This window comes from Microvirga lupini (assembly GCF_014191055.1).
In the GTDB taxonomy this organism is placed as follows: domain Bacteria; phylum Pseudomonadota; class Alphaproteobacteria; order Rhizobiales; family Beijerinckiaceae; genus Microvirga; species Microvirga lupini_A.
The window spans coordinates 1-55,708 of record NZ_JACHWB010000009.1; the positions used below are offsets into that span (position 1 = coordinate 1).

The 55,708-nt window shown below is 60.4% G+C and carries 57 protein-coding genes and 1 pseudogene (1 of these 58 cut by a window edge); 25 read left to right on the forward strand and 33 right to left on the reverse strand.

Translation table 11 applies throughout. The features are described from left to right. Window positions 1-431: 431 nt before the first annotated feature. Both FHR70_RS21375 and FHR70_RS21380 read right to left on the reverse strand, forming a co-directional pair. Complete coding sequence (locus FHR70_RS21375) at window positions 432-704, reverse strand: SWIB/MDM2 domain-containing protein (RefSeq protein ID WP_183454041.1); 273 nt, start codon at window positions 702-704, stop codon at window positions 432-434. Window positions 705-805: 101 nt separating this feature from the next. Beyond that, entirely contained in the window at window positions 806-1,066 is a 261-nt protein-coding gene (locus FHR70_RS21380; protein ID WP_183454042.1) for a hypothetical protein, read from the reverse strand. 613 nt (window positions 1,067-1,679) lie between these two features. On the opposite strand from FHR70_RS21380, the gene FHR70_RS21385 reads away from it, so the two are divergent. The 4 genes from FHR70_RS21385 (at window position 1,680) to FHR70_RS21400 (ending at window position 4,360) form a co-directional block, all read left to right on the forward strand. Beyond that, on the forward strand, window positions 1,680-1,892 hold the full coding sequence (locus FHR70_RS21385) for a hypothetical protein (protein WP_183454250.1): 213 nt from the start codon (window positions 1,680-1,682) through the stop codon (window positions 1,890-1,892). A gap of 175 nt (window positions 1,893-2,067) precedes the next feature. After that, window positions 2,068-3,222, forward strand: a complete 1,155-nt coding sequence (repC, locus tag FHR70_RS21390) for a plasmid replication protein RepC (protein ID WP_183454044.1) — start codon at window positions 2,068-2,070, stop codon at window positions 3,220-3,222. A 154-nt stretch (window positions 3,223-3,376) separates the two neighbouring features. Beyond that, complete coding sequence (locus tag FHR70_RS21395; protein WP_183454047.1) at window positions 3,377-3,628, forward strand: WGR domain-containing protein; 252 nt, start codon at window positions 3,377-3,379, stop codon at window positions 3,626-3,628. A 426-nt stretch (window positions 3,629-4,054) separates the two neighbouring features. Beyond that, the gene (locus FHR70_RS21400) at window positions 4,055-4,360 is read left to right on the forward strand and encodes a hypothetical protein (RefSeq protein WP_183454049.1); all 306 of its coding nucleotides are present in this window, start codon (window positions 4,055-4,057) and stop codon (window positions 4,358-4,360) included. Here FHR70_RS21400 and FHR70_RS21405 read toward each other — a convergent pair. Beyond that, window positions 4,341-4,616: a hypothetical protein gene (locus FHR70_RS21405; protein WP_183454051.1), complete on the reverse strand. Its 276-nt coding sequence runs from the start codon at window positions 4,614-4,616 to the stop codon at window positions 4,341-4,343. The two genes, FHR70_RS21400 and FHR70_RS21405, sit on opposite strands and share 20 nt — an antisense overlap. Before the next feature lie 186 nt (window positions 4,617-4,802). On the opposite strand from FHR70_RS21405, the gene FHR70_RS21410 reads away from it, so the two are divergent. Continuing rightward, window positions 4,803-5,477: a hypothetical protein gene (locus FHR70_RS21410; RefSeq protein WP_343058862.1), complete on the forward strand. Its 675-nt coding sequence runs from the start codon at window positions 4,803-4,805 to the stop codon at window positions 5,475-5,477. Between the two features lie 98 nt (window positions 5,478-5,575). On the opposite strand, the gene FHR70_RS21415 is transcribed toward FHR70_RS21410, so the two are convergent. The 4 genes from FHR70_RS21415 to FHR70_RS21425 all read right to left on the reverse strand — a co-directional run bounded on the left by FHR70_RS21415 (window position 5,576) and on the right by FHR70_RS21425 (window position 7,100). Further along, window positions 5,576-5,929, reverse strand: coding sequence for a restriction endonuclease (locus FHR70_RS21415; RefSeq protein ID WP_183454053.1), 354 nt, complete (start codon window positions 5,927-5,929; stop codon window positions 5,576-5,578). Window positions 5,930-6,115: 186 nt separating this feature from the next. Continuing rightward, window positions 6,116-6,370, reverse strand: coding sequence for a hypothetical protein (locus FHR70_RS21420; RefSeq protein ID WP_183454055.1), 255 nt, complete (start codon window positions 6,368-6,370; stop codon window positions 6,116-6,118). 110 nt (window positions 6,371-6,480) lie between these two features. Continuing rightward, on the reverse strand, window positions 6,481-6,609 hold the full coding sequence (locus FHR70_RS24430) for a hypothetical protein (RefSeq protein ID WP_281381415.1): 129 nt from the start codon (window positions 6,607-6,609) through the stop codon (window positions 6,481-6,483). A 284-nt stretch (window positions 6,610-6,893) separates the two neighbouring features. Further along, on the reverse strand, window positions 6,894-7,100 hold the full coding sequence (locus FHR70_RS21425; protein WP_134498218.1) for a cold-shock protein: 207 nt from the start codon (window positions 7,098-7,100) through the stop codon (window positions 6,894-6,896). A gap of 433 nt (window positions 7,101-7,533) precedes the next feature. Between FHR70_RS21425 and FHR70_RS21430 the strand changes: the two genes are divergently transcribed. Continuing rightward, on the forward strand, window positions 7,534-7,893 hold the full coding sequence (locus FHR70_RS21430) for a hypothetical protein (RefSeq protein ID WP_183454057.1): 360 nt from the start codon (window positions 7,534-7,536) through the stop codon (window positions 7,891-7,893). 43 nt (window positions 7,894-7,936) lie between these two features. Here FHR70_RS21430 and FHR70_RS21435 read toward each other — a convergent pair whose 3' ends face one another. The 5 genes from FHR70_RS21435 to FHR70_RS21455 form a co-directional block, all read right to left on the reverse strand. Next, a complete protein-coding gene (locus FHR70_RS21435; protein WP_183454059.1) occupies window positions 7,937-8,674 on the reverse strand; it encodes a hypothetical protein in 738 nt (245 codons plus the stop codon). Between the two features lie 56 nt (window positions 8,675-8,730). After that, entirely contained in the window at window positions 8,731-10,788 is a 2,058-nt protein-coding gene (locus FHR70_RS21440; protein WP_183454061.1) for an AAA family ATPase, read from the reverse strand. Window positions 10,789-10,811: 23 nt separating this feature from the next. Continuing rightward, window positions 10,812-11,441, reverse strand: a complete 630-nt coding sequence (locus FHR70_RS21445; RefSeq protein WP_183454063.1) for a hypothetical protein — start codon at window positions 11,439-11,441, stop codon at window positions 10,812-10,814. Between the two features lie 100 nt (window positions 11,442-11,541). Further along, on the reverse strand, window positions 11,542-12,561 hold the full coding sequence (locus FHR70_RS21450) for a GIY-YIG nuclease family protein (protein WP_210277736.1): 1,020 nt from the start codon (window positions 12,559-12,561) through the stop codon (window positions 11,542-11,544). Between the two features lie 822 nt (window positions 12,562-13,383). Beyond that, window positions 13,384-14,520, reverse strand: a complete 1,137-nt coding sequence (locus FHR70_RS21455; RefSeq protein ID WP_183454067.1) for a hypothetical protein — start codon at window positions 14,518-14,520, stop codon at window positions 13,384-13,386. Between the two features lie 266 nt (window positions 14,521-14,786). On the opposite strand from FHR70_RS21455, the gene FHR70_RS21460 reads away from it, so the two are divergent. Then, entirely contained in the window at window positions 14,787-15,152 is a 366-nt protein-coding gene (locus FHR70_RS21460; protein ID WP_183454069.1) for a DUF3572 domain-containing protein, read from the forward strand. 235 nt (window positions 15,153-15,387) lie between these two features. Here FHR70_RS21460 and FHR70_RS21465 read toward each other — a convergent pair whose 3' ends face one another. Continuing rightward, a complete protein-coding gene (locus tag FHR70_RS21465; RefSeq protein WP_183454071.1) occupies window positions 15,388-16,002 on the reverse strand; it encodes a peptidoglycan-binding domain-containing protein in 615 nt (204 codons plus the stop codon). A 43-nt stretch (window positions 16,003-16,045) separates the two neighbouring features. Between FHR70_RS21465 and FHR70_RS21470 the strand changes: the two genes are divergently transcribed. Next, window positions 16,046-16,285, forward strand: a complete 240-nt coding sequence (locus FHR70_RS21470) for a hypothetical protein (protein ID WP_183454073.1) — start codon at window positions 16,046-16,048, stop codon at window positions 16,283-16,285. Here FHR70_RS21470 and FHR70_RS21475 read toward each other — a convergent pair. Then, window positions 16,270-16,983: an RES family NAD+ phosphorylase gene (locus tag FHR70_RS21475; protein ID WP_183454076.1), complete on the reverse strand. Its 714-nt coding sequence runs from the start codon at window positions 16,981-16,983 to the stop codon at window positions 16,270-16,272. The genes FHR70_RS21470 and FHR70_RS21475 overlap by 16 nt on opposite strands. Then, window positions 16,980-17,393 carry an MbcA/ParS/Xre antitoxin family protein gene (locus tag FHR70_RS21480; RefSeq protein WP_183454078.1) on the reverse strand — a complete coding sequence of 138 codons (414 nt, stop codon included), beginning with the start codon at window positions 17,391-17,393 and terminating at the stop codon, window positions 16,980-16,982. Before FHR70_RS21480 ends, FHR70_RS21475 begins: the two co-directional genes overlap by 4 nt. Window positions 17,394-17,966: 573 nt before the next feature. On the opposite strand from FHR70_RS21480, the gene FHR70_RS21485 reads away from it, so the two are divergent. The 10 genes from FHR70_RS21485 to FHR70_RS21530 all read left to right on the forward strand — a co-directional run bounded on the left by FHR70_RS21485 (window position 17,967) and on the right by FHR70_RS21530 (window position 30,878). Next, a complete protein-coding gene (locus tag FHR70_RS21485) occupies window positions 17,967-18,719 on the forward strand; it encodes a glucose 1-dehydrogenase (RefSeq protein WP_183454080.1) in 753 nt (250 codons plus the stop codon). A gap of 260 nt (window positions 18,720-18,979) precedes the next feature. Next, on the forward strand, window positions 18,980-20,644 hold the full coding sequence (locus FHR70_RS21490) for a N,N-dimethylformamidase beta subunit family domain-containing protein (protein WP_183454232.1): 1,665 nt from the start codon (window positions 18,980-18,982) through the stop codon (window positions 20,642-20,644). 586 nt (window positions 20,645-21,230) lie between these two features. Then, window positions 21,231-22,814, forward strand: coding sequence for an ABC transporter substrate-binding protein (locus FHR70_RS21495; protein WP_183454234.1), 1,584 nt, complete (start codon window positions 21,231-21,233; stop codon window positions 22,812-22,814). 84 nt (window positions 22,815-22,898) lie between these two features. Then, window positions 22,899-24,137: an aminotransferase class III-fold pyridoxal phosphate-dependent enzyme gene (locus tag FHR70_RS21500; protein ID WP_183454082.1), complete on the forward strand. Its 1,239-nt coding sequence runs from the start codon at window positions 22,899-22,901 to the stop codon at window positions 24,135-24,137. A 132-nt stretch (window positions 24,138-24,269) separates the two neighbouring features. Continuing rightward, window positions 24,270-25,283 carry an ABC transporter permease subunit gene (locus tag FHR70_RS21505; RefSeq protein ID WP_183454084.1) on the forward strand — a complete coding sequence of 338 codons (1,014 nt, stop codon included), beginning with the start codon at window positions 24,270-24,272 and terminating at the stop codon, window positions 25,281-25,283. An 8-nt stretch (window positions 25,284-25,291) separates the two neighbouring features. After that, on the forward strand, window positions 25,292-26,131 hold the full coding sequence (locus tag FHR70_RS21510) for an ABC transporter permease (RefSeq protein WP_183454086.1): 840 nt from the start codon (window positions 25,292-25,294) through the stop codon (window positions 26,129-26,131). A gap of 45 nt (window positions 26,132-26,176) precedes the next feature. Continuing rightward, the gene (locus FHR70_RS21515; protein ID WP_183454088.1) at window positions 26,177-27,217 is read left to right on the forward strand and encodes an ABC transporter ATP-binding protein; all 1,041 of its coding nucleotides are present in this window, start codon (window positions 26,177-26,179) and stop codon (window positions 27,215-27,217) included. Then, a complete protein-coding gene (locus FHR70_RS21520) occupies window positions 27,214-28,284 on the forward strand; it encodes an ABC transporter ATP-binding protein (protein WP_210277738.1) in 1,071 nt (356 codons plus the stop codon). Before FHR70_RS21515 ends, FHR70_RS21520 begins: the two co-directional genes overlap by 4 nt. Before the next feature lie 35 nt (window positions 28,285-28,319). Then, entirely contained in the window at window positions 28,320-29,747 is a 1,428-nt protein-coding gene (locus FHR70_RS21525; protein ID WP_183454090.1) for an NAD-dependent succinate-semialdehyde dehydrogenase, read from the forward strand. A 408-nt stretch (window positions 29,748-30,155) separates the two neighbouring features. Continuing rightward, window positions 30,156-30,878, forward strand: a complete 723-nt coding sequence (locus FHR70_RS21530; RefSeq protein ID WP_183454092.1) for a GntR family transcriptional regulator — start codon at window positions 30,156-30,158, stop codon at window positions 30,876-30,878. Window positions 30,879-30,896: 18 nt separating this feature from the next. On the opposite strand, the gene FHR70_RS21535 is transcribed toward FHR70_RS21530, so the two are convergent. The 13 genes and pseudogenes from FHR70_RS21535 to FHR70_RS21595 form a co-directional block, all read right to left on the reverse strand. After that, window positions 30,897-31,907, reverse strand: a complete 1,011-nt coding sequence (locus FHR70_RS21535; protein WP_183454094.1) for a transketolase family protein — start codon at window positions 31,905-31,907, stop codon at window positions 30,897-30,899. Beyond that, on the reverse strand, window positions 31,891-32,778 hold the full coding sequence (locus tag FHR70_RS21540; RefSeq protein ID WP_183454096.1) for a transketolase: 888 nt from the start codon (window positions 32,776-32,778) through the stop codon (window positions 31,891-31,893). Before FHR70_RS21540 ends, FHR70_RS21535 begins: the two co-directional genes overlap by 17 nt. Window positions 32,779-32,858: 80 nt before the next feature. Further along, a complete protein-coding gene (locus FHR70_RS21545; protein WP_246408403.1) occupies window positions 32,859-34,526 on the reverse strand; it encodes a N,N-dimethylformamidase beta subunit family domain-containing protein in 1,668 nt (555 codons plus the stop codon). Between the two features lie 107 nt (window positions 34,527-34,633). Beyond that, a complete protein-coding gene (locus tag FHR70_RS21550; protein WP_183454098.1) occupies window positions 34,634-35,701 on the reverse strand; it encodes an ABC transporter substrate-binding protein in 1,068 nt (355 codons plus the stop codon). Between the two features lie 41 nt (window positions 35,702-35,742). Continuing rightward, entirely contained in the window at window positions 35,743-36,522 is a 780-nt protein-coding gene (locus FHR70_RS21555; protein WP_183454240.1) for an ABC transporter permease, read from the reverse strand. A gap of 8 nt (window positions 36,523-36,530) precedes the next feature. Continuing rightward, the gene (locus FHR70_RS21560; RefSeq protein WP_183454100.1) at window positions 36,531-37,409 is read right to left on the reverse strand and encodes an ABC transporter permease; all 879 of its coding nucleotides are present in this window, start codon (window positions 37,407-37,409) and stop codon (window positions 36,531-36,533) included. Continuing rightward, entirely contained in the window at window positions 37,406-38,530 is a 1,125-nt protein-coding gene (locus FHR70_RS21565; protein ID WP_425487892.1) for an ABC transporter ATP-binding protein, read from the reverse strand. The genes FHR70_RS21560 and FHR70_RS21565 overlap by 4 nt, the downstream gene beginning before the upstream one ends. 1,002 nt (window positions 38,531-39,532) lie before the next feature. Beyond that, window positions 39,533-40,354, reverse strand: a complete 822-nt coding sequence (locus FHR70_RS21570) for a shikimate dehydrogenase family protein (RefSeq protein ID WP_183454102.1) — start codon at window positions 40,352-40,354, stop codon at window positions 39,533-39,535. Window positions 40,355-40,481: 127 nt separating this feature from the next. Continuing rightward, a complete protein-coding gene (locus FHR70_RS21575; RefSeq protein WP_183454104.1) occupies window positions 40,482-41,129 on the reverse strand; it encodes a class II aldolase/adducin family protein in 648 nt (215 codons plus the stop codon). Continuing rightward, the gene (gene otnK / locus FHR70_RS21580; RefSeq protein ID WP_210277740.1) at window positions 41,116-42,411 is read right to left on the reverse strand and encodes a 3-oxo-tetronate kinase; all 1,296 of its coding nucleotides are present in this window, start codon (window positions 42,409-42,411) and stop codon (window positions 41,116-41,118) included. Before otnK ends, FHR70_RS21575 begins: the two co-directional genes overlap by 14 nt. 133 nt (window positions 42,412-42,544) lie before the next feature. Continuing rightward, on the reverse strand, window positions 42,545-43,471 hold the full coding sequence (locus FHR70_RS21585; RefSeq protein ID WP_183454106.1) for a DMT family transporter: 927 nt from the start codon (window positions 43,469-43,471) through the stop codon (window positions 42,545-42,547). 59 nt (window positions 43,472-43,530) lie between these two features. Further along, a pseudogene (locus tag FHR70_RS21590) lies at window positions 43,531-43,715 on the reverse strand (3-hydroxyacyl-CoA dehydrogenase family protein); the annotation flags it as partial. 88 nt (window positions 43,716-43,803) lie between these two features. After that, window positions 43,804-45,042 (reverse strand): aspartate aminotransferase family protein, encoded by a 1,239-nt coding sequence (locus tag FHR70_RS21595; RefSeq protein ID WP_183454110.1) that lies wholly within the window; start codon window positions 45,040-45,042, stop codon window positions 43,804-43,806. A gap of 545 nt (window positions 45,043-45,587) precedes the next feature. Here FHR70_RS21595 and FHR70_RS21600 point away from each other — a divergent pair. Together FHR70_RS21600 and FHR70_RS21605 are read left to right on the forward strand one after the other, a co-directional pair. Further along, the gene (locus FHR70_RS21600; protein ID WP_183454113.1) at window positions 45,588-46,841 is read left to right on the forward strand and encodes a four-carbon acid sugar kinase family protein; all 1,254 of its coding nucleotides are present in this window, start codon (window positions 45,588-45,590) and stop codon (window positions 46,839-46,841) included. 211 nt (window positions 46,842-47,052) lie between these two features. Further along, window positions 47,053-48,318, forward strand: coding sequence for a CaiB/BaiF CoA transferase family protein (locus FHR70_RS21605; RefSeq protein ID WP_183454115.1), 1,266 nt, complete (start codon window positions 47,053-47,055; stop codon window positions 48,316-48,318). Between the two features lie 202 nt (window positions 48,319-48,520). On the opposite strand, the gene FHR70_RS21610 is transcribed toward FHR70_RS21605, so the two are convergent. Together FHR70_RS21610 and FHR70_RS21615 are read right to left on the reverse strand one after the other, a co-directional pair. Next, window positions 48,521-48,871, reverse strand: a complete 351-nt coding sequence (locus FHR70_RS21610; RefSeq protein ID WP_183454117.1) for a helix-turn-helix domain-containing protein — start codon at window positions 48,869-48,871, stop codon at window positions 48,521-48,523. 39 nt (window positions 48,872-48,910) lie between these two features. Further along, window positions 48,911-49,015, reverse strand: coding sequence for a helix-turn-helix domain-containing protein (locus FHR70_RS21615; protein ID WP_183454119.1), 105 nt, complete (start codon window positions 49,013-49,015; stop codon window positions 48,911-48,913). A gap of 446 nt (window positions 49,016-49,461) precedes the next feature. On the opposite strand from FHR70_RS21615, the gene FHR70_RS21620 reads away from it, so the two are divergent. Then, complete coding sequence (locus FHR70_RS21620) at window positions 49,462-50,127, forward strand: ParA family protein (protein ID WP_183454121.1); 666 nt, start codon at window positions 49,462-49,464, stop codon at window positions 50,125-50,127. An 18-nt stretch (window positions 50,128-50,145) separates the two neighbouring features. Here FHR70_RS21620 and FHR70_RS21625 read toward each other — a convergent pair whose 3' ends face one another. The 3 genes from FHR70_RS21625 to FHR70_RS21635 all read right to left on the reverse strand — a co-directional run bounded on the left by FHR70_RS21625 (window position 50,146) and on the right by FHR70_RS21635 (window position 52,331). Then, on the reverse strand, window positions 50,146-50,364 hold the full coding sequence (locus FHR70_RS21625; protein WP_343058863.1) for a WGR domain-containing protein: 219 nt from the start codon (window positions 50,362-50,364) through the stop codon (window positions 50,146-50,148). 51 nt (window positions 50,365-50,415) lie between these two features. Beyond that, the gene (locus tag FHR70_RS21630; RefSeq protein WP_183454125.1) at window positions 50,416-51,105 is read right to left on the reverse strand and encodes a CYTH domain-containing protein; all 690 of its coding nucleotides are present in this window, start codon (window positions 51,103-51,105) and stop codon (window positions 50,416-50,418) included. A 794-nt stretch (window positions 51,106-51,899) separates the two neighbouring features. Then, window positions 51,900-52,331, reverse strand: a complete 432-nt coding sequence (locus tag FHR70_RS21635) for a response regulator (RefSeq protein WP_183454126.1) — start codon at window positions 52,329-52,331, stop codon at window positions 51,900-51,902. Between the two features lie 224 nt (window positions 52,332-52,555). Here FHR70_RS21635 and FHR70_RS21640 point away from each other — a divergent pair, with 224 nt between their 5' ends. From FHR70_RS21640 to FHR70_RS24210, 4 genes are all read left to right on the forward strand, one after another. Beyond that, entirely contained in the window at window positions 52,556-53,650 is a 1,095-nt protein-coding gene (locus tag FHR70_RS21640; RefSeq protein ID WP_183454127.1) for an AraC-like ligand-binding domain-containing protein, read from the forward strand. Between the two features lie 124 nt (window positions 53,651-53,774). Further along, complete coding sequence (locus FHR70_RS24620) at window positions 53,775-54,065, forward strand: LuxR C-terminal-related transcriptional regulator (RefSeq protein ID WP_183454128.1); 291 nt, start codon at window positions 53,775-53,777, stop codon at window positions 54,063-54,065. Between the two features lie 194 nt (window positions 54,066-54,259). Beyond that, on the forward strand, window positions 54,260-55,225 hold the full coding sequence (locus tag FHR70_RS21650; RefSeq protein ID WP_183454129.1) for a tyrosine recombinase: 966 nt from the start codon (window positions 54,260-54,262) through the stop codon (window positions 55,223-55,225). A 221-nt stretch (window positions 55,226-55,446) separates the two neighbouring features. Then, window positions 55,447-55,708: the 5' portion of a DUF7986 domain-containing protein gene (locus FHR70_RS24210; protein WP_246408407.1), read on the forward strand. 374 nt of this gene lie beyond the right edge of the window; 262 of the gene's 636 nt are visible here — the first part of the coding sequence; it begins with the start codon at window positions 55,447-55,449; its stop codon lies off the right edge, out of view.

A 55,708-nucleotide genomic window follows, 5' to 3' on the forward strand; every position in this document is an offset into this window, starting at 1 on the left:
AAATCCGTCTGATCAATCAGCTCTTCGGTCTTGCTGCCTGAGCGGCCCGTTAAATTGGGTCCGTTATGCCGTTTTCAAGTTACTGCAACGGTGCCCGCCTCAGGGCCTGAGTGGCTCTTGGGTCAGACCCTTGAGGACACGGCATCCTGGAAGCAGGAGGTGTTCGCGCTGAGCAACCAGATGGCCACAGCCGATAAGCCGCTGATCGCTGATCTCACAGCCTCTTCAACCATTCCTGTTCGGCGGGCATCCGTGAACGAAAAAGCCCCAGCCGAGAGGTAAGGGCTCTCCGCTAGGGCCGGGCTCCATGCGTTGGGGGTGATGGAGAGTGTACGGGCTGATACGCAACGCGCCCGTTGCCCGCAGCATGAAGCAGCTAAGCTTAACAATTCGTGCAGGCTCAATCAGCCTGCTTGTTCCGACAACAAGTCTCAGGAGAGATGGTGAGCGAAGTGCTTGTTCATCTCGAACATGCTGACCTTGTCCTTACCGGCAAACACAGCCTGAAGCTTCGCGTCAGCCGGGATCTCTCGCTTGTTCTCAGGGTTCTGCAGGTTGTTGGCCTTGATGTATTCCCACACCTTGCTCACCACTTCCGTGCGAGGCAGCGGGGATGAGCCGACAACGGCAGCGAGCTCAGGGGAGGGCTGCAGCGGCTTCGCCAGAGCTGGGTTCAGTTTCTTGGTTTTGCTGGCTTCTGCCATTGTGAAACTCCGTTGTTAGGCTCCATAACCCGTTTACAGGGGCAAGGGGGCGCGACCATGACGAGCAAAAACCTAACGCTCCTTAACTGCAGGTTCGCCACTCAGAACCGCCGTTTGCCTTGCGGCTTTGCCATCATCTGGCGCATGGCCTCTTCAGCCCGCGCTCTCGCTTCGGCGTCATGGCTCAGATCCCGCACCTCTGCAGGCTCGTCCTGCTGTTGCAAGCCATTCTTGCGGGCCCGCCACTGCTTGGCCTGCGCCGCTGTTGCGGCCGCACTGGCAAGCCTCTCGAGCCGATCGAGTTGGGGCGTGCTGGCCGGTGACCCGCTCTCCGATTGATCTTCCTCGTCCTTCTGACCCATCGTTATAAATCCTCTGCTCTTTGGGTTCGCGCACTACCATGCTGTTTGTGTTGAGGCCACGCGAAGGTTACATCGTACTCGTTGCCTCCGCCCCAGGTAACGTGGGCTTCAACCTTCAAGTCCAGACTCGGCACCATCAACATGAAGTCGGAGGGAGGCACGACCGGAGTGTTGAAAGTCGATTAGGGGTCGTCGGCCGATACGTTGCCTATCGTATCGCTCAGAGCCGGAAATCGGCGTTCAGCCCAAACCCGAGCCCTGATAGCCGTGCACGCCAGTAATAGAATCTAATTCAAGTATCCGGGTCTGGCGGAGGTTCCGTTAGCAGTCATCCACCTTTCCATCCGGCACATCCCTGAATCGTGACGCTGGATTGCCGGTCGAAGCTCGGCACGATTACTACGCAGCATCGAATCAAGTGCGTAACTCAGAATCACTCGGAACCTAGCTTTTACATGCGAATTGACTCGGCCATTTCAGCTAAATGATTCTGGCTAAAGAAGTTTCCCACCGCTGAATCGATCTATTGTGAATGGATTCTTGACGCGCGACTCCACAGCCAACTCAGAATCGGGCATCTCTCGGAACGGTACGAGTGTAACGGGTGAATGCCATGCCTGACGCTAAACGGACCGAGCGCGTTCAACGCTTCCGCAAGTCTCGCCGGGAACGGGGAGATCGGGAGATGAACGTCTGGGTTCCTGGGCTTCTTGGAGCTGCGATCGATGAAGCGGTCGCGAGTGGTCGCTTCAAGTCCCGTGAGGCAGTCATCACCCATGCCCTCGAGGCCATGTTTGCCCAAAAGGATCGAAATGTCGTGACGTAAACTAGGCAAAGCAAAAGGCCCACGAAGCTGGAAACTTCGAGGGCCTTTGGAGACCCACCGAGGGGTGGGCATAGAGAATTGATTGGCGTCATTCTTATGCCATCCCGACAAACTGGCTGTCAAGAGCATCGGTTTCGGTGAGCGTTCCCGCTTTGCCCTCACATAGGAGGGTACGATGCAACTCGCATCGTCAGGAGGCCGACGGCTGAGACATGCCGCTCTGGTCGCGAGAGAACTTGCGCTCGAAACGGGGCGCACGGTGACACGAAAAGAACTATCTGCCGCGGCCCGAGACGCCGGGAAAGCCTTGGATCTTCCAACCACTCCCCGGGTGGTCCTGTCGGAGCTTGTCGCCTGCTGGGGCGAGCAGGACTGGGAGCGCCTCCTGGTCTGGCCATCCAACGACTATCTCGTCGGCCGGACAGGGCTGACGGATCGCGCCATCAGGAAGTCCATCCGCAGGCTGATTGATCTGGGGCTCATCATCCCCAAGGACTCCCCAAACGGGAAGCGCTATGCCGTCAAGGATCTAGCAGGTGAGATCATCGATGCCTTCGGCTTTGATCTGACGCCGGTCTATGCCCGCCGGGGTGAATGGACGAAGCTGTTGATCGAGCAGAAGCAGTTGTGGCAGATCCAGAAACAAGCCTTCGATGAGGTCACCATCTGCCGCCGGGCCACTGAAGAAGCAATCAGTGCCCTTGCCGAGCATTATCCGGAGATCGATCGGGCCGCGCTGGAAGAGGATCTGAAAGCCCTCAAAGCCAGGACCCCAGCTCGGTCGAAAGCATCTGTTCCCGCAGGCCTTATCGACGATTGGTCTCTGTTGAGAAGCCGTGCCGAACAAGCCTTTTTAGATGCGGGCAATGGAGGAACTAGATTCCGGCACACTAATAACAACAACGAATCTCCTAGTGAGCCTTGTAACAAGGGCTTTCCGAAGAAAGCTGAGGCGGTTCGTTCAACCGAACAAACCTCGGAGCAGCTATCACCGGAATTGATCCTTGAGGCTTGCCCCACCCTCAGCGATTACGGCCAGCCCGTGCGGGACCTGGCGGACGTCGTTGCAGCCGGCCGCTACCTGCGCGCATCCCTCGGGGCCCATGAAAGCGCCTGGGCCGAGGCAGTGGAGGAGATCGGCACTGTCAGGGCGGCTATCGCGGTGATCTATGTCCTGCAGCTCTACGAGGACGACGCCGCCAAGAACGGCGGGGAGAGCCGGATCAAGAACCCGGGCGGCTACTTCCGCGCGCTCACCCGCATGGTCAAAGCCGGCAAGATCGACCTCGCCGTCGAGCTCCTCGCCATGAGGAGGCGACGAATGTCATAGGGAGACGAACCGTGCGCGACGAGATAGCGACTGGCCAGCGAACCTGGGCTCGGGAGCGGCAGTAGCAGGGTACATCACTGCTGTGAATCGTTCATGCTCAATGGATTCAGGACTTTGATTGGACCTCGCCCTTGGGCCTGCGCAACACTGGCGCATGGCTCAAGACACGATCCAATATCTGGTCCTGCACAGGTGCGATCCAAGCTGCAACATGGCTCGCTACTATGTCCTGTCGATCGAGCCGAGCTTGTTTGGGGATGCGACCCTGATCCGCGAGTGGGGCCGCATTGGTCGACCTGGGCAGCGCAGGGTCGAGCTCTACGAAAACCAGTCCTGCGCCGTGGAAGCGCTCGAGACATGGCTTCAGCGAAAGCGGCGACGCGGCTATATGCTGCGAAGCAGGTAGGGAGGAGCATAGAGAAGTCTGGATTGCTCTCAGCGCAGGATCTTGAGCAACTCTTCGACGGCTTCAGCCTCCATGAGACTGCCTCTCTCGTACTGGCGCAGCACATCCCTGATCTGGGCGCGCTTTGAGCGTGAGCTGCCGACGCACTCATCGGGGGCAGTTCAGGCTTGCGGAAGTAGGTTTGAGCTTTTTTGCAGCAGTCTCATGGTCAGCATTCGTGGTAGAGGACTCTGATGATCGATAGGAGCTCTTGAGGCCGGTTCGTCGCCTCCTATCCTTAGCAACCGGGTAGATTGAGGAAGACAGACTTTGGTCGAAAGCTTCGGAGCGGGAAAGCCGCACTTTGATCTTTGTTACGGTATGATCAGAGCTTCGACAGTGCTCGTGGCTGACAGGATCGGACGGGCGCTGAGAGGATGACACCAAATGGACGAGAGCTTCTCGCCGACCATCTTCCTTTATGGCATGGCCCTCATACTCGCCGTGGGAAAGGCCTTCACGCTGACGATCTGGCGGAACCTTCCGAAGCCCAGACCAGGGCTGAGGCAAGAGATGTTGCAGGCCTGGAAGAACCGTAGGCTTCAGAAGCAGGCCGCGACAAACGCAGGTCAGCCTCTTCGACGCGAGCCGGCGGCGGACGATCCATCGAGGACCGCTGAGGGGTCTAACAGGGAGCCACACGCCACAATGCCCGCTCCCATAGACCGGCGGCTTACTTCCGAGCCGCCATGAGGTCATGGGTAAGGACAGTGAGCTTGCCGATCAGCGATGCCATATCGCTTGGATCACATGACCACTGGGTGCCGATCGCCGCCCCATCGGAGGATACGGACACGACGGCAAGCGAGCGCAGCTTGCCCTCGCGGGCGAGCCGCAGATGCTCCTGCAGGAGGTCGATCATCGAAGCTGTGTTCTCGTCGACGGGCGGTGTGTTGACGGGACGGAGCTTGGCCACCGATCTACGTTCGCTCGCTTGCTTTTCGCTCATGGTGCACCCCTCAATCATTCCCAGGCTCTTGCAGACCTCTCATCGAGAATGCGCACTAGACATAAACCAAGTGTCAACACTAGGTCGACATAGTAGAAACATTGATCCTGTCGTATTTCGACAACAGTGCTAAGTAAGCTTAGCCAATACGATAGGAAACTCCGCTCATGAGGAGCCTCTACAGTCGTGGGTAAGCAGTCAGCAACTGCGCGGATGAAGACACAGGTGGGTGACGGCTTACGTGAGGAATGCGCAAACAACACTTGGCTCAACATTGTGAGGGATAAGGATTCGCGTGAACCCGGCCTCCAGGTCGACCGTATGTCAGAGGCTGAAGTGGCCCTGCACCTGGCCGACTTCATCCTGTCGCTTCCTCATTCGGGAGCGATGGCAAGTGTCGCGATCGATGGAGCCAGCATCAAGGTCGGCGACGCGATCGTCTTCGACGTCGGCCGCTTCATGGCTGGGATGGGATGGGAGCAGATCAAGGAACCGCAATTCGGCCGGAACGCGCGGGCTGGCGCCTACCGGCGCAACGGCAAGATCGTGCGGGTGCATTCGCGGCCAGGTGAGGGCGACGTAGTCACCACAATCGATGGCCGCCGCATCGTCGCTCGATGCAAGAGAGGTACGCTGGTCCGAAAGCCGGGAAGTCCGGAGTACGCATTGCTCACCGACGCTCTCGGAGAGGCGCTGTTGTTCGACGTCTCTGCCGATGACATCGTGGTCGCAGCGGTTCCGGACACGCCTGTCTTCCGCAAGCTCGCGGAAAGCTGGCAAAGCCGTCCGCTCGTCAGGCGGGCCGGCATCCGGATCGCCCTCGTGGCCCGCGACGGCGCAGTCTCTGGGCTGGACTTATGACAGTGGCGCTAACCTGTTGATCTCGCAGCTGGTGATTGCAGCCCTGTCAATATGGGCAAGCAGCATCGAGCCCGCGATTGGACCAGCGGAATCGTGTATCAGCGGGAGCCTGCCCCGCTGGTTACAATCAACTCAAGCTTGGGCAAATCTGCATGGTGCATCAGCAGTACGCTGTTCTTGTGTGCGAGCTGATGGGCTGACTTGGTGAAGACCGAGTTTGTGACCACCACGGCATGATGAGCGTCCTGGAAGGCGGCGGCAGCGTAAGCTTCTTGGACCGCCTTGTTGCCGACGGTGCCATTGTAGAACTTGCACTGGATGACAACCCGGCTGCCGTCCTTCTCGGCAATGATGTCGGCGCCCTGATCACCTGATCCAGGAGTGAGCGCTGCATGCCATCCGGCTTCCTGCAGGATCTCCCGGCAGTAGACTTCGAACTCCCTGCCGGTCATGAGATCCTCGACCTCGGTGTCTGACGGTGCGGTCGGCTGGTGCCGGTCAACGATGCGGTCGATCCGGCTCCTGAGGCGACCGAGGTGCCGCTTGGGGTCATTGGCTAGAAGGTGATCGATCTTCCTGCGCTGAAATTCCGGCAGCAGCGTCTTCCTGATGAAGGTGTTCAGGTGCTTGTCCCAGGCCTACTCGGACACGTTCCCATACTCATCCGGTGAGAGCATATGGGCCCGCCTGGTCGCCAACGTTCTTACATGCTTCAGGGCAGCGCGGTCCGTCAGGTCCAGAATGACAAGATGGGAATGGATCTTCGTCAGCCGCAAGAAGAGCAGAAGTCCCAATGCTGACCAAGCCGCCACCGGCTGGAGATACAGTCCTATGACGAAGGCCGCGACCAACGCGAGGCTGAATAGCTTGTGTCTCCAGAGGTAGCGAAACATTCCCTTTTCCGCGCCTGTGGCGGTTGTCGACGTGACTGTCCGTCCTTTTGGTAGCCGAGCGGGGTTACCAGCGGCTTCCCAGAGAACTGGGATACTGAGAACCCACAGGATTATTTCCGCTGCTTCTGCTGGGTGATCCGGACTCGGTCGAGGAGGTGACGGGCGAACTCCCGCAACTCATCGGCAGTGCTGATCTCGCCTCGCTTGATCAGGAACGGCCCCATGTGGAGCAAGATCATCGAATCCTCAGCTGGCTGCTTCTCGCCGGCGGCTGGCACAACCTTTGCCGACTTGCCTCCTATGAGGGCAGCGCGGTCCAGGATCTCTGTGAGACGGGGGCGCCGCTTCTCCTTCCAGTGAAAGCCACGAGGGTGCTCTTTGATACGCTGCTCTCACCAAAGAAATCAGATGGTGCGGCCCCCATGGTGGGAATGCTCCATTACGTCAGGCACAACGAAAAGGTCGCCCCACAATTGGCGCGGCTCGTGATAAACGCGGAGCAATCCGCGATATGGGCAGGGTCTTAGACCTGCAGATTGGTCGCAGATTCCTTGCCGGTGCGCCGATCTGATTCAACCTCGTACGAGATTTTCTGCCCGTCTTTCAGGCTGCGCAGGCCTGCCCGCTCAACCGCGCTGATGTGCACGAAAACATCCTTGCCGCCATTGTCAGGCTGAATGAAGCCATAACCCTTGGTCTCGTTAAACCATTTAACAGTGCCAGTCGCCATCTCGTCTCAAGTCCCTCGTTGTTTTCTCTGGCGGAGCATTATGTTCCACCGCTGGCTGACGTTGCCGTCAGAAGGAACCTAGTTGGGCAAGACAACCGTGGCAATAAAGAGGCGAGTAACTAACGTTAGGCTCCGCATGCAACGGAGGGAACGGCTGATCCATTACAGGCGCCTGAGCTGATCGTAGCTGCGGTTGCCTTGATCGGCCGGATTGTGGCTGCACCCATTCTCCAGAGGATGTAGTCTCCTGTCGCGATTTTGGCGCAGCAGTAGAATGCCTCAAGGAACCGCCTCCACTGCGCGATAGCTCACATCGACTGGCGGGAGCGGATACACATGTGAACATGGTTCCGCCGCTTAACCATTCCGCAATCCGTGCGAGCCAGCCTGCAGACCGATGAGTTTGCCGATTCGAATTCTGGACGGGACAGCCATGACGGAAACCACATTCGAGAATGCAGTCGACGAGATGGTCGGCCGGCTTCACTCCATCCTGCTGACAATCCAGCAGGGAGGCGGGGAGGAGACTTTGTGCAGCCTGCAGCAACAACTGATCGACCTGATGGGACTCGTTGAGCGCAATCCAGGCATTGAGGCCGCGACCGGGGATCTCTATGCCGCCGCGGAGGCTCTGGTGGCGGACCGAGCCACGCGTTCACAGCCGATCGCACGAAAGCTGCGTTTGCTGGCTCATGCGCATCAGCGCTTCCGTGAGCACCTGTCCGCCGCCCAGCCGCTCAAACCAGGTCGGCGAAGCATCTGGCTGCACGGGAATCTCCGGTTCGCCGCCTGATGGAGCGAGAAGCGGGATCTCGCGCCAGTTCCTCCCGCCTTGATCACCGCATCTCGTGGTTTCGGGGAGCTTCCTGCCCACGATACGGAACCAGGTTCTGGATCGATCCGGAGCAGCCTTGCAGGCAAACCGGCAATGCCTCGGTGATCTCCAGAGCCATGGGGTCACAGCCCATCGCAACAGCAATCCGGCGCCAGAGCGAATAGCCGCTCCTGACCAGAGCCAGGATCTCGGCGGCCTGATAGGCGTCCCACGCCGCAACAACCGCGCGGGCTCGGGCCAGTGCAGCGGGAACAAGGAGTTGGCCGAGTGCTGCCGTCCCCGGCAGAGGCGGCTCGCTGGAACGGCACAGGGCCATGCGCAGCTGATCGATGTCGGCGGCACTGTAACGGCGACTGCGCCTCGGCTCATCTTCCTTCCCCAGCGACAGGCCAAGAGCCGCATCCTGCGGCTGTACCGCAAGAGCTCGGGGTTTGATCGGGCGGAGCGCTTCGTACTCGAACTCTGCTTCCTTCAGAATGGTGGTGATCGCGCGCTGCGGGTCGCGCAGAGGCTGCCAGTGGCCGGAGAGCGTCACAAGGATCCGGTCGCCCTCTTCTGAGACGCTCGGCCAGACGAGTTCCATTCCTGCCGGCGAGCGGCGCCAGCCGATCTCCGGTGCACCGAACGGCGAAAGCTCGGCCAGCGCGTCACACCAGATCGCCGAGGTGGTGCGCAGATGCAGGCCGAGGTTGGACCAGAGGTGTTCGCGGCGGGCAGGGAAGGGCAGGAGAGTTGTCATCGGGAGTTCCTTGACAGGGTTGAAATTGGAAGGAGATGCGGCAGCGAGAGTGGGCCTCAGCCGGGCAGGGTGATCTCCCCGAGGCTGCCATCGAGCGGATCAGCGCAGCCCGTCTCCGCCGCGCTGGCGGAAATGCCATCGATCCCGGTTGCGGAGGGCGTGTGGGTCTCCATCAGAGCTTGCACCTTCGCTCCCGATAGCACCCGGTGAGCGATGAGTGCCTCGGCCACGGCCAGCACTGCAGGCTGATGCTGAGTTACGAGCATGATCGCACGGTGCATCAGCCGCTGCAGATCGGTTTCGATGTTGTAGGCAAGGCGACCATCGACACGCACCAGTGCGCTGGCATCATCGACGCTGCCCCGATGCAGCAGCCTGTCACCCAGACCATAGCTCGCATGGAGGGCGGAGAGCTCGCGTGTGGCGACCGCGAGATCGCTCATCGCTCCGGCGCTCGCCCCGGCACCCAGCACAACATCGGCCGCCCGACCGGCGAGACCGATCACCACGGTGTCCTCGATCACGGCGCGGGTCGGGATGAAACCGGGATGCACCATGCGGGTCATCCCACCGCTGGCGCCGGCCACCTGCAGCGAGACGCCCTGAAGGGTACGGCCGAGGGCTACTGCCGCAACGGCATGGCCGGCTTCGTGGATGGCGCAGGCCCTCATCTCAGTGGGGCTGCGTGGATCCGGCGGGCTGGCCTCGGCGAGGAGGTCATCGAGCGTGAGGGCGCGGCCCGCAAGCCGAGCGCGCCGGCGGGCGCTGTTCACCACCTGTACAACATCGGCGCCGACGCGCCCCAGCAACAGCTGCGCCACATGAGCAAGATCAGCATCAGCGAGGTCGCCCTTGAGGTGTGCCCGCAGAATACCGGTCAACCCTTCAACACCCGGCGGAGCGATCTCGATTAGCCGGTCGAACCGGCCCGGGCGACGCAGTGCGGGATCGATCCTGTCGACATGGTTGGTCGCGGCAATCAGCACCACATCGGGGCAGGTCTGGCGCAGAGTATCGATGCCGAGCAGCATGCCGGTGATGACCGGACCCCAGAAGTCACCGTGTTGCGATCCGCTTAACGACTGTCGGCTCGGTAGCGCGTCGAGCTCGTCGATAAAAGCCACACAAGGCCGGGTCGCGCGCAGAGTGGCAAAGAACTTTTTCTGCTCCTTGACCACTGCTCCGAGATGCCCGTCTGAGGCGCCAAACCAGTCGGTGACGCTCGTCATCACGAACTGCAATTGTAGCTTGCCGCTCAGAGCTTTGGCGATAGAAGTTTTACCGGTCCCCGGTGGTCCGTATAGCAAACAACTTTCCAGCGCTGCCGTCGAAGCGTGGCCAGCACGCCTGTGCTCGACCTCGCGGACGATCTCCTCGGCCCAGGTGCGTGCCTCACCGTAGCCGGTGAGCGTCTCCAGGGGCGGAGCATCCTCGGCGAATGTCACGCCGATGCGCGCTCCGGCAGCGCGAACCAGGCGAGCCGCAATGGCTTGGCGGGTCGAGCCCGGCCGGAAGGCGGCGCAGTAGTCAGGCCAATCGAGGCCGGCGAGATCGCGCGCCGACAGCGTTACAGGCCGGCCTCTGCGGCTGAAGGCGCGGATGGCCTGCTCGACCAGAGCAGCACCGGGCACAGGCACGATGACGGTGGCGTCTGCCGCGGCCAGCAACACCTGCGACAGCTCGCGGCCAGGATCGGCGGCGACCCCGGCGATCGTCACGCCTCTGGCCAGTGCTTTGCCAGCCTCTTCGGCGCGGTAGAGCTGCTCCTGAGGACGGTTGAGCCGCTCCGACGGGCTGATGATCTGAAGCCCCTGAAAGGCCACGTCCCTGAGCACCTCGGACAGCGGGGAAACCCAAGCAGGCGAGGGCGCCGCCACGACGAGCGCAAGGGTGCTGTCACCACGCTTGAGCCGGCGCAGGAGATCGGGTCCAAGCGCCTGCTTCAGCAGCGGCTTGGCGAGCAGCTCCCGCAGGGAAAGCCGCTGCCGGGACCTTGCCTGAGCCAGGAGGCTCTCATAGCCCGAGGGCGCCGGCAGATCAGGGCTGCTGTCCTGATCGCCTTCCACATCGAAGTCATCGACGGTGCTGGTGCTGGAGAGAGTGCGAATGCTCATGATGATAATCTCCGACCAGAGGGTCAGCGCCAGGCAGCGAGGCTGACCTCGCTCTGCAGTTCGATTGGCCGATCGAGGGCAATCGTCAGCACGCGCTCGGCGACCAGCCGCAGCACGGCTCCGGCCGGATCGGGGCTACCCGTCAGCCACTCGGCGCAGACCTCGAGCGAGGCGCTGCCGCCGACCTCAGCGAGGTGGGAGAGCAGCATGAGGCGCTCGCGCGGAGTGACGTGCACGCCGTCACAGGCCGACACGAGCAAGGCATTGGTCAGCCGCGGCTCGGCCCGGATGACGCTCTCGGGCGCCAGCACAAGACGGCGTCCGCTGAATTCGACCGCCCACTTCAAGTCGAGCACGCGGGCATGCAGGTCCGGGTCACGCCAGCAGGCGCTCGGCACGGCAACGAGGCTGACGGTGCGACCACCCGAGAGCCGGACCGAGCGCAGGACAAGCCCAATCTGCGCCAGACCGAGGGTGCGCGCGAAGGTCTCACATTGCGGGTTGTCCGAGACGGAACGGACGCCGGACTTGACATTCAGCAGCGCATCGACGGCATAGGGCAGGGGAGCTTCGCGCCCGAGGCTGGCGACCACGGCGGCACACGAGGAAGTGTCAAGTGCACCGGAGGCAGTGACGGCAGAAACGTAATTCATAGGCATAGCTTTCCTGTTCGCCAGCGCGACGGCGTGGCGGTGATGATGAGTAAGGGACGGGAGAAAGGCGCGCAGGCTCCTGAGCCTGCGCCGACCTGGATCAGATCCGACGAGAGGGATCGATGGTGCAGGTTCGCAGGACTGCGCCGGCACCCTGGGTCGAGCCCGTGAGGCATTTGGCCAGCCTGCTTGGGTTCTCGAACGACTCGTCACGGGTGAAGACGAGTTTCGTCTCATCCGTCGGATGAGGCTTGAGGACGCCTGTCTTCAGCAACGTCGCCCGGTGCTGGCGAATGTAGCGCTGCAGCGTCGTGGCCCCGATCGCGCTCACCTCGCTGCCCTTGTGCACGAGCAACGTGCCGTCAGGCAGCTTTTCCGCCGTGGCCTGAAGGTCGCCGTAGTGCAGCCGGTAGTGCGTCCCGATCGGATCCTCAGCTTTGAGGCTCGGGCCACGTCCGCCCTCCACTCCGGTCGAATGAGTGAACGGCTCCTGAGGCATCATCGGATCAGGGGCTAAACTGAGCCGGGATGGCTTCAGGAACTCACTGAAGTCAAAACGCGATGCCGCCGGAGCAACCATGTGCGGGACAGCGTCACGCTCGAGGACGGGTGGCTCAAGGAAGCGATGCCCCATCGACACCAGCTGACGGCGAGCCTCGACAAGATAGGCGTCGAGCGCGCGGCGCTCCTCCTCGGACACATAATTGCGCCAGGGAGACACGCCGATCACCAGATCGAGGTGCGGGGCATGATCGAGAAGGCCATTGACGCGCCACTCCAGATGCTTGCCTGCTGCTTCGAACCAGCCCGGCTGCTCGCAGCCGAAGATGACGACCCAGTGCCACGCCCGGTCGGAGTCGCGGAGCTTGCGCATCAAGCGTTGGCCCACGTTCCTCCCCTCACCGCACATGACGTAAGGGCGTTGATCGCTTGCCTCGGGCAAGCCGATCGCAACGTAGCAGCCCGTCGAATTGAGGACGGGCAGGGAGAGCTCCTGAGGGAGATCTTCGACGCGCATGACCATGACGGTCGGAACCCAGATGGACGCGCGCTGTTTGACCGGGCCACTCAGATTGATGAAGGACATGATGGGCGCTAAAGGCGAAAAGTTGTTTGACATGAATGCAAACCTTTGACGATGGCCCACGCCGCTCCGTCTGCAGGACAGTGCCGTGACTGAACCCGCCAGTTAGCCAGCAGAGGAGGGGCGTTAAGGCCGGAGAGATGAGGGGTGAAACGGCTCAGGCGCGGCAGCCGGACGGCTGCGGGCGCAAGACCTCACCGCACGGGATCGCCAAGATCGCGCACGGACGGTTCATCTCAGTTCGACAAGGGGCTTTCAATGCGCGCACAGGCGCGCTACTGCATACAGCAGCCATAGTCGGGTCTCCTCAGGACACGTACTGTGGTCAGGCCCTTTGACGGTGTTACCAGCACCGGCTTGGGGCCGCCCCGAATGGGCGGGCCGTCACCACATCGGCTTGGCTGTAAGATAGCGGAATATTGGATTATTGCAAGTATAAATTCCAATAAACAGAAACGTTAAAAATCTATTAACGGATGCGGATAAGTTAATCCCCTCCGACACACGCCGAAAGTGGAGCTGTTTTGAAGGGCTGAAGGAATTCAGCCCCGCGGATTGTCCTGCTGGAGCGTAAAACCAGTGCGTCCACCGCTCTGGCCACACTGACATCATCTTTACTGGTGGGTTGCTCTTTCTGGAACCGCCACACTCCGCAAGATCCATCAAGAAGGCAGTGATCACTCAAGACCAACTGGTTGCCGCTCTGTGCGCGGGCCGATGGCAAGCCGTGATGGATCCGCAAAGGCAGTTCAGGTCCTGCGGCTTCCCTCAACAGGTCGCGGTCGCCGAAGGCTTCTGCTCGAAAGCACAGGATTGCTGGCTTGGATCCTTCAGCACTCTGCACGTATCGCGTAACGATCATGTCTCCGAGCGTTTGCGCCCGGCGGTCAGGCGCAAAGAGCCGTTGGCGCCTCTGACCTTCAGCTGATCGAAGTTGAGGTTGCCGAGCTTCCAGGATTGCAGAACGACGGAGGTGTCACCGATCGACTTCGGCTTCACGCCGCCCTCTGTGGCGCGCTCGATGGTCAGGGCCTTGCCGCTCCAGTCGAGCAGCAGGCGGTCGTCCGGCCCGAAGCCCGCACTGTCCCACAACGCCCGCGGCAGGCGGATGGAGGTGTAGAACCGATCCGGGCGCTTGGCGTCCGCAATGGATTTCACCACAACCACGGCAGCCGCGATCTGTCCCTCTTTGGGCTCGGCCTTCCGCTTACGCCCAGCCCGCCATGGCGCCTCCTGCACCTCCAGTTCTGGCACAGGCGCCGGTTCGGCATCGACGCTTGGCGTCAACTCAGGGCTGGCCTCAGCCTTCATCACAGACGGCTGATCAGCGACAGGATTCGCAACGTGCGGCATCGCCTGGATGGCGCCGATAATCTGCCGAAGGCCGCCTGAGAGACCCTCCGTCGACCGGGTGAAGGCAGGAGCCAAGCGTGCGAGGGCTTCGATCTGCTGACCACTAAGTGTTACGAGTTGGCTCACCTGATCCGCCATGAGCTCCACGGCTGATCGCAAGCCCTTCAGGTCCGCTGCCATTCCGGCCAGAGCCTGCTCAACCTCTGGCGAAAGAGCTAGCGTGGAATGGGTTGGCTGCAGTGCCTTCGGTGCGGAGGATTGGGGCGGTTTGGCTTCCTTCGGGCGGAAGACCTCGGCGGCCAGAGCGTCCGGCTTGCCCAAGTGCCGGGCTAGAATGTCGGCGGTGTCCTGGTGCCGCTTGTCCGCAGCTCTGGTCTCGGGACGCGGGACTGCCGATTTCATCTCTTGAGCGTGCCGTGGTCGGGCCAAGCAGGCCGAGCAGAGGTCAAAGGAAGGAGCACGACCGAGCAGCCAGCCGCGCTCGTTGAAGTAGCCTTTGACGGCATCATTGCTGGTGGGCTTGGAGGCCTCGTAAGTGTCTGCACTGGCACAATCCGAGCACCGGATCGTGAAGCGGAACTTGGAGGGAGCACCACCGCTACGGGTAATTTGCGGCTCGAACTGACGTGCGATGCCGGGCATCTGGCAATCCTGATCGTTGAAAAATGTTGTTAGGCCGAGGACGATGCTGCGTCCTGATCTCTCGGCTCGGAAAAGAGGTGTAGGGAACGGGTAGGGGATTAACACCGGTCTCGCCAAATTCCAACCCGTCGGTGCGGGTCTGCTCCATCCGTCAGGCGGGAAAGCAGAACAGGCCCGCTTTCAAGCGTACCTGAAGCCGCTATCATCACGGGATGGACTCTCCTATATCCAGGTGTCAGCAGATACGGGAAGCGGTGGAGGCTGAGATGACCGAGACATTCCAGGGAAGGGCCATCGCCGGCCGGGGTGATGCCGAGAGTGTCGCCATCCAGGTCCTGAACTTCATTGTTTCAGATGTTGATCGGATCATCCAGTTTCTGAACGTCACCGGCCTTCAGCCGGAGACGATCCGCGCGTCAGCCACTTCATCGCATTTCCTGTTGGGTGTGCTCGAGTATGTCGCGAAAGACGACGAACTCCTGAAGGCAATCGATGAGGAGCTGAAAATCCGGCCAGCCGCCATCCTGGCGGCCATCGTGCATCTGTCGCCAGAGTCCGATATGAGGCCACTCAATGGGGATAAGAAAATCGAGGCGGCCCCTCAACTGCCGAGGCGCAACCTGTTCCACTAAAGAGACAGGCCTCCTCACCCGCCGTTGCCAGGCCGATGAGAAGGCCTCCTGTTTCGGAAAGCCAGGATTGGAGTACCAGCTTCCACTCGGAGTAATGCTCGAATCCGATGACAGTTTCGGTGTAACGCGAGAAAAAGCCGTGGCCCACGGCCGAGGCTCCCCGTCACAGCGGCCAGGCTTGAAGGTCAGGATACCGACAGATAGGCTTCCTTGAGCGGCCCGCGTGGCGTGAAAGCTATTGTGTCACCGAGGCCGTGTGAGTTCTCAAAGCCTGAAGGGTCGCAGTTCCAAGCTTGCCAGTGACAGGAAGACCTTTGGATCGTTCAAAGGCTTCAACGGCTTTGCGGGTAGAGGGTCCTAACGACCCATCGGCTTTTAGTTTTCCATACCCGAAGTCGACAAGCGCTTCTTGCGCTGTGCGGATCTCCTGCTTGGAAAGGCGAACCGCTGACGTCGTGCTGACTGTGGGACTTTCCGTCATGGCTGCAGGCTGATCTGACGGTCCGGTGAACTGAAGGCGGGTTTGCTCAATCGCCTGACTAACGCTCGCCCGCAGAGAGTCCAGCTGCTGGAGTTCTTCGGTTGCTGCTTCGATCCGCGCCAGCATCGTGTTCAGATCTTGGCCCGCCAGAACCTTTTGATCATTGGCTTTCGCCAGCTGATCGCGCTCTGCGGTGATAGTCTCAATCTGCTGCCGAAACTGCCGATTCTCACTCTGGAGCGTGTGCTCCTCAAATCCTGTAGACAGGACGGAGTACACGAACAGGCCCCAGCCGATCGCCGTCGCTGCCAGGAGACCTGTGCCTGTTGCACCGAGCTGCAGCCTAACTTGGGTTTTCACATAGCTCATGAGCTTACTCGCGGATCGTTAGCTGAATGTCTGAGAGCGTTGTGTGCTCACATCAGCTCCGCATTGGGTCGAGCTTGTGACGCAAATAGGACGCTGCGAGGCGTTTGGCGACGCATGGTTAACCAAACGTGTTCGTCTGCAGCTGGAAATCAACACCAAACTGCTGGCTTCAGCACAGGCCCAATTTGGTAAAGATCTCGTTTTCAGTTGCGGCGCCGGAAGTCAGGTGCGAGTAACGATGGTGACCGGCGAAACTTGTTGTGACGGCTACACGATCCGGTAGACTTGGCCGGTGTTCGCATTGCGGTAGAGATCAACCGTCGTGCCGTTCCAGTGATAGTCGAGATGACGACCCTGAATGGGATTTGCGGCGCAGTCTGGATAAAACACACCCACGCACTCGCCACCTGGATAGCGAACGCTCGGGTAAACGACACCGTTGGAGCCTGTAGCACGAAGCTTATACCCTAATGCTTGACTCGCTTCGTAGTTGTCGGGCCGGAGCAGCCCCGACTGATCAGCTGTACTGCTCCTGAGCTCATGCAGTTGTGCATTGATGTCGAGCAAGATCTCGCGGAATTGAGAGGTCCAACCAGCCGGTTCATCCGTGCGGGCCATAAACTTGCCATGGTGGTGGATCGTCTCGAACAGGGCGACTTCAAAGGTGTTCCCCGCGTAGAGGACGCCAAACGTACCATCGCTGAAGCGACTGGGCCGATCAGTGCTCACATGTGTAAAAGGAGCCATGAGGTAACTCGCCCCCGGGCCGGCGACGCGACGCTGTTCCGGGACGAGGTCGAGATTGCCGATGGTCTCCATCAAGCGGGGATTGGTCTTCTGTTCCGCCGAGATAATCAGGGGCCAATCGGCTGGGTCAGCAATGTCCTCGAAGAGGTCGATCGGTGGAAAGATGCTTCGGATGATACGAATGGACCTGGGCCACCTGATCTCTGAGATGGAAACCAAGTCTATATCAATCACCAAGTGCCCCGCTCGGCGTCGAGATAGCGGCGGACGCGCATCAAGTCCGTGAGTTCGCCGCCGAGCATCACCTCAAGGGCCGACCTGTTCGCAAATGCGGAGTTTGGCTTCTTGATCCAAGCATAACCGCGCTGCGGTTCGCGGAAGATAATTCGCAAGGCTTTATGAATGCCCATAAGGTTGGACAGCCGGGCCTTGCTGTCGCGGTCGATGCGGCCGATATCACCCGCTTTCCAGCGCCGGTACGTTCGCACTGGCAGATCGAGCAGGGTGGCCGCCTCCTCATCATTAATGTCCCACAAGCGGAACAAGTTGAGCGCTGCGCGAAACATCGCGGCGGCCTCGTCATCGGTGATCGGTGAGGGCCGGAAGTCTTTGGGTGCGGTGTCGACGGGCAGTAAAACAGCCATAGCAGCATCTCCATTATGGCATTATATACTAATTTTAATGCCAAATGGCAAGATGCTGTTCCTTACATCCGCATAGATGAAACGGAGTTTTATCATTGCAGTTCAGCTTAACGACGAGATTATGTTGGACCCCGCTGCTATAGCGAGAACCTTAGATCGAAGCAAGAAGAAAGCTTTCAATATAACATTTTGCTTAATAAGCGTTTTGACAAGAAGTCTGTAGCCAGTGCTCCAAGCTCAACGCCAGATCTTTGCAAGGAACGGGTTTGACCACCTGAGCCGCATCACATGGTAAAATAATGTAATATTGATTCTTCTGCTGTAGGTAGCAGGAACTTCAACATCGATTGTGGCCTCGCTTAATAGATCTGCCTCGGATTAAGGCATGGGCTCCTAACCAGTTACACATGGAGCTACGCTGACCATTCAGACCAACAGAAAGAGCATGGCACTTGTCGACTTCTGATATATCAAATATCGTGACTGTAGCTGGAGCATCATTGCCTGCTGAATATCATAGCCGGATCCGCTTCAGGGTGTCAGCGTGTCCTGCGGGCGTCGAGGAATGTCAGCGTGCAGAAATTGAAGGGCAAAACAGCCGTCGTTACCGGCTCCTCCAAAGGAATCGGCGCTGAGATCGCGTTGCAATTCGCCGCCGCTGGGGCAGCTGTCATTGTTAACTACTCATCAAGCGCTGAGGGAGCTGATCGCGTTGTTCAGACGATCGTCGAGCAGGGCGGCCGCGCCGTAGCGGTTGGAGCCGACGTCAGCGATGCAGAACAACGGCGGAACTTGTTCCTTCAAGCCGAGGCGATTCTCGGCCACGTCGACATCCTCGTGAACAATGCTGGCGTGTTTCGATATTTCCCATTGGAGGAGATTACTGAGACAAGCCTACAATGGATGTTTGGCCTCAATGTATTCGGACTTTTGCTGACCACGAGGGATGCGATCGCGCTGATGCCTCCAAGCGGTGGCTCTGTCATCAACATCAGCTCCCTTGCGAGCACATCTTCGCCCATGCACGGAACGGTCTATAGCGCGACCAAGGCAGCAGTCGATTCGATTACGCGCTCTCTGGCAAAGGAGCTCGGCCCTCGGAAAATTCGCGTCAATGCAATACGGCCCGGCGCTATCGAGACGGAAGGTACCGTGTCGGGAGGGCTGATTTCAGGAGAGCGGCTTCGCACGTTCCTTGAAACGACACCGCTGGGTCGGATAGGGTGGCCTACGGATATAGCGCCCGCCGCGACGTTTCTCGCTTCCGACGAGGCTTCCTGGATCTCTGGCGAAACTCTGCTCATCGCAGGCGGCCGAGGGATCTGAGTGATTGCTGGTGTCTCCTGAGCTGTTCCTCATCCTCAAAACAGGTCTGTTCAATTCTCCGATGGAGCATACGCCATGCAGCCGTGCTGGGTTGGCTCTGAACGCCGCCATCAACTTAACCCAAGAGTGACGGAATGCGCGTCCGTGCGGGAACAAACCGGCACATCGTCCCTGCTGCTCCCGCCCGTAGAGGGTGCTTCCTCGCCACCGCCCGCGCCGGCAGCGCTTAATCCGTGTCCCAACCATCGCAAGGATTGCCGATGACCTCCAAGCTGTTTGAATTTCCCGAATTGGGAACGCACGCGATCAAACCCCGGACCGTGCGCAAGGCGCATCCCGACGACCACTTCTCCTCGGACTTCCGCTACCAGTTCCCGCGGGAGGACCGGGACCTGCCTGAAGTCTACGTCTACACCGACCAGATGTCGTACGACCCCGGCGAGACGGTCGAGTTCCGCGTCTCGACTACGGCGGACAGCTGGAACATCCAGATCTACCGCGACGGCTATCGCCCCGAGATGGCGCATGAGGCGTTCGACCTGAAGGGCGAATTCACCAAGACCTCGGAAACGGCCTATATGGACGGCTGCGACTGGCCGGTCTTGCATAGCTGGAGGATCCCGACGGATCAGCGCTCGGGATTCTATCGGATCGTCTCGACTTGCTTGCGCAGGGACGGGCAGCGCTTCGTGCAGCACCATTTCGTCGTCGTGCGCCCGACGGAGGCCACGCGGCGCGGCAAGATCGTCTTCATGCCCTGCACCGGAACCTGGACCGCCTACAACGACTGGGGCGGCGGCAACCATTACTTCGGCACCTGGGGGCCCGACAAGAACCATGCCTCGCCGATCCTCAGTCTGAAGCGGCCTTGGTCGCGCCCGATGCTCTGGCTGCCCAAGGGCGGCGCGCGCACCACGGTGGACCGTCTGCCCGCCATGGGTGACGGGCCGCGCTATCCGGCGCGCGAATGGGGTTATCAGCAGGGCTTCGCGCAATTCTGGGTCTCGGCGGGATGGGCGCAGTACGACCGGCATTTCCTCGTCTGGGCCGAGAAGGAGGGCTATGAGATCGATGTCATCACCCAGACTGACCTGCATTACCGCCCGGAGTTGCTGGAGGGTTACTCCTGTCTGGCGGTTGCCGGTCACGACGAATATTGGTCGTGGGAGATGCGCAAGCACGTCGAGGGCTGGGTCGAAAAGGGCGGCCATTTCGCTCGTTTCGGGGGCAACTTCCTGTGGCAGATCCGGCTGGAGGAAGAGGGCGCGCGCCAGATCTGCTACAAGACGCTTGCTCCCACCCACGACCCGGTCCGCGACGATCCCGAGCGCAAGCACCTGCTGACCTCTATCTGGGACGGCGAGGCGGTGAACTGGCACGGCTCCTCGACGGTCGGGGTCAGCGGGTGCCACGGGATGTATTCCGGTTTCGGCGGGCATGCGCCGCGCGGATCGCGCGGCTTCACCGTGTACCGCTCGGACCACTGGGTCTTTGAAGGCACGCAATTGCGCTATGCCGATGTCTTCGGAGCCGAGGCCGGGATCTTCGGCTACGAAGTGGATGGCCTCGAGTACACGTTCCGCGACGGGCTGCCCTATCCAGTCGACGGATCGGGCGCGGCGCCGGAAATCGATATCCTGGCCATGACCCCGGCCACCATGTTTGAAGAGGAACATCCGGGCGAGGGGCGGCGCTTCTCGCTGCGCGACGGCGACCTTCATGACATCGCCACTCTAGCGGGCGGCGATTACGCGACCAAGCGACGGAAGATGCAGTATGGCTCGGGAATGCTGGTCGCCATGGCACGCGGCGCAGGCGAGGTCGTCACGGCCGGCAGCTGCGAGTGGGTCATGGGCCTAACCCGGCGCGACGAGTTCACCGAACAGATCACCCGCAATGTGCTGAGCCGCTTTACCGCGGATTGATCGAAAAGCCGCCGATGGGGACGACGGCTCACCATCGGCGGACAGACGGCGCGTTCTTCAACAAGGGAAGAACGCGCCGTCCCGGCACTCCGGTCCGCCCTCGCAGGAATTCATCTGATCGTTCTCGAGGGAAGCTGCGTTGACTGTCGGCGTCGGTATTGCGCTTGGAACAGCACGGCTCCTGTCCTGATGCCTGGTGCAAGACTCTTCGGCAGCAGGTCTCCTTCTGACGACATGCCCATCCCGCAGCCGCACTCGGAACACGCCTATCCTGAACTGGTCCGAAACCTCTTGGAAAGCAGAAAATAGTATATATCATGTATGGAGTGGTGGGTTGTGGCGGCTTGTCGACTGCTCAAGCACCCATACGCGTGAGGAAGGCTTACGACTGCGGATGCCGACTGGGTGTTCGGGAGTCCCTAGGAGCCCGTCCGCCAGCTGGAGCAAACGCTTTGCAACTCGGCAAGCCCAGGCCCCGTCTACGGACCCGCCTGATCAGTCAACCGGCCGAACACCGGCCCATTCAGAGGGGAAGAAATTGATGAAGCGTCTCAACTTCCACGAATTGCCCTATCGCCTATGGGTCATGCATTCCAGCCGTACGACAGCCATGCTCGCACTCGCTGCAGGCATCGCATGTGCTTCTCCATCTTCTGGCTACGCCCAGGGAGCGAGCAGACCGCTCGTAATCGCGCGTAACATGGACCTCAACTCACTCGACCCGCACCGCTCATTCTGTGACACCTGCCAGATCTACAATTCCACCGTTTATGAAACGCTCCTCACGCTAGACACCAACAACAAGCTCGTTCCGCTGCTGGCCGCCAGCTGGGAGGCGAGCGCGGATCAGACCAAGTTCACGTTCAAGCTCGACCCGAAGGCCAAGTTCAGCGATGGATCTCCGGTTGAGGCCAAGGACGTGAAATGGTCGTGGGAGCGGCTGAAGAACCTGAAGGGCAGCGCAGCCTTCCTGGCGGAGAACATCACTCAGATCGACACGCCGGATCCGCAAACCGTCGTCGTAACCGTGGCCGCGCCCAACTCCGAGTTCCTGAACATCGTTTCGGCCCCTTATATGGCCGTCGTAAACAGCAAGGTTGCCTCAGCCAATGGCGCAATGGCAGCCGCCGATGCCGCCACCAAGGACAATGCCGAGGGCTGGTTTCTCCAGAACTCCCCTGGCAGCGGTCCTTATGTCCTCACATCCTACAGCCCCAACAACGAGCTGCGTTTGAAGCGCAATGCGCAATACTGGCGCAGTGCACCGGCGATCGAGGATGTTGTCTTCCGCCAGGTCAAGGATGCTGTCGCCCAAGCACAGATGCTCGAGAGCGGGACGGCGGACATCGCCATGCAGATCGACCCGGACACAGCCAAAACAATCCGGAGCAAGGACGTGACCGTTCAGACGGTGCCGTCCTACAACTTCATCTATCTCGCCCTCTCTCCCGGAGCGAAGGGCAACAAGGTGAAGATGACGAAGGAGGTCCGAGAGGCGATCAGCCTCGGCCTCAATCGCAAGGAAATCCTCGAGTTCACGCTCGGCAAGGAGGGACAGCTCATCTCCGCTCCGATCCCGCTCGGCTTTCCCGGAGGCAGCGGCTTTCCGGAAGAGCCCTACGATCCGGCCAAGGCCAAGGATCAGCTCGCCAAGGCCAATGCCGGCAACCTCGAGCTGGATGCCGCATTCCCGAACCTCAATGCTTACGGCGTCGATCTCTCGCTCCTGATGCAGAAGGTTCAGCAGGAGCTGAGCAAAATCAACGTGAAGGTCAATCTTCAGCCCATGACCTTCTCCAACTGGCGCGAGCAGGTGAGCGGCAACGGCATTCCGCTGACGGCCGTGTTCTACGCGCCCGACTATTTTGGCTCGGCCCAGTACGTGGAGTACTTCGGGATGATGCCGGGATCTCCCTGGGCCAAGCGGGCCGGTGCGGCGAACGACCCGTCGGTGATCAACCCGCGGGAGTCGGAGCTGTTGAAGAAGGCGCTTGCATCCGGAGGCGAGGAGGCCGCGACGATCTATCACGAGATCGGACTTGAGATGATCAAGGACAAGGTCATTCTGCCGCTGGTGAGCCCCAACCTGATCCTTGCCTACAACAAGGGCGTCAAGGGCGTGCGCTATAGCGCCTGCTGCAACCTGCCCATTGCAGAGATCAGCCGCTGACGTTTCACCGGGAGACGCTATAGGCGTCTCCCGTCCTTCTCCCATCATTGATTTTTTGGTTTGAGGCTGGGATCTGGTACTTGCATGACGAAGCTAATCAACTCCATCGACCGGTCACTGCGGAGCCGGGCCGAACAGGTGATCCCAGGTGGCATGTGGGGTCACATGAGCACCCGCTATCTGGGTGACGCCTACCCGCAGTTCTTCGCACGGTCGGAGGGGTGCCGCCTCTGGGACGTGGACGGCAACGAGTATGTCGACCTCATGTGCAGCTGGGGCCCTATCGTTCTCGGCCACCATCACCCTGCCGTCGAGGACGCGGCGCGCCGGCAGCGGGAGCGTGGCGACAGCATGAACGGACCTGGTGATGTTCTCGTCGAGCTGGCCGAGCTGATGGTCGACACCGTCCCGCATGCAGACTGGGTCATGTTTCAGAAGAACGGGACAGACGCCACGACTGCCTGCGTTACCCTTGCCCGTGCGGGAACCGGGAGGCGCAAGGTCTTGGTGGCGCGGGGATCCTATCATGGAGCCGTGCCGTGGTGCACCCCGTCTCTCGCGGGAGTGACGACCGAGGACCGGGCGCACCTCATCCATTTCGACTACAACGACGTTCAGAGCCTAGAAGAGGCTGTCGACCAAGCCGGCTCTGATCTCGCCGCGATCATTGTCACCGCTTTCCGGCACGATATCGGCCGGGATCAGGAGATGCCGACGGCCGGTTTTGCCCAGCGGGCTCGCCAGCTGTGCGACCTTCAAGGCGCTGCGCTCATCGTCGACGACGTACGCGCGGGCTTTCGCATCGATCTTGGAGGAAGCTGGGAGCCGCTCGGGGTTCGTCCCGACCTCAGCGCCTGGAGCAAGGCCATCGCCAACGGCCACCCTCTGGCCGCCGTCACAGGGAGCGACCGGTTCCGTGAGGCTGCGACGAAGGTCTACGTCACGGGATCGTTCTGGTGTGGCGCGGTCGCCATGGCGGCTGCGGTGGCGACTATCAAGACTCTGCGTGACACGCAGGCGATTGCACATATGAGGGACATGGGGCAGCGCTTGCGGACGGGAATGGAAGCCCTCGCTTCGCGGCACGACCTCAAACTGCGTCAGACCGGTCCAGCACAGATGCCTATGGTTCTGTTTGAGGGCGACCCGAGTTTCGAGAAGGCGGCATTGTTCTGCGCATCGGCACTGCGAAACGGCGCCTACTTCCATCCCAAGCACAACATGTTCCTGTCGGCAGCGCACGCCCCGGCCGATGTCGATCGCATCCTGGCGGCGGCCGAGGCTGGCTTTGCCGCCGTGGCCCGCGAGGCGGCGGCAGGCTGAGGATACGTTGGGCGGCGGACGAGCCCTGCCCGTATGCGCCATGCCGTCCCATGCGAGCCTGGTTCGGCGCCAGGCCCCGCGTTACGCTGCAGGGTACCCGGGCCGGCCTAACCATGCTGGAGGATTTCGCTCGTGTCAGGCTATTTGATCCGACGCCTCGTGACGATGCCATTTCTCATTCTCGGCATCATCACCATCACATTCTTCCTGTCGCGGGTGACGAAAGGCGACCCACTGACAGCCATCATCTCCGAGCAGCAGATGAGCAATCCGGAGGTGGTCGCAGCAGCCAAGCAGCGGTGGGGGCTGGACCTCAGCCTGCCCGAGCAGTATCTCGTCTATACGGGCAAGCTCCTCACAGGCGACCTTGGAACGTCGTTTACGACCAAGAGGCCTGTCCTGCAGGACCTGCTCGAACGCCTGCCAGCCACGCTGGAACTGGTGATTGCGGCAATGATCATCGGCACGGTGCTCGGGATCGCTCTCGGGGTTCTGGCCGCCTATTACAGGAACGGCTGGCTCGACCACGGTTCACGTCTGTTCGCCCTTGTCGGATCATCGCTCCCCGTCTTCTGGTCAGGGCTCGGCCTGCTCTTCATCTTCTCGGTCCAACTGGGCTGGCTGCCGGGTCCGGGGCGCCTGGATGCTCGTCTGCAGCCGCCACCCATGATCACGGGGATGATTACCCTCGATACCCTGCTCGCCGGCGATCTCGCTGCATTCGTCGATGCGCTCCATCACCTCATTCTGCCGGCCTTTGTGCTTGGCTGGACGGTGACGGGAACGATCTCCAGGCTTGTGCGGGCCAACATGCTCGAGGTGCTCAATCAAGAGTATGTGCTGACGGCCCGAGCGAAAGGTGCAGGAGAACTGAGGGTTCTGCTTCATCATGCGCTGCGCAACACGCTCGTCCCGACACTGACCGTCATCGGCCACTCGTTCGCCTACCTGATTACCGGAGCGGTGCTGACGGAGACCATCTTCGCGTGGCCGGGCATGGGATCCTATGCGGTCGAAGCGGCGCGCGCGCTCGATTATCCGGCCATCATCGGCGTGACCGTCGTCGGCGGCGTGACCTTCCTGGTCACAAACCTTCTGACAGACATCGCCTATATGCTCGCCAACCCCCGAATCCGCCTCAGTTAGGACGAAGCATGGCCTCATCGGCAAGTGTCCCCCGTCGCAAGGCTCCGGAATGGCTGACGATCCCATTGCTGGTCGGCGCGCTCGTCATTCTGTTTTGGATCGTCGTGGCAGCCACAATCGACTTCTGGGCGCCTTATGATCCCTTGGCTCTAGTGGGCCGGCGACTTCAGCCGCCCAGCATGGCCCATCTGCTCGGGACAGATGCTCTGGGCCGGGATGTGCTCACACGAACGCTCTATGGGGTTCAGTACTCGCTGCCTGTCGCCTTGGGCGTTGTCGTGGCGGCTGTGGCGATTGGGTCCCTGCTCGGCGGAATCGCCGGGTTCTTCGGAGGTCTCATTGGCGCCGCCATCATGCGGCTCGTCGACATTACCCTTTCGTTTCCTCCGGTGCTTCTCGCTATGGCAGTCGCTGCCTCGCTTGGGCCGGGTCTGACCAATGCCGCCATCGCAATGGTTCTGGTCTGGTGGCCGGTTTATGCACGGCTCATGCGAGGCCAGGTGCTCGAGATACGAGAGCGCGAGCACGTGGAGGCGGCTGTTGCCGGCGGCGCAGGCCGCACCCGACTGTTGTTCACCCACATCCTCTCACTGTGCTGGACGCCTGTTCTGATCAACGCCACGATGGATTTCGGACAGGTGGTCCTCCTTGCTGCATCGTTGAGCTTCATCGGTCTCGGAGCAACCCCGCCAACGCCGGAATGGGGCTCCATGGTATCGGATGGCGCCATTCATTTCTATCAATGGTGGATCGCCTTCGGGCCGGGCTTCGCGATCCTGACGGTCGTGCTCGGATTCAACTTTCTCGGGGACGGACTGCGCGACATGCTCGATCCGAGAACCCATTAACAAGGCGATGTTGGCCCTGAGGTAGTCAGTTCCAAGTCGAGACCCATGATGCTCAAGCACCAAGACAAGTCTCTCCTGTCGGTCCGCAATCTCACCGTGGGCTTTCAAGTCGGCGGCGTCACGCTCGACGCCGTGCGCGGCATTGATCTCGATGTCGCCCGCGGCGAGGTCGTTGGCGTCGTCGGTGAATCCGGATCGGGCAAATCGGTTGCGATGCTGGCTTGCCTTGGTCTTGTCCCGCGAACGGCACGCGTCGCAGGCTCGGTGCGGTTCCAGGACAAGGAACTCGTCGGAATGCCACAGTCCGAGATGCGTAAGCTTCGCGGATCGCGGATCGGCATGATCTTTCAGGACCCGCTGTCCTCGCTCAATCCGGTCTTGACCATCGGCTCGCAGATCGTCGAGGCCATCCGCTTGCATCAGCCGGGAATTTCCCGCAAACAGGCGTATGACCGCGCCGTCGAACTGCTCGACCTCGTCTCAATCCCCCAGCCCGATAGACGAGTCTCTCAGTATCCGCATGAATTTTCAGGGGGCATGCGCCAGCGTGCAATGATCGCCATGGCCGTCGCGAACGGTCCTGATCTGCTGATCGCCGACGAGCCGACGACAGCCCTCGATGTGACCGTGCAAGCTCAGGTCCTCGAGGTGCTGAAGAGCCTGCGCGATCGCCTCGGCCTCGGCATCGTGCTCATCACTCACGATCTTGGAGTGGTTGCCGGGAACGTGGACCGTGTCGCCGTCATCTACTCGGGACGGGTGGTCGAAGCGGCGGAGGTCGGCGCCCTCTTCCGCGATCCGCGGCATCCCTATACGCGCGGGCTCCTCTCCTCGATCCCAAAGCTCGACGAGAAGCGAGAGCGGCTTTTCTCCATTGAGGGGACGCCGCCACCCCTCGGACGCCGGCCGACCGGTTGCGCCTTCCATCCCCGCTGCATCTATGCGAGGGAGGTGTGCTTGAAGGAGGAGCCGGCCCTCCGGCTTGCTGGCGCAAGCCTTTCAGCCTGCCACTTCGCCGATAGTCTCGAGCAGATGCCCGTTCATCAGGCAGCAGCCGGACCTGAGACTACGGAGGTGCACCAATGAGCGGAAACGGCATGGAACCGAGCGAGGCGGTCGCGGGCGCACCAGTGCTGTCGGTGCGCCACTTGGTGAAGGAATTCCCGGTTCGAGGCGGGCTGCTTTTCAACAGGGTCGTGGCACATGTGCGCGCCGTCGCTGACGTTTCCTTCGATCTTGCTTCAGGCGAGACGCTGGGCCTCGTTGGAGAGTCGGGCTGCGGCAAGTCCACCCTAGGCCGCTGTCTTCTCAAGCTCATCGAGCCCTCTAGCGGGCAGGTTATATTCCGTGGCGAGGATCTCGTTTCACTGAGCGGCGAGAGGCTGCGCCACAAGCGGCGGCATATCCAGCTCGTGTTCCAGGATCCCTATTCGTCGCTGCATCCGCGCATGCGGATCGGTGACAACATTGCCGAGCCTCTGAGAAATGCAGGGTTTTCGAAACTGGATCGTGAGCGGCGCGTCGACGAGCTGATCCAGCTTGTCCGCCTCGGTCCGGAACACAAGCTCCGCTATCCGCACGAGCTCTCCGGCGGCCAGCGGCAGCGGGTGGGCATCGCGCGCGCGCTGGCACTGCAACCGGACGTCATCGTGCTGGATGAGCCCGTCTCCGCGCTCGACGTGTCGGTCCAAGCCGGCGTGCTGAACCTTCTGAAGGACATTCAGCAGGAGCTTGGGACAGCCTACGTCTTCATTGCACACGATCTGTCTGTCGTTCGTCATATCTCACATCGCGTCGCGGTGATGTATCTCGGGAAGATCGTTGAAATCGCCGAGGCGGAGCAGCTCTATCGCGGCGCCCGTCACCCCTACACGCAGGCGCTGTTGTCTGCGGTTCCCATCGCCGATCCGGAGAAGGAGAGGGGGCGCACGCGGATCGTGTTGAAGGGTGATGTTCCAAGCCCGCTCAATCCTCCTTCGGGTTGCCGTTTCCGCACCCGGTGCTGGAAGGCGCAGGGAATCTGCGCTGAACAGGAGCCGCCCCTGGTCGAGTACACACTAGGTCACCGTGCGGCCTGCCATTTCGCCGAGCCTGCACTCGATCCGTCACTTTCCGGGTCATTGACGGGTTCGACACCAGTCCCTATCGCCTGACGGCTGCAGCCGAGACGCTATCCGGAGATCCCATCATGTATCCTGACGTTCAACTCTACATCGACAACGTTTGGGGCCCCGGCAGTGGCAAGCCCATCCCAGTCCTCAACCCTGCGACTGAAGAAGTGATTGGCACGGTCGCTTGCGCGGGTCCGGACGACCTCGACCGCGCTCTCGACGCCGCTTCTCGCGGCTTCGCCGCCTGGAGTAGGGTCCCGGCCTTCGACCGATCAAAGCTGATGCGCCGGGCCGCCGACCTGCTGCGGAGCCGGACCGAGGATATTGCCCGGCTCTTGACTCTCGAGCAGGGAAAGCCGCTCGTCGAATCGCGGGCCGAAATTGCTGCCGCTGCGGATATCATCGACTGGTTTGCCGAGGAGGCGCGGCGCACTTACGGCCGTGTCATTCCCGCGCGCGCCGCCAATGTGCAGCAGCTTGTGATCAAGGAGCCTGTCGGCCCCGTCGCGGCATTCACGCCATGGAACTTCCCAATCAACCAGGCCGTTCGCAAGATCTCCGCCGCGCTTGCCACCGGTTGCTCGGTCATTCTCAAGGCACCGGAGGAGACGCCTGCCGCCCCAGCCGAGCTGGTGCGCGCTTATGCGGATGCAGGACTGCCAGCTGGGGCTCTGAACCTCGTCTATGGGAGCCCGGCCGAGATTTCCGGGCATCTCATCCCCCATCCGACAATCCGGAAGATCTCCTTCACCGGCTCGACCGCGGTCGGAAAGCAGCTTGCCTCCCTCGCAGGGCTTCATATGAAGCGTGCCACCATGGAACTGGGAGGCCATGCTCCAGCAGTCGTCCTCCCGGACGCCGATGTGGACCGAGCCGCAAAGACTCTCGCGGCTAGCAAGTTCCGCAACGCCGGCCAAGTTTGTGTGGCGCCAACTCGGTTCATCGTCCATGCCGACGTGCATGATGAGTTCATCAGCCGCTTCACTGCGGCTGCCCAGGCGCTCAAAGTCGGCGATGGGCTTGCGGAGGGAACCGTTGTGGGGCCGCTCGCCAACGCTCGCCGAGTCCACGCCATGGAGGACTTGATTCAGGATGCCGTATCGAAGGGCGCGCACATTGCGACGGGCGGCCGCCGGTTGGGCAACAAGGGATATTTCTTCGAGCCGACCGTCCTCACGGGCGTTCCGCGCGAAGCACGAGCAATGAACGAAGAGCCCTTCGGGCCTCTTGCACTCGTGCTACGATACGAGTTCCTTGACGAGGCGATCATCGAGGCGAACCGCCTCGACTACGGCCTCGCCGCCTACGGATTCACGCGCTCGGCCGAGCACGCAAGCACCCTCGCGTCCTCTATAGAAAGCGGAATGGTTTCGATCAACCATTACGGTTTGGCACTGCCCGAAGTGCCATTCGGCGGCATCAAGGATTCTGGCTACGGCTCTGAAGGCGGCACAGAGGCAATGGAAGCTTACCTCAACACGAGGTTCGTTTCCCACGCGAACTAATCGGGCTGCCGTGGGAATGGGTTCGATTTGCCATCCGAGTCGTCTTGGAACGGAAGAGGCGCCTCTCGCGGCATCGCGCGAGGAGGCACCGACTGATGGTCCTGCCTCACGCTTCTCGGCCTAGGGGGGCCTTTCTTATCGCTCGAACTGCAGGCAAGCTACCAACGATTTCTGTGTCACCGTCTCGCTTCTTGGGCGGGTGCTATGGATCCCCAGATATAGCTTGGAAACTCAGCACCTCGTGCTGCAAAGGACAACGAGAGGTGCCCAGTGCAATGTGAATTCGGTTGCTCCCAATCACCTGAAGGTTTAGACGTCCTTTGCAAACAAAGTCCGTTCGCTATATTATATATTAAAGGGGCTGTGGCACGCTGAGTTCTTAGCGGGAAGGCCCATCTAGGATACAGCATGGCCGATTTTGACCAGATGCCTGGCGACACCGGTGTAGGTCCGGTCACCCGCGACAGCCTGACCGGCCTTGTCTACAACAACCTGCGCCAAGCGCTCATGGAAGGCAGGTTCTGGCCCGGTCATAGATTCAAAATCCGTGATCTTGCGGCGACGATGAATGTCTCCGAAACACCTATCCGCGAGGCGTTGATGCAGCTCGTGCGCGGACGAGCCCTGGAAATGCAGGCAGGCCGTTCGATCATCGTTTCTCACATGACCGCGAAGCAGTACATCGAACTGAGAACCGTAAGACTTTTCCTTGAAGGCTTGGCGGCAGAGCATGCGACCACGCGCATTTCGGAAGCTGACATCGACAAGATGGCCGCATACCATGAGGAGCTGATTGGCGCGGAGAAGGAGCAACGGTGGTCGGATGCGGTACGCGCCAACTGGCAGTTTCACCACTGCCTCTATGATGGATCAGACCTCCCAGAGGTTCTCGCCATTCTCGACGATATCTGGATGCGCAACGGACCACTGCTGAACTTCCACTATCCATATGCTCCGCCGACCTATCCGAACGAGCACCAGCACCTTTCCGTTCTCAAGTTTCTGCGGCAGCGGCGGCCAGACCAGGTTCGCGAAGCGATTCAAGCGGATATGATGGAGGGGGGGCAGAAGCTGGTTCGTCTGCTCGAGAGGTATGGCAGCACTCGGACCATACCTCTGCCGGGTCTTTGAAGACTCGGCCGGCTGGCATCATTTCCTTCCTTCGACGGTGTGGCGGGCATGGGCATCCTTCACCGCATCGATGAGCGACTGCTCCGACAAGCCGTATTTCTGAAACAGGTAGGGAGTCGAGCCGCCCTCGGCGAAGGTATCTCGAACCCCGACGCGCCGGAATTCAGCACGCACGCCTCGTTCCATTAGAAGTTCGGCTACGGCGCTGCCAAGCCCGCCGATGATCGAGTGATTTTCGGCAGTGACGATCACAGGCAGGCCTCGCGCTAACTCGGCCAAATCCGGATCGAGCGGCTTGATTGTCGGCATGTCGACGATTGTGAGAGATAGGCCTTCCCGACCGAGCGCCGACGCAGCGCGCAGGGCAATGTCGACCATCATCCCGCAGGCAACGATCAGCCCATCCCGCCCCTGCTGTAGGACGCGCATCCGACCGATCTGGAACGCAGATGCCGGCTCCGCCGGTGCCTCGGCGCCGTCGGCGCGCTTGAGCCGCAGATAAACTGGCCCTTCGTGGGCGGCGATCGCCACGACAGCAGCGCGCACCTGCTCCGGTGTGCTAGGCTCGATCACCGTCATGTTCGGCAAGGCCCGCATCAGGGCAATGTCATCAATCGCCTGATGCGACACACCGAGCATCGTCGTGAGTCCGGGAATGACGCCGACAATTTTCACATTCGCCCGCGGATAAGCGACCTGCATGGCGATCTGATCATAGCAGCGCCGCGTCGCGAAGACGCAGAAAGAGTGAACGAACGGGATCTCTCCGGATCTCGCCAACCCGCCCGCGATGCCAATCATATTGGCCTCGGCAATACCGACCTGATGAAAGCGATCCGGCAGTGCGTCGCGGAACAGGTCCGTTTCGGTGGGAAGGGTGAGATCCGCAGTCAGGCAGACGATCCTCGGATCGCGTCGCGCAGCCTCGAGCAGAGCCTCGCCGTAATGTTTAACAGCACCTGCCGCGGTTTTGCTCCGCGCATTGAAATCATGAACCTCGAGCGAGCTTCGATCAGGCTTCGGCTGCATTTGCTCCCTCCATCCTTTCCGAGGCGGCCAGCGCCTGCAGTGCCTCTTGTGCAATGTCCGGTGGCAGCTTCAGATTGTGCGCGAGCAAGCCTTCAAGGGAAGGCACGCCCTTGCCTGCAAGGGTCTGGGCTACGATGCAGGTTGGCCGGTCCCGCCCGCGCGCGCGCTCGAGGCAGGCAAGGAGTGCAGGGACATCGTGACCATCCACTCTCTCGGCGACCCAGCCGAATGCGGTGAATTTCTCGTCGATCGGCGCGACCTTCACGACCTTATCGATATGCCCCTCCACCTGCATTTCGTTGTCGTCGACGATCAGGCAGAGGTTGGAGAGGTGCGAACTGCCAGCAAAAAGTGCGGCCTCCCACAGCTGCCCTTCCTGCAGTTCGCCGTCGCCAAGCAGGACATAGACACGTGACGGCGAATGGCGCCGCCGGGCTGCGAGTGCCATGCCGATGCCGACCGACAGTCCTTGGCCGAGGGAGCCGAGGGTTGCCTCGATCATCCGGCCAGCGCGCTCGGAGGCGTTGACTTCAAACGGCGATCCATCCTTGCAGTAGTCCTCGACGGCAGCCGGATCCGCGATTCCCCGCGCAGCCAGTGTGGCGTAGAAGATTGCCGTGTTATGGGCCGTTGAAAGCAGGAAGCGGTCGCGGTCCATCCACTCGGGATCAGCCGGGTCGAGCCGCAGCTCGGCAAAGTAGAGGACTGCGAACAGATCCGCCGCCCCAAGCCCTTGCTGCACATAACCCTGCCCCGTCGGCGCCACAAGTCTGATGACGTCCTGCCTGAGACGCCGCGCGATACGTGCGAGTTCAACGGCATCGGTCGTTCGGGGCGCCGGCTGGCGCTCGGCTACTTCCTTCTCGCTCATTCCTCGCATCCTGTCCTGACGTACATCGAACTCTCCCTTTCAACCTGACCTTGCGAAACGCCACCTATATGGAACGCATCTCAAGCGGCGGTGAATCGGTCGAGAACGTTGCGGGTAATCCGTTGGGTGAACGGATCGCCGCGTTTGAGGCCCATCACCCATTCGCAGGTCGCCGCTGTCAGCACTTCGCCCTTCCCGCGGGTCATGTGCACCATCATGCCGGATCCATACTTGTATCGAGCGAGCCCTTCAGGCGTGATCTCGCCGGTGACGCATTCTACCAAGCCCTCATGGTCGCTGCCGCGCACATAATAGCGGAACCCATCACCCTGTGGCTCGTCCTCAGCCAGAACGGCCGGAGCCATGGCAAGAATCTGTATTGTCTCCGGCTGGCCCTCTACGGTGACCGGATAGGGGAGGCCGTGGCGAAAGGTATAGTCCAGCCCGTCCACCTCGTATGCAAATATGCGCTGCTTGTCGCCGAAGATGTCGGCGTAGTGCAACCCCGTGCCAGCGAAGGCCCAGTGCTCCGGCCGATAGACCGTAAATCCCTTCTGGCCATTAGGAGCAAACCCTCCCCAGGAGGCATAGAGGCCATGGACGCCGTTGACGCCGACGGTCGATGCGCCCGGCCGGCGCACATGGCGATCTTCCCATGCAGTCGTCAGCAGGTGAGCCTTGTCCGTTCCCGCGACAGGATCGTTGTGAGCTGCCTTGAATTTGTAGCAGACCTGCCGCTTTCCTTCATCCTCCAGCCGGATCTGCCACAGGAAGTTGGCGCCGAAGCGGGCAAGCCGGCCGCCGCGCTCGACATAACGCTCAACGGCGTCGCGCATTTCCCAAGTCCAGTATTCATCATGACCGACGATGGTCACGCATGGGTACGCATCGAGGAGCTCCGGCCTATAGTGAAGGTCGGTCTGAGTGATCATATCGAGCTCATAGCCCTCCTTCTCAGCCCAAAGCACGAAGTGGCGATCGAATTGAGCCCATCCGGCCGCTGCGTAGTACTGGCCAAAGCCGTTGGCAAAAGCCCATTCCTTCATCGGATAGCGCGGTGCATCGCCCATTTCCGGCTCGGGATCGGCACAAATGCGTGGCGCGCCGGCAGGAAGCCAAACTACGCCGCGCGTCCAAGGCCGCTCCAGGGACAGGACCGGCGAGGCCTGGTCCTGGTTCTCGCCCTCAACACCGAAGTAGTGATTGGCGCCACCGAAATCGTTGTAGGCAGTCCAAGTGGCGGTCGGCAGGACCACGAGGATCCTGCCTCGCCGCGTAGCCCCGGTCGGGCGCACGACGAAGAAGTGGTGCTGGACGAATCGGGTGCCGTTCGCGCGCTCGCAGGAGGAAACCACACGGTAGAAGCCTGAGCGAAGGTTGGAGGGCAGCTTCAAGCGGTAGCTGACCGGCCATTTGCACCCATTGCGATATGCGTCGGCCGGGGTCGGGGCGAACACGCCTTCCAGGGCGTCCGCCTCGTGCAGCATTTCCGGCTCCAATCCATCAAGATAGATCTGCAGCCGCCAGGTCTTCGCTGTTGCGCTGGAATGGAAGGTTACCTCGTCGCCCGGGTCATAGGATATCGCATCGGTGTAAGTGTAGACCTCGGGAACACGAGGGTCCTCGCGAGGCGCCTCGTACCATGGTTGGCTGTTCCAGTGCTCATCCGCATGCATCGGCCTTGTCTTGCGGGCGGCGACATTGATGGAACCCAGTTCAGGAGACAGGAATGAGTGCTTTTCTGACATGACTAGGCGTGATCCATTGGCTGATCCTGTCATAGGAACCCTCAACACAGGCGGCCGCGATCACGGCCGCCTGTATCGGATAACTGCACGACGAGGCGACTGCCGGGTCAGCGAGTGAGCCAGGCAGTCCAGCGCTGGCGAAGCTCATCGCGGTGAGCGCCGATCCACTCGAAATCGGGTTTTACCAGCTTCTCATAGTTCGCAGGTGACGTAGCATAGAGATCCCGCTCCTCCGGCTTCATGAGCTCGATCGCCGACTTGCTGGCTGTTGCATACTGGACGTCGCGCATGAAGGGCACATGGGTGTCCGTGCTCGCATAGAAGTAGTCGAGATAGGCCATAGCCGCCTTTTTGTCAGGCGCGCCCTTGAGGATCGACATGTAGCCTGTGTCACGGATAGCACCCTCCCATGACATAGCCGCTGGGACGCCCTCTTTGATGATGGCCAGAGAGCGTCCCGAATAGCTCATGGTCATGACGACATCGCGCGACCGCATGATCTGCTGCACTTGATCGCCGGTCTTCCACCAGACGGCGACATGCGGGCGGATTTCGTCCAGCTTTTTATAAGCGCGGTCGAGATCGAGCGGGAAGAGCTGCTCGGGCTTGACGCCATCGGCCAGCAGAGCCGCGACCGGCACCCACCAGTCACGATCCCCGGTGTCAGGCAGGCCGCGAGGCCCCGGAAACTGCTTCACATCCCAGAAATCTGACCAAGTCTTGGGAGCCTTCCCCTTGAAGGCCTCGGTATTGTACGTAAGCAGCATGCCTCCTGTCGTTCTGGCAACGCCGTAGGGCGTGCACGCATCGGGCACAGCGTACTTCTGTACATTCGGGAGCTGCGAACAGTCGATTTTCTCCAGCATGTTCGTGCGGGCCACTAGGTCAGGACCCGTTGCTGTAACAATGTCGAACTCTACGTTCCCAGTCCGCATCATGGCCTCGGCACGAGCCCACTGATCGGGAACTTCGATCGCTACGGGAACAACCTCGACATCCTTGGCCTTGCCGAAAGGCTCGTAAAAGTACTTGTTGAGGGCATTGCCCATGAGGCCGCCGGTTGTGGCGATGACCAGTTGATCCTCAAGATCCTGCGCCGCACTCGGCAGCGAACCGGCAACCACCGCGGCAAGCGCGATGGTTGCGGCGGTGCAGTTCAACACGATTTTCGGCATCAATATTCTCCTCTGGCTTTGCTGTTCTGTGTAGGACTCAACTAGCTCCTCGCGCGCGAACGCATGGCATAGGCGCCGAGTAGGATTGCAACGGACAGGACGATGAGCAGTGTTGCAATGGCCGGAATGACAGGGGTGAGGTTCTGCTCGATATCCTCAAACATCCGGCGGGGCAGGGTCTTCTGACGGACCCCTGACAGAAAGAAGGAGACCACCGGTTCGTCGAACGAGATGATGAAAGCGAAGAATGCGCTGCTCACGACACTCGGCAGGATCAGGGGCAGGGTGATCAAGCGAAACGCCGTCCACCGCGTCGCGCCACAACTCATGGCAGCGGCTTCGAAATTGGCGTCGACCTTGCCGAGAGCCGCTGCAGTGGTGAATACCACGAAGGGCAGGGCGAGAACGGTGTGAGCCAGAACAAATCCCGGAACCGTGCCTGAGAGTCCAATGGTTTGGAAGAAGAGATAGAGTCCGACCGCCAACGCAATGTGCGGCACGATAATCGGCCCGATCAGCAGGATTTGGAAAAGACTGGCGAGCTGTCCACGACCCCGCACCATGGCGTACGTCGCTGCTGTTCCAATCAAAGTGGCGCATATTGCAGTGAGGAACGCTACCTGGATGCTCAGCCAGGTCGCGTTGCGCCATCCACGACTCGTGAAATATTCCGCATACCACTTCAGCGTGAAGCCGCTCGGTGGGAACTCGAGATGATCATTCTGGCCGAACGACATCGGAATGATGATCACCAGCGGAATGATGACGAAGGCTAGCACCGTATAGACGTAGGCGCCCAGCGCGAGTGATCCCCTGTCCAACGCCGGCTTCATGTTTGGGCCCCCATCAGGCGGTCGAAGCGCAAAGTCTTACTGAAGATCAGTGCGAGCAAGGTGACGAAGAGCGTCAGCACGCCGACCAGCGCAGAGGCAAACGGCCAGTCGAGCACCTCGCGGATCTGCTGGGAGACAAGTGTCGCAACCATCAGTTCCTGCGGGGACCCGAGCAGCGCTGGAGTGATGAAGAAGCCCAGCGCCGTCAGGAACACCAGCAGGGAGCCGCTTGCGACACCTGACATGCTGAGCGGAAGGATGACCTCAGTAAAGGTGCGCAGCCGAGTGGCGCCCAGAACGGCCGCCGCTCGCATATAGTCGTTGGGGATGCTGCGCAGGGTGCCATAAATCGGCAGGATCATGAACGGCAGAAGGACGTGGGTCATTGCGATGACCACCGCACCCTGAGTGTAGAGCAGCTTGATCGGCTCGGAGGTGACTCCCACTGCCATCAGGGCAGAGTTGATCAAGCCTTCGCGTTGGAACAGGAAGGACCAAGCTGCAGTTCGAACCAGCACGCTCGACCAAAGAGGCAGTATCACGCAAACACCGACGAGCGCGGCAAGCGCACCCCGCACGCGGCTCATGTAATAGGCTACTGGAAAGCCCAGGATGACAGACAGCCCGGTAACGAGCATCGCCGTCCAAAGCGTCCGTAGGAGCACGCGCGTGTAAACCGGATTCGCGACGACGCGTGCGTAGTTGTCGAGGGTCGGCTTCGGCTCGAAGAAGCTGATGAAGAGCAGCTGGGCTAACGGATAGATGAATACGAAGGCAATGATGGCGAAGAAGGGCAGAAGCAGGAGCAGCGTCGCGAGTCCGCTCAGCCGCCGCCCGTCGGAGTGCCAGAACCGGGAGCGTGTGGCAGTCGTCATTGAGCCGCTCCTGGGTAGAGAAGAATTGCCTCCTTCGGGATGGTGAAGACGGCAGTTGATCCGAGAGCAAGGGCACTGAGGTCGGATGCCCCAGGCAGCCGAGCGCGAATCTCCGTGCTGTCGGGGAGGGTTCCAATCAGAAGGGACGCGGATCCGGCGTAAACGACGTCGTCGACCTTGACACGAAACGTGAACCCATTGTGTGCATCGCCGAGCTGAAGGCGCTCCGGACGAACTGCAAGCACAGCCTTTTGGCACCCTGTCAATGGTTCGACAGCGGCGCTGGCGGGCAGTTGCCAGCGCTCGCCAGAGGGGAGTAGTACGGAGATGTTCCCGCCGCTTCCTTCAGCCGTGACATTGATGAAATTCATTTCCCCGATGAACCCCGCCGTGAAGAGGTTGGCTGGGCGCTCGTAGAGTTCACGTGAGGGGCCGATCTGCTGAATTCTACCGTCCTTCAGCACCGCCACGCGATCCGCCATAGTGAGCGCTTCGCTCTGGTCATGGGTGACAAAGATGACCGTAATGCCAAGCTCTGCATGAAGCCGCTTGATTTCCAGCTGCATTTCTTCGCGTAGATTCTTGTCGAGTGCGCTGAGTGGCTCGTCCATCAGCAGCACACGGGGGCGGTACACGATCGCGCGGGCAAGCGCCACGCGCTGCTGTTGTCCTCCCGAGAGCTGATTAGGATGGCGGCTTCCATAGCCTGCCAGGCGCACCGTTGCGAGCGCCTCTTCCGCACGGGCATATCGCTCAGCCTTGGGAACGCCGCGCATCTTTAGAGGGAAGGCAACATTGTCGAGGACCGACATGTGGGGAAACAGCGTATAGTTCTGGAACACCATCCCAAGATTGCGCTTGTTGGCTGGGACGTAGGTCAGATCTTCGGTGCCCACACTGATGCTTCCACTTGTGGGAAACTCGAATCCAGCCACACTCATGAGGATCGTGGTTTTGCCAGAACCGCTCGGGCCCAGCAGAGCAAGGAATTCACCCGCAGATACATCGATATCTACGCCATCAACGGCGATTACGCTTTGAAAGCGCTTTTCGAGGCGCCGGATGCGAACTGCGGCACCGGCCGCCTGTACCTTGTCGCTTGGATAATTCACGTTCAAGATGTTCCCACCGTTCGTATGGGCCCCGCTGACAACCCGCGCAACTCACCGAGCGAGGCCTGCTCTTCGCTATATCACATTTGATATATCATCGAGCTTACGGTGGTTCCATCATCAGCGCAAGGGGGATCTCCTTACCCCATATAGCTCTGCGCCGGCGGTCCAACCGCCTTCATTTCGGCTCACGCCGCTCAATGGTATTCTGTCTCTCCCTCGTATGTCGTGACCGGATCACCGTACCATGTGGTTTCTATACGCAGTGAGCCATGTGTTCCAATCCACACGCACCTGAGATCGCACGTCCGGCCGCCACTTTCTGAAACGACCGGCGCTCCTGTCGCGGCCGCCGGAAGAGCCGGGTGCTTATGGAAGGCCTTGGGATCGGCAGATACCGTGATGCCCCGAGCTGCAGCACCGCCAGTGCGTCCGATATTCAGGCCAAGGACCGTGGCGCCTGGACGAGCATGAAGCTGGAAGGAGCATCCCACCGAGACCTGCCACGCATATAAGGCTGAGCCGTTGCCGGATCTCTGGGGATCTAGGCTGGTATAGATTGAGCTGCCCGTCTCAATCGTTGCATGACTACCTGCCAACTCCCGACCTGCTCTGATCTTCGCCGGCATCCCTTCGGTCTGCACACGCTTGTTCGGTCGACAGCGGGCTAACGGCCGGGCCCATGTTCTCCACCTCTGGGCTCAGCGTCAGCAAGCCTATTGAAGACACTGTCTATAGGATACTGCAAGGCCTGAAGATGCGGCTTGCGAGTTGAATGCCGACGGTTCAGCGGCTCGACACAGGGCAGCACAACTGCAATACAGATGCAGGCGCGAAGGTGTTTCGCCAATTTCGGGCGCTGTTGCATCCAGAAATGCTCCAGGCCGACTCGAGCCGCATCTGGTGCCTGCGAAGTGTGCACAAAGGCACTCGAGGGCTCACCTGTGGGACAAGTGCTTGATCACGGCGCAACCTTCAACGGAGACCACGAGTGGCAAGCCGCTCCAGATCTCACTCCGCTCTCGGGCGGAGACCAAGAAACTGGGCAACAAGCTGCGGCTGAGGCTTGAGCATCGCGTCTCCGGGAATTGTTATACAACCTCGGTCTTGCGCGGCCTGAAGCAGGGGCGTCATCGCCGGGCTGATGATGACCTCGGCGACAGTCGTCGCAGCACTCAGCCCGTCAACGGCGAGTGGGAGGGGGTCTCCCTCGTGCATCCCGAGCGACGTGGCGTTCACCAGGAGATCAATGTCCTCGAGAGCAGCGGGATCGTCAAGGTCGACCGCTTTGCTGTTGCATGCAGGGGCGATGGCCGCGCCTTCGCGCGCAAGTGCTTCAGCCTTCGCGAAAGTTCGATTGGCGATGGAAAGGCTGCTGACACCTGCCTCCGTGAGTGCAAGCGCGATTGCGCGTCCGACGCCGCCTGCCCCTACAACCAAGACTTTTTTTCCAACAGGAGCGAACTCGTGTGCCTTCAGGCCTCGGATGAAGCCTTCCCCGTCAATGTTGTGGCCCACCAATGTGCCGTCTGAGTTTCGCCTCACGAAATTGACAGCCCCCATGCGCTGCGCCGCCTCAGTCACCTCGTCCACGAGTGAATACACAGGGATCTTGTGGGGGATGGTGATCCCCAATCCCGCAACATTGCGCATGCGCCGGATGGCATCAAGACAAAAAGGCACATCCTCCGGCAGTACATGAATAGGAGAAATTGCAGCATCCAAGTTCATCTCCTTGAAGCTGCTGTTGATGAGTGCTGAGCCCCGGATATGTGAGACGGGATCAGCCAACATTAGCAGGATCGCAGTTTTGCCCGTGATGGCCGTCAACATCGTGCTCCTGTAAACGGGATTTCCTTGTAGCCGTCTCGTTCCGACATCCGCCTTGCCGTACAGCGCTCGTGCAAGGACCTTGGAGGGCATCGATAGCCATTTCGTTCCAGCAAGAACCCCGCCTCACTTAAGCCGGGAGCGGAGCTCGGCCGTAGCTGTTGTAGCGCTCGAGTACCCGGGCCATTTCATTGTCAGAAATGATGACGGGCGCTCCGCCCTGACACGCAAGCAGATACTGCCGGGCGAGCGTTTCGAGCTTCACTGTGAGGTCGAAGGCCGCGTTGAGGCTCTGGCCCACGGCAATCATTCCGTGGTTCGCAAGCAGGCAGGCTTTGCGGTTCCTGAGGGCTGTGACGGCGCTCTCTGCGAGCGAATGCGTGCCGAATGTAGCATAGGGCGCACAAGGCACGTCGTTCCCGCCAAAACTCGCGATCATATAATGGAATGCCGGAATCGGCTTGCCCAAGCAGGATAGAGCGACACAGCAGTCCGAATGGGTATGGATCACGGCATTCACATGAGGATGGGCGTTCATGATAGCGAGGTGCATATGCCACTCGCTCGAGGGGATCCCGCCTGAAACTATTGTTCCGTCCGACCTGAGCAGCACGAGCTCGTCGACCGCCATGTTAGCACTATTGCCGCCGGTAGGGGTGATTACGATATGGTCGCCGATGCGGCAGCTGACATTCCCGCTTGTGCCGTGATTAAAGCCTTTCGCTTCAAGGCGCGCCACGATGTCCAGCAGAGACTGCCGCAGTTCAAGCTCGGTCATAAGGGTTCTCCGGATGTAGCATGGCTTCGAGCATTGTCATGAACAGGTCGACGGGGCCCAGTTTTCCGGACTTGAGGCAAAGGGCTACCGGCTCTTCGTCTTCGGTGACTGCTGTGCCAATGCCTGGTCCACCATAAGAACCAACTCTGAGCTTGCGGATGCCGAGGTGTCCGACGATGGAGCCGGAGCTCTCTCCTCCCGCCACGACAAAACGGCGGACGCCCGCGTCGCGCAAGGCGACAGCGATTCCCCCGAGGATCCTTTCGGCCAGTTGGGCAGCGCCCTCTCGGCCGTAGCGATCCTGAGCCAGTTTGACCGCGTCTGGAGAAGCCGACGTTGCGATGGCTACCGGTCCGCTTTCCAACTTTGGCAGCGCCCAGTCGAGTGCCGCGCGAACTGCTGAGTTGGCACCGTCGACGGACAGAAGATCCATGCGCAAAACCGGCCGGGACCTCTCGAATTCTGCAAGCTGTTCAAGCGTTCGCTCAGCGCAGCTGCCTGACAAAACCGCTCCCGGTCCACCTACGGACGGCAGTGGCCTCCGCTTGTCGGCCGCTGGGATCAGCCCCTTTGCCTTCCAGACTCTCGGGTAATGCTGTACAAGCGTAGCATTGCCCGTCATCAGCTTCCAGTCGCTGGTGAGCGCAGCGAGAGCGTCGAGGTCCTCGCCGCAGATCGTATCTGTTATGAAGTAGCGCGCACCGTCCGCCGCTTGGCTTGCCACCTGCTCCCGCAGCCGCTCGAGCCCAGCGCGAATTGCCGAATGGGCCAGCAACCCGACTTTCAACTGCGTCTGCCGCTGCAGAACGCGGACGAGGTCGGGATCCGTCATCGGCGTGAGCGGATCGTTTCGCTTAGGCGACTCGGAAACCAGCTGGGTCCCGAGAAAGAGATGCCCATTGTAGACGGTTCTGAGGAGGCTGGGTGAGCCGGGGCAAAAAGCCGTGTAATCAGCGCCTGTGAGGTCCATCAGCATATCGGATACGGGGCCAATATTGCCTTTGTCCGTAGAATCGAACGTGGCGCAGTATTTGAAGAAAATCTGCCGTGTTCCGAGAGCGAGCAGGGCCCTTGCCGCCTTCTCCATCTTCGTCACGGCTTCGTCCGCCGCTACGACACGCGTTTTCTGCGCTATTACGAGAGCTGGCGTCTCGCCCATGTCGACGACCAACTCCGGGTCGGTTACAAACCCGCAATCGATGCCTAGGGCGATCAGCATCGCTGCTGTCTCCATCCCGCCAGTCAGGTCATCGGCTACCACACCAAAAATTGGCTTTGTCATTGGCCGCAGCGCGCCTCAATATCACGTGTAGCATAGCTGATATATCAAATATCGCAATCTAAATGATTGCGCTCAACACTTGGTTGATCGGAGTTCCGATCAACCGCCCCTTCTCTTTGCAGTATCGGCCCGGCTACATCTCACCCCGTCTACAGTCCCCAGGGAGAGAACGCGATCGCCCTGCGCTCTCATGGATCCTACCGCTGGACGTCTTCAAGATCTGCTCACGAATCAACGGAATGACTCCCGCGCTCGCGACACAAAATAGTCCGATCACGCCAAGCGGATCCGGATATTCATTGAAGATCAAGGCACTGAAAAGCACGGCCCAAACGAGTTGCGAGTAATGCATAGGCGCAATCTGGTTGGCGGTTCCGTAGCGCGTCGCAAGAATGAAGTCCCGCTGTCCTAAGCCGAAGCAAAGACCGGCAAAGGCGAGGACGGCAAGTTCCAGCGCACGTGGTTGCTGCATCCCGCGATAGAGCAGGATCGCACCATTCGTGCAGATGAGATACAGAAACAGCGTTCCAAGAATGCTGCTTCTCTTCGCATGTGCGCCCACCATCCTGAGAACAATCACTGCGGTGCCAGTCGAAAGACCAGCTCCGGCCGCGCTCAAGTGCCCCCACTGAAGATCGCGGAAGCCGGGCTTGACGACGAGAAGAACCCCAGCAAAGCCCAGCACGACGCCCAACCATCGCCAGATGCCGACCTTCTCCTTCAAAACTAACACGGAGAGGATCGTGACGAAAAGCGGCGCGAGGAAGATGAGAGCATAGGCGTCGGTCAACGGAACTGAAGTGAAGGCATAGATCCCGAGAAGACTGGCGGCGACGCCACAGATCGCGCGCCCCTGAACGGCGAACGGCCGCTCCATGCGCCAAAAATCATGCCAGCGTTCATCGGGATGCGGGATCATGACCAGGATCAGCCCCGCAAAGAGATTGAGAAAAAAGCCTATTTCGAAGATCGACAGATGCTCGCCTAAGGCCTTGACCGATGCATCCGCAAACGAAAACGCAGCATAGGCCAGGAGGGCAGGAAGATAGCCGTTCGTCATCTGCAACTCGCTGTGCTAGGACTCTCAGGCGTCACGCTTACCCATCCAGGACCGACGTAGCGGGTCGGAACCGGCTTCTCACCGGGGAACCGTCGAAGCCGCGCCTGATTTTCCAGCCGAGACAGCCGGCTTCTAGATGTCCTGCCGGAAGCAGGCAGGGACGGTATTTAGAATCGGCCAGACCCTCGGGCAGCACCTGCATGATCGACAGGCAGCTGTCGCGGCCGATGAGATCGTTCAGGCGCCTCGCGGGCATACGGCTGCCGTATGCCCGCGAGGCGAAGTCTTTCCTGCTGCATGCTCGCGCAGCGAAAGACACGTCGGCCACGAACTCAGGCTCGGTACTCGGACGCTAGGCGAGCCAAGGCAACGTCGGTTACCTCCAGCGTTTCATCAATATCGCTCTCCGTGTGCGCGAGCGACAGGAACATGTTGTGGCGCGGATGCATATAGACTCCGCGCTTGATCGCTTCAGAGGCAAACCGTGCGCCCTTTGCGAATGACGGATCGTCATCGAACAGGATGAGCGGCATTTGCACCGGACCGGTTTGCCGAAGACGGATCCCATGGCGCATGGCCTGTTCAGCAATGCCGTCCCGCAGTCGCGTGCCGATGCGCTCCATATGGGCGATCCCGTTTGTGGCAAGCAGTTCGTCGATCGTGGCTATCGCCGCGGCCATGGAAACAGCGCCCATCCAGAAGGACCCCGTCACATAGATCCGGCTGGCGGCGTCTCGGAACCGATCGTTGCCCGTTAGCGCAGCCAAAGGGTAGCCGTTCGCTATCGCCTTGCTCCAAGCCGCCAGGTCGGGGCGTATGCCGAGCTTCTCCCAGCTTCCGCCAACAGAAAGCCGAAAACCAGCGCGAACCTCGTCAATGATCAGAGCTGCGCCCACTTCATTGCAAATTTCACGAGCGCGCTGAGCGAACGGGGGATCAGGCAGCATCTGATCCACACTGAGGTCATGCTTGAACGCTGCGACCAGAATTGCAGCAATATCGCCTTTTGCAGCCTCGGCCGCAGCTTCAAGACTCTCGATGTTGTTGAACTCGAAATGGACGAGATGCGCCCGATCTTCGGCGGTGACCCCTACAACCGACGGCGTACACCAGGGGGCCGCGCCGTGGTAGGCCCCTCTGGCGACCAGAATCTTGCGTCGACCGGTACCCGCACGAGCTACGGTGATTGCCGACGTCGTCGCGTCCGTGCCATTTTTCTGAAACATGGCCCAGTCGGCATGGGGGATGTTCGCCACCAACTTCTCAGCCAGTTCGACCATGCGCTCGGTCGGCCCATTGAGGCAGTCGCCCTGCTGGCGCTGGCGCTCGACCGCTTCTTCGACCGCCGGATACTTATGCCCCAGCAAGATCGGACCCCAACTGCACATGAAGTCGATATAGCGACGCCCGTCGACATCCCACAGATGACATCCCTCGCCCTTCGCGAAGAACTGCGGATAGCCGGGCGGCAGGGGGCGGGCGTTGAGATGACCGTACATGCCGCCGGGAACAACCTTTTCGGCGCGTGACCGGAGCTGCTGGTCAAGCGACGTCACAATATTCTGGTTCATAAGATTCGCGTCTCCACTCGAGCAGCACGCTGTTTCCCTTGTCGAGCAAAAGATATTTGATATATCCTATTTCGGCAAGCCGTTACGCATAGACGGTGGAGGCTTTTTATGAGTTCTGTCGTTTCAGCGGGCGCCTATCTCTCGGGAAACTCGCTCCAGCCTTATCCGTGCAACAAACCGGTAAGAGGCTCCGTCAAGCCCATTCGTCACTTGCAACCTACGGACGGGAGACGCCGGCGCCCCGCGCTCAGCCCCGCGGCAGCCGATTTCCCGCCGTCGCAGGTGTCCCACAAAGATCTCGCCGCCGACCGTTACGAGGGTGAGTGGCGTTTCCAGACCGCTTGAAGCACTCGGGTAACGGATACGATCGACAGGCCTGCTTGCCGCTCCAGCCCATCGCTCGATTGAACGGTCAAGGAAGCTGTGCCAGCCTCATGAAAATGGAACGATCATCTTAAGCGGAGGAGGCGGATGATCCGCGACATGGAACCACTGAATGCTCTGGCGCAAATCGCCTGCGAAACGATCAACTCGTGAGAGACGCAATGGCACCAACCCTCGGCATCATCGCAGATGACTACACAGGCGCCCTCATGGTGGCATCCTACCTAGAGGGAGCCGGCATTCCCTGTCCAGTCGTGTTCGATCCATCCGCCGTCGCAGGCGATGCTCCTGTCGTCATTGCAGGCACGCGGACCCGAACGGTGGCAGTTCAGGAGGCTCTGGCCGAACTGGAAACCTTTGTGAATGCTTTTGCACAAGCCGGCTGCACCCGCTTCGCCTACAAGGCGTGCGCGAGCTTCGATTCGACATCCGAGGGCAACATCGGTCCTGCGGCGGACTTCCTGGCGGAGCGAACGGGGGTTCGACCCGTACTGATGGCGGCAGGGTTCCCGCTCTTCAACATCACTGTACACCAAGGCTATCTGTTCTACCGTGGCCGCCTCGTCTCCGAGTCCATCAAACGTCTCGATCCACTAACGCCGATGTCCGATCCCGACCTGGTGCGCTTTCTGTCACTACAGACGAAGGAACGCATCGGTCTCGTCAATCATTCGGTGCTGCGCAAAGGCGCCGCGGCGGTTGCAAAGGCCGTCGATGAGCTGAGCGCCCAGGGTAATGGTCATATCTTCTTCGATGCCAGTGACGATGATGACATCGCGACTGCAGCGAGCTTCGCGGCTACAAGAAATTGTGCAGTCGCCGCCAGCGATCCGTTCCTCATTTCTTACGCGAGACATTTCGTCGCCGACAAGGTGGCAGGCAGAGCGGCTCCACGGCATGCCGGCGGCCCGGCTGCCGTGCTTGCCGGAACTGTCGGCCCTGTCATCCTCGAGCAGCTCGAGACTTTTAGGACAGAGTTCCCTGTACTTTCGCTTGATCTCCTTGACCCGCGCTCAGAGGAAGCGGTGGTCGCGGACGCAGTGCAATGGGCGGAGCCACTCGTAGGAAGGAAGCCGTTCGCCATCTCGACTGCGACCGACGCAACCGGAGTCGAGCGTGCTCAGTCCGCTTTCGGACCCCTCGGTGCGGCACGACGTGCAGAGCGTTTGCTCGGAGGAATCGCGCGCGGACTCCGTGAGCGCGGCATCCGACGCTTCGTGGTTGCCGGGGGTGAGACGTCCGGTTCTGTCGTATCCGCTCTAGAGGTGCGTGCTGTCCGAGCATTCCCGGAGGGGGCGCTCGGCACTGGCTTCTGCGTGACGGAAGAGGCTGACCCGATTTCATTCTACCTGAAGCCGGGCAAGCTTGGCGGAGATGACATTCTACTTCGTGCGCTGGAATTTATGAACTGCTGAGGAAGGGCATGCCTTGTTGATCAGATGTCGAATCCCGAGATCGTTCGGATCAATCTACCCCGCACCCAATCTCCACTTGCCGAACAAGGTAGCTCGGAACCGCCGTTGACTCGTGGTGGTCGGGGCGACGATCACTTCATCGAGCGCTGCTTTGCCAATCCACTCGAGCCGGCTCTGTCGGCCTGCACTCGCTGCAACATGGGGAGAGAACATGACTGAGCAGACACTGCCATTGCAAGGGATCCGCGTTCTCGACTTGACCCGAGTACTGGCTGGTCCGTGGACGACAATGAGCCTGGCCGACCTGGGGGCCGAAGTCTGGAAGATCGAGAGCATCAAGGGAGGAGACGACACTCGCGCGTGGTCTGTTCCGAATTACAAGGGCGTCAGCACCTATTATCTCTGTGCAAATCGGGGCAAGCACAGCATCGCGGTGGACCTGAAGGCGCCCGAGGGCCGCAAGATCGTCCTGGATCTCGCCGCAAAAGCCGACGTACTCGTCGAAAATTTCCGTGCGGGCACAGTCGAGCGGCTGGGGATCGGCTACGAAGATGTCTGCAAGATCAACCCGGCGATCATCTACTGCTCGATCTCGGGCTACGGTCAGTCGGGCCCTGAGCGGGATCGACCCGGCTATGACTTCATCATGCAGGCTGAAAGCGGGCTCATGTCGATCACCGGCCAAGTCGATGGTCCTCCAACCCGGCTGGGTGTCGCGTTCACCGATGTGGTCGCCGGCATGACCGCGACGCAGTCGATTCTCGCCGCGCTCTATCAGCGGCGAGAATCCGGTCTCGGGCAGCATATCGACGTCGCGCTGCTCGACTCGGCGCTGAACATGCTGATAAATATCGGCACGGGGTATCTGAACGCCGGCGTCGAGCCGGTCCGTTATGGAAATGCTCACCCTACAGTCGTACCCTACCAGATATTCGAGACTGCCGACGGCGACTTCGCGCTTGCGGTTGGCAACGATCGCATGTTCATCGATTTCTGCGAGCGCGTGATCGACAGGCCCGAGCTTGCCCGCGACCCGCGCTTCGTCACCTCTCATAAGCGGGCCCTGCATCGCGACGAGTTGCTGCCTCTCTTGGCTCAGATCATTCGCCAGAACACCTGCCAGCATTGGATCGACGCCTGCCAGGCAGCGAGCGTGCCGGCAGGGCGGGTGAAGAGCGTCGCTGAAGCCCTGCAGAGCCCGAGCGTCGTAGAACGCGGTGTCATCGAACGAATCGAGCACTCGACGCTCGGTCCGGTGTCGCTCATCCGTGCCGCACATGGCATCGCCGCCCAGAAAGCACACGCGGCCAAGGCTCCGCCTTTGCTGGGTGAGGACACCCGCGTCGTCTTGCGAGATGTTCTCGGTCTCGACGATCCTCGAATCGACAGCCTCGCGGCCGCCGGTGTCGTCGCCTGCTTCGACGTCGGCGACACGGCAATTGCACGGCAGAACGGAACAGGGGAATCACAGGATTGATATGAGGAACCAAACCGAAATGCGATGAGTGGGGTACTGGGGATAGCCTCTCACCCAAGGGCTCCCGGGGCTGCGCTGGTCAGGGGTGCGCAGCTCTGGCAGCCAGGGATCCAGAGCGTTCATCAGAACCTCTGCCGGTGTGCGGTAGCCCAGACACTTGCGCGGCGTCTCGTTGAGCCGCTCACAGATGTCGATCAGCGTCTCATCCGAGAGTGTTGGCCGCCGGGATGAAGAGACCACGCGGCTTGCGTTGGTAGCGGATCCGCCGCCGGCGCTGAGCCATGGGCAGATCCAGGGACAGCCCGAGATGCTGCCCCTGGGGACCATAGACAAACCGGTAGATGGTCTCATGTGAGACGCGCTCGGGCGCGCCTGATACCTGCAAGCGGCCGGCGATCTGTTCGGGCGACCAAGCTGCCTTAAGACAGTCGATCACATGGATGGCCAGAGCGGGATAGCGTGAGAGCTTGCCCAGGCGCTGACGCCTGGCTCGGGCCTGCATGTCGGCTGCCCCATGGAAGTAGCCTTGGTAGAGTGGCTCGTCATCATGCATCCAATTGCGGGAGATCTTGCGGTAGATGGTCGAAGGATGTCAGTCTAGGCGCTGGGCGATCACAGCCACTGGGATCTGAGCCCAGCGCAGGCGGTAAATCTCGCGGCGCTCCGCCAAGGTCAGATGAGTATAGGGTAGGGTCATGCAGCCTCCGTGCGAATGCGGGCTTTGTACTTGTAACAGCATTTGCAATTCAGATTAGAATTCGCCATAACGCGATAACATTTCGCATAATAAGCCTTTTGACAAGAAGTCTGCTGTTGCTCTGCGGGATGGCGGCACAAACCTATCTGGCATGATATCGGTCTGGCGCGCATCAAAAGCTACGACAAGGATATAGTAGGAACAGGGTCCATAAAATTGCCACGGTTGAACGGCCAAGGTTGCCTCGTGCGGTTTCAGCCTCCTTGAGCCGCATCAGCCCTGGCTGAGGATCCACCCGATTTCCTTGGCTGGGGCTCCAACCGCCCTCAGCCGGAGGTCTGTCACGACCCCACGGTGAGGGCGTTTTGCTGCCTGCCCGGCAGTAAGGCTCCGTTAACCATACCCGCGCGACGATAGATGGCCTGATCAAGACCGGGGGAAATGGCATGAATGTCGTGGTTTTCGCGTCCCGCAAGGGAGGTTCTGGAAAGAGCACCCTTGCCGCGCATCTCGGGAGCTATATGGCCGAAAATGCCCGGCCGACACTCCTGATTGACGCGGATCCGCAGGGATCCCTGACCCTCTGGCACCGGGTTCGGGGCTTACGGGACCTTGGACTTCATGTTGGCACCAAGCATCTCGCGGCTACCTTGGCGAAGGCGCGGCGCGCCGGGGCTGAATGGGTTCTGATCGACACACCGCCGAACGCGGAAGCACCTGTGGCCGAGGCGATCTGGCACGCGGATCTTGTCGTGATCCCCATGCGCCCGGGTCTGTTCGATGTCGATGCTGTTCAGGCCACGATCCAAATGTGCCGTGACCTCAAGAAGCCCTACGCGGTGGTAATCAACGCTGCACCGGCCAAGAACGGCTCGGATGACCTGATGGTTAGGGATGCGCGAGGGGCGATGCAGGCGCTCGACGTTCCCACATGGTCGGGTCAGATCACGCATTCCCCCAAACTGTCGCTTTCCCTGGCTCATGGAGCCGGTGTGAACGAGTTCAGCTCCGGGTCGCCTGCATCGGAGGAGATCGGCAGCCTTTGGCGGGCGCTTACAAGGAGCTTCGAGGCGATAAAGGCGATGACAAGCAATGAGCCTCAATCGGCCTGATCGGCATTGAGAAGGGCTTCACAGGTCCGTGTAGCCCTTCTCCCGCTGGGTTTCAGCCCAGCCTTCAAGCGCCCGAGCAGCTGCGGCCTCATTCGGGTAGAGATCGACCTTCTCCTGGCCCTTGGAGCCGACCGCTCCCCAATTCCGCACCAGTCGGATCGTCCCGAACAGGTCGCGTTCAATCATCAGGCTGAAGAAGCGTGCCCTGCCCTGCTCCAGATCACGTCGATAGAGCACTAGGTGGTGTCGTATGGGTGAACGGGCATCGGGCATCGGGCGGGTCGTCCCTTACTCGCGCTTGCCCTTCTGGAGTGTATTCTCGATCTCGCGCAACATGGCCTGCTCGATCTCGTCGAGGTTAACTTGGACAACTTCGGCACTGGCTTGTGCCTTGGCCCTGGTCACCGCCAACTGCTTGGCCTTGGGCTTGTTGCTGGCCATCCGCGCCTGAACAGGGAAGCGGTTTTCCAGGGTATCGATCAGGCTGTTGAGCGCCGCATCGGACACCGAGATCTCAGGAGCGTCATCAAGCCCTCGAAGCGCGATGGACTGGTGGGTGTAGCGCCGCTCTTCCGTCACCTCCGGCCCGAACCATTCCAGCGGGCGAAAGGCGCTCGCCTCCCCTTCAGATGCGAATTCTACAGTGACCAGATGCAGGACACGAGGACGGATAGTCTCGTCGACGAAGGCGTGCGCCTCGCTGATCGGCACGGTGGTCCGGGTGTAGTCGATCTCGCCGGCGCAGACATCGAGCAGCGCGTGAGCATGGGCGACCGGGATTTCGGTCTGGTCCTCGACCTCGCCGTCAAGGCCAGGTGTCTTGAGGATCAGCAGGCCTTTCCCTTCTTTGAGGCGAACCCAGGAGGAGCGATCCCGCTGCTCGGGGAAGAAGCCCTCGACGTGGCGCAGCCCACCCCGCTCGCGCTGGATCAGGCGGGCGAAGGAAGGGGCGAGCAGAAAGCGGCGACGAGCAGTCATAAAAACCCAGAGGATCTAAGGAATTGAGGACGCCTGCCTTTGGTACAGGGCGGAGGAAGGCGATGGCAACCCTGAACCTCGGAATATGATTTCCGCTCAGCCTTGCCCGAGACCTCTCCTTACGGATCTCTTTCTACAGTCACATAAGCTTGATTTTGGAGAAACAGTCGATCAACGTAGGCGTGTCGGTGCAGTCTGGCAGGATGCAACGACGTGTTGGTAGTCTGGGGGCCACATCCTGAGTACGCGCTCCCCACCCATGAGAGCATGGCTCACACAAATGACAACGCCCTGACAGAGTTAGCCGTGCGGCGTTCGCTGTCAGGGCGCTTCTGTGATGCCGGTTGCAACACCACCCTATCACAATGCGCCATGATCGCTGGAGATGCAACTGAACGCTGTGCACAAACACGATGCACGCTGGCGAGAGGCTGAGCACCAGACCTCTCACCAGGGCACGTGCGATGTATTCCGGCATCGCATAATCCATGTAGATGCCGGCACGAGAAATCGAACTGTGGCGACGCACACCATCAGTTCGACGCGAGGTGACCTAACAGAATTGCAACCGGAATGTTAATCCCTCGGGCTGCGGTAATGCCGATGTCTCGCAGGATGTGAGGACTCACCTCCGCGTCGCAGAGCTTCTACAAACTCAGATATCAGAACAGTGTGCGGCGATCGAAGATGGATCAACTGTTGTTGTTGAAGATGCGGACGCTACCGGATGGCTCCTGGAGAATCGTTCTGCCCTTGGGCCAGTATTGTCGAACACTGACACGCGGAAGGATCTGTCACTGTGTCGTGACCGCCTTCGAGGCCCGCTTGACCATCTCCACTAAGTCCGTGAGGGGGTAAGGCTTAGCGAGGAAAGGAACTCCCACTGACGCGCACATACCGTGGTAGATCCGGGAACGGCCTGAGGTAAAGACAATCGACAGGAGTGATTGGCAAGACAAAACGGCCTGTGCGAGTTCAAAGCCGTCTTGCCCGCCTAGATTGTTGTCGGTGAACAAAACATCCACGGACATGTCCCTCAGAATGATCTCGGCCTCCTCGGCGCTGGCCGCAGTGAACACCTCGTAACCCGCATCTGTTAGAGCTTCGGCCGCGATTTCTCCGATGATCAACTCGTCTTCCACGACGAGAACACGCTGGCGCAGGGATTTCGGGGCTGATTTCTTCGCCTGATTGGGACGAGCCAACGGGGACAGAATAGGTCTCATCTACGCAACCTTATTGAACACAACTGCGTGGTTAACGGCCAATTGTGGCGAGCGTTCAAGACACGACTTGGCAAGAGTTGGTTATGGTCACCAGATAGTTAATGTCTTATTCGGTATTCTTGAGCAGTGAGGCACCAGCCGACAGATCATCGGCTGACTGACTACGATCAAAATGCTTTACAGGTTGCGGGAACTACGTATCCCTTTTTCCTCTCGGACTGGTAGTGTTTATCAAGTTCGAAGAACGACACAATCTGACCCGGGGCGCTCGATCAATCATGTCAGGCCTGCCGTCCTTTTCCTTCGACGGATCTACAGCCTCATCCACTGAGGAGGCATTCTGGTCATGGCGCAGCATAGCCTCTCCTCTGTTCGATGTGGCGTTGCCAGATCTTAGAGCAATCGATACTTTCGAAGTTGAAGTCGACAGCTACCATCTCGGGCCTCTCGTCCTTGGGAGTGTGTCGGCGAACGCTCAGCAGTTTCGTCGTTCGCCACTCACCGTCGCCCGCAGCGGCGTCGATCATTACCTCGTCCAGCTTTACTTACAGGGCGGCTATGCCGGCGAGGTCGAAGGCCGGCCGATACAGGTCAGGCCGGGCGATGTCAGCATTCTTGACCTCTCCCAGACATTGCAAACGCAGGCCGACAACTTCCATAATTTAAACTTCATCGTTCCTCGGGCCGTATTAGAGCCGCTTCTAAAGCATCCCGACGAACTGCATGGGATTGTGCACTCAGGCCAGACAGGACTCGGCCATGTGCTCGCCACCTACATGCAGACGATCCATAAAACGGTTGGTTCGTTGACTGCGGAGGATGGTGCAGCCATCTCCGAGGCGACAGCGAGCCTGATCGCCGGCTGTTTCGGCCCTTCGGCGGATACACAGGAGATAGCCGCGGCGGCCAGGAGGGGCGCCCTGCTCCTGACCATCAAGCGCTACATCGACGTCAGCCTGGCCGATCCAGGTCTGACCGTCGATCGCATCACCCGTGAGTTCCACGTGTCACGGGCAACCCTTGTGCGCATGTTCGAGCCGCTCGGCGGGTTGAGCGGGTATATCCGCGAGCGTCGGATGTTCCGCTGCTTTGCCGAGATCACCTCCCCCAGTCACGCCCACCGCACTATCTCGGATATTGCCTACTCGTGGGGCTTCGGCAATGAGGCCGCCTTCAGCCGTGGTTTCCGGCGGGTATTTGACATGTCGCCCCGGGATGCTCGCTCTGAGGGAACACTGGCTCAGATTGCCGTTCAACGCGGTCGGTCTGGCTCAAATGGCCCAGTCGTAGCGCAGTGGATTCGCGATCTTCGGGTGTGATTAACCCTACGACCTTTGTTCCTCCGCTTGAGGCAAATGGCACAGAATTTGCGCCGTCCGGCAAAGTAGGCGGGTTTCCCTAACGTTATGATAGGTTGGAATAAGCACTGCAGGGGCAACTATTATGACCGACAACCTGATTTGCCTATGTGGGAAGCGGAAGCGCCGGCCCGATGCAAAGCCGAACGGGGGTGCATGCTTTCCAGTCCTATCCCAAGAGGAGGCAGATGTGCTTTGCCTCCTCGCGAACGGCAAAGGGAGCAGCGGCATCGCACACGAGTTGTCGTTAAGCGAAGCTACCATCAAGGAGCATGTCAAGTCTCTGTTCTACAAGGCGCGGGCCAGAAGCAAACCGCATCTAGCATTAACCCCCGCGGAACAAGTACGCTTCCTCGAAACTACAGTGGCTTTGTGACCACATTCCAGAGCAATCAGGATGCTCCAGTCAAAGCATCAGATAAGCTCTAAGAGGCAGGGCTGAAGATTATTTGCAAGTTGCTCGAGTAGGACATTCTAACTTTGCAGCTACAACATCAGGACTGGTAGCAAAGATTTTGACAAGAACTCGGTAACGGATGCCGTGGCAGTGTCCTCCCACAGGAGGATTTCATGCGCACCAATCAGAGGCTTGCCCAGCTCTGGCTCGATGCCCTGGCCACAGAACTCGGGGCCTCGGCCGGTACCATCGACACCTACACCGACGATCTCAACTGCTACCTTGTTTGGCTGGATGAGAACAGCCTCGGCTTGGACGAGGTCGGCCTGGAGCAGATCCGCGACTACATCGCCACTCTTGATCAGCGCGGCTATGCCGGATCCACCATTGCCCGACGCATCACAGTGGTCCGCGGCCTGCACAAGTTCCTGATCGCCGAGGAACTCGGCTCGCGCGATCCCACCTCCCATCTCTCGGCCATGAAGCGGTCCCGCAAGCTGCCCTTCGTCCTCTCGATCGCCGAGACCGAAGCACTCCTAGAGACCGCACATCGGCTTGCGGCCGACCCGTCGGTCGGGCTGTACCGGCAGGCCGGCTATGCGCGACGGGCTGCTCTGTTCGAGACCCTCTATGCCTCCGGGATGCGCATCAGCGAAGCCCTGTCCCTGCCCTCCAATGCGGCTCCCCCGGGTACCCGCATGCTCTTGGTGCGCGGCAAGGGCGACAAGCAACGACTGGTGCCACTACACGAGCGGGCGATCGAGGCCATCGCCCTGTGGCAAAGGCTGGGCAGCGCCTACTCCGGCGGCAAGCCGAGCCCCTGGCTGTTTCACGCGGTGCGTAACGGAGCGAAGGCTCTGACGCGACAGGCGGCTCTCCTCGAGATCAAGGAAGCGGCTGTGGCGGCCGGGCTGGCCAGCCCTGAGCGGGTGTCGCCGCACGTGCTGCGGCATGCCTTTGCCACCCACATGCACTCAGGTGGCACTGACCTGCGCGTGCTGCAGGAGCTCCTCGGCCATGCCGGCATCGAGACCACCCAGATCTACACCCATCTCGACACCTCCCGCCTTCACCAGATGGTCCGCGACCTTCACCCGCTGAATGAGGATGAACGGGAGGAGCGCACGACAGCCGCTTGAGCCATATGGGCAAGGGGCTAAGAGGCCGCGCTTGATCCGAAGTCCTGCGGCGATACACTGAGCTTGAAGCGCTTCTCCTGCCACTCAACCAGGATCGAAGGATCATGCTCGGCAACCACTCCCTCTCCGGGCTGATGAAATGGCTTACACACGAGGAATGGCGCGAGCCATTTTCGGAAGTTCTGGATCTGCACCTTGGTCCAGCGTGCGAAGACTATGAGATGGACTTCGAAGACATCGCCGAGGTGATCGGCGATTACACCGCCATGACCCTGTGGAGCTGCGCCTTTGAGGATTTCCTGACTCAGTCCCTCGAACCGGACGGGCGCAACATCGTCGAGGACTATCTCAAGCGCCGCGGCTGGAAGGAGAGCGCCGGCAACCGGCGCTACATGGAGGCCCTGCGAAACTCCTGCATGAGCCTGTACGAGGTCAGCGAGATCGTGCCTGGCCAGTCCTTCCTGGCACGGGATCTCTTACGCG

What these genes read in the sequence shown, in the direction of transcription:
- FHR70_RS21375 (WP_183454041.1), bottom strand. Translation starts at nt 704, where the DNA reads ATGGCAGAAGCCAGCAAAACCAAGAAACTGAACCCAGCTCTGGCGAAG.
- FHR70_RS21380 (WP_183454042.1), bottom strand. Translation starts at nt 1,066, where the DNA reads ATGGGTCAGAAGGACGAGGAAGATCAATCGGAGAGCGGGTCACCGGCC.
- FHR70_RS21385 (WP_183454250.1), top strand. Translation starts at nt 1,680, where the DNA reads ATGCCTGACGCTAAACGGACCGAGCGCGTTCAACGCTTCCGCAAGTCT.
- repC (WP_183454044.1), top strand. Translation starts at nt 2,068, where the DNA reads ATGCAACTCGCATCGTCAGGAGGCCGACGGCTGAGACATGCCGCTCTG.
- FHR70_RS21395 (WP_183454047.1), top strand. Translation starts at nt 3,377, where the DNA reads ATGGCTCAAGACACGATCCAATATCTGGTCCTGCACAGGTGCGATCCA.
- FHR70_RS21400 (WP_183454049.1), top strand. Translation starts at nt 4,055, where the DNA reads ATGGACGAGAGCTTCTCGCCGACCATCTTCCTTTATGGCATGGCCCTC.
- FHR70_RS21405 (WP_183454051.1), bottom strand. Translation starts at nt 4,616, where the DNA reads ATGAGCGAAAAGCAAGCGAGCGAACGTAGATCGGTGGCCAAGCTCCGT.
- FHR70_RS21415 (WP_183454053.1), bottom strand. Translation starts at nt 5,929, where the DNA reads ATGACCGGCAGGGAGTTCGAAGTCTACTGCCGGGAGATCCTGCAGGAA.
- FHR70_RS21420 (WP_183454055.1), bottom strand. Translation starts at nt 6,370, where the DNA reads ATGTTTCGCTACCTCTGGAGACACAAGCTATTCAGCCTCGCGTTGGTC.
- FHR70_RS24430 (WP_281381415.1), bottom strand. Translation starts at nt 6,609, where the DNA reads ATGATCTTGCTCCACATGGGGCCGTTCCTGATCAAGCGAGGCGAGATC.
- FHR70_RS21425 (WP_134498218.1), bottom strand. Translation starts at nt 7,100, where the DNA reads ATGGCGACTGGCACTGTTAAATGGTTTAACGAGACCAAGGGTTATGGC.
- FHR70_RS21430 (WP_183454057.1), top strand. Translation starts at nt 7,534, where the DNA reads ATGACGGAAACCACATTCGAGAATGCAGTCGACGAGATGGTCGGCCGG.
- FHR70_RS21435 (WP_183454059.1), bottom strand. Translation starts at nt 8,674, where the DNA reads ATGACAACTCTCCTGCCCTTCCCTGCCCGCCGCGAACACCTCTGGTCC.
- FHR70_RS21440 (WP_183454061.1), bottom strand. Translation starts at nt 10,788, where the DNA reads ATGAGCATTCGCACTCTCTCCAGCACCAGCACCGTCGATGACTTCGAT.
- FHR70_RS21445 (WP_183454063.1), bottom strand. Translation starts at nt 11,441, where the DNA reads ATGAATTACGTTTCTGCCGTCACTGCCTCCGGTGCACTTGACACTTCC.
- FHR70_RS21450 (WP_210277736.1), bottom strand. Translation starts at nt 12,561, where the DNA reads ATGTCAAACAACTTTTCGCCTTTAGCGCCCATCATGTCCTTCATCAAT.
- FHR70_RS21455 (WP_183454067.1), bottom strand. Translation starts at nt 14,520, where the DNA reads ATGCCCGGCATCGCACGTCAGTTCGAGCCGCAAATTACCCGTAGCGGT.
- FHR70_RS21460 (WP_183454069.1), top strand. Translation starts at nt 14,787, where the DNA reads ATGACCGAGACATTCCAGGGAAGGGCCATCGCCGGCCGGGGTGATGCC.
- FHR70_RS21465 (WP_183454071.1), bottom strand. Translation starts at nt 16,002, where the DNA reads ATGAGCTATGTGAAAACCCAAGTTAGGCTGCAGCTCGGTGCAACAGGC.
- FHR70_RS21480 (WP_183454078.1), bottom strand. Translation starts at nt 17,393, where the DNA reads ATGGCTGTTTTACTGCCCGTCGACACCGCACCCAAAGACTTCCGGCCC.
- FHR70_RS21490 (WP_183454232.1), top strand. Translation starts at nt 18,980, where the DNA reads ATGACCTCCAAGCTGTTTGAATTTCCCGAATTGGGAACGCACGCGATC.
- FHR70_RS21495 (WP_183454234.1), top strand. Translation starts at nt 21,231, where the DNA reads ATGCATTCCAGCCGTACGACAGCCATGCTCGCACTCGCTGCAGGCATC.
- FHR70_RS21500 (WP_183454082.1), top strand. Translation starts at nt 22,899, where the DNA reads ATGACGAAGCTAATCAACTCCATCGACCGGTCACTGCGGAGCCGGGCC.
- FHR70_RS21510 (WP_183454086.1), top strand. Translation starts at nt 25,292, where the DNA reads ATGGCCTCATCGGCAAGTGTCCCCCGTCGCAAGGCTCCGGAATGGCTG.
- FHR70_RS21515 (WP_183454088.1), top strand. Translation starts at nt 26,177, where the DNA reads ATGATGCTCAAGCACCAAGACAAGTCTCTCCTGTCGGTCCGCAATCTC.
- FHR70_RS21520 (WP_210277738.1), top strand. Translation starts at nt 27,214, where the DNA reads ATGAGCGGAAACGGCATGGAACCGAGCGAGGCGGTCGCGGGCGCACCA.
- FHR70_RS21525 (WP_183454090.1), top strand. Translation starts at nt 28,320, where the DNA reads ATGTATCCTGACGTTCAACTCTACATCGACAACGTTTGGGGCCCCGGC.
- FHR70_RS21530 (WP_183454092.1), top strand. Translation starts at nt 30,156, where the DNA reads ATGGCCGATTTTGACCAGATGCCTGGCGACACCGGTGTAGGTCCGGTC.
- FHR70_RS21535 (WP_183454094.1), bottom strand. Translation starts at nt 31,907, where the DNA reads ATGCAGCCGAAGCCTGATCGAAGCTCGCTCGAGGTTCATGATTTCAAT.
- FHR70_RS21540 (WP_183454096.1), bottom strand. Translation starts at nt 32,778, where the DNA reads ATGAGCGAGAAGGAAGTAGCCGAGCGCCAGCCGGCGCCCCGAACGACC.
- FHR70_RS21545 (WP_246408403.1), bottom strand. Translation starts at nt 34,526, where the DNA reads ATGTCAGAAAAGCACTCATTCCTGTCTCCTGAACTGGGTTCCATCAAT.
- FHR70_RS21550 (WP_183454098.1), bottom strand. Translation starts at nt 35,701, where the DNA reads ATGCCGAAAATCGTGTTGAACTGCACCGCCGCAACCATCGCGCTTGCC.
- FHR70_RS21560 (WP_183454100.1), bottom strand. Translation starts at nt 37,409, where the DNA reads ATGACGACTGCCACACGCTCCCGGTTCTGGCACTCCGACGGGCGGCGG.
- FHR70_RS21570 (WP_183454102.1), bottom strand. Translation starts at nt 40,354, where the DNA reads ATGTTGACGGCCATCACGGGCAAAACTGCGATCCTGCTAATGTTGGCT.
- FHR70_RS21575 (WP_183454104.1), bottom strand. Translation starts at nt 41,129, where the DNA reads ATGACCGAGCTTGAACTGCGGCAGTCTCTGCTGGACATCGTGGCGCGC.
- otnK (WP_210277740.1), bottom strand. Translation starts at nt 42,411, where the DNA reads ATGACAAAGCCAATTTTTGGTGTGGTAGCCGATGACCTGACTGGCGGG.
- FHR70_RS21585 (WP_183454106.1), bottom strand. Translation starts at nt 43,471, where the DNA reads ATGACGAACGGCTATCTTCCTGCCCTCCTGGCCTATGCTGCGTTTTCG.
- FHR70_RS21595 (WP_183454110.1), bottom strand. Translation starts at nt 45,042, where the DNA reads ATGAACCAGAATATTGTGACGTCGCTTGACCAGCAGCTCCGGTCACGC.
- FHR70_RS21600 (WP_183454113.1), top strand. Translation starts at nt 45,588, where the DNA reads ATGGCACCAACCCTCGGCATCATCGCAGATGACTACACAGGCGCCCTC.
- FHR70_RS21605 (WP_183454115.1), top strand. Translation starts at nt 47,053, where the DNA reads ATGACTGAGCAGACACTGCCATTGCAAGGGATCCGCGTTCTCGACTTG.
- FHR70_RS21610 (WP_183454117.1), bottom strand. Translation starts at nt 48,871, where the DNA reads ATGCATGATGACGAGCCACTCTACCAAGGCTACTTCCATGGGGCAGCC.
- FHR70_RS21615 (WP_183454119.1), bottom strand. Translation starts at nt 49,015, where the DNA reads ATGACCCTACCCTATACTCATCTGACCTTGGCGGAGCGCCGCGAGATT.
- FHR70_RS21620 (WP_183454121.1), top strand. Translation starts at nt 49,462, where the DNA reads ATGAATGTCGTGGTTTTCGCGTCCCGCAAGGGAGGTTCTGGAAAGAGC.
- FHR70_RS21630 (WP_183454125.1), bottom strand. Translation starts at nt 51,105, where the DNA reads ATGACTGCTCGTCGCCGCTTTCTGCTCGCCCCTTCCTTCGCCCGCCTG.
- FHR70_RS21635 (WP_183454126.1), bottom strand. Translation starts at nt 52,331, where the DNA reads ATGAGACCTATTCTGTCCCCGTTGGCTCGTCCCAATCAGGCGAAGAAA.
- FHR70_RS24620 (WP_183454128.1), top strand. Translation starts at nt 53,775, where the DNA reads ATGACCGACAACCTGATTTGCCTATGTGGGAAGCGGAAGCGCCGGCCC.
- FHR70_RS21650 (WP_183454129.1), top strand. Translation starts at nt 54,260, where the DNA reads ATGCGCACCAATCAGAGGCTTGCCCAGCTCTGGCTCGATGCCCTGGCC.